The organism is Pseudomonas sp. LAMO17WK12:I10 (assembly GCF_900215185.1).
GTDB lineage: Bacteria > Pseudomonadota > Gammaproteobacteria > Pseudomonadales > Pseudomonadaceae > Aquipseudomonas > Aquipseudomonas chlororaphis.
Window position 1 is genome coordinate 1 of record NZ_OBDX01000028.1, and the last position, 54,777, is coordinate 54,777.

General features: G+C 65.6%; 58 protein-coding genes (1 of these 58 only partly in view). 32 read left to right on the plus strand and 26 right to left on the minus strand.

Annotation, left to right across the window (positions count from 1 at the left end; all coding sequences use genetic code 11):
• Positions 1-194 (minus strand): transposase (locus CRO75_RS25175; RefSeq protein ID WP_143504057.1); only part of this gene is annotated, 194 nt, incomplete at its 3' end.
• A 276-nt stretch (positions 195-470) separates the two neighbouring features.
• Here CRO75_RS25175 and sstT point away from each other — a divergent pair.
• Complete coding sequence (gene sstT, locus CRO75_RS25180; protein ID WP_053261898.1) at positions 471-1,703, plus strand: serine/threonine transporter SstT; 1,233 nt, start codon at positions 471-473, stop codon at positions 1,701-1,703.
• An 83-nt stretch (positions 1,704-1,786) separates the two neighbouring features.
• Here sstT and CRO75_RS25185 read toward each other — a convergent pair whose 3' ends face one another.
• Positions 1,787-2,296: a DUF1993 domain-containing protein gene (locus CRO75_RS25185; RefSeq protein ID WP_009044660.1), complete on the minus strand. Its 510-nt coding sequence runs from the start codon at positions 2,294-2,296 to the stop codon at positions 1,787-1,789.
• Positions 2,297-2,433: 137 nt separating this feature from the next.
• Here CRO75_RS25185 and CRO75_RS25190 point away from each other — a divergent pair, with 137 nt between their 5' ends.
• A complete protein-coding gene (locus CRO75_RS25190) occupies positions 2,434-3,084 on the plus strand; it encodes a DUF480 domain-containing protein (protein WP_097138935.1) in 651 nt (216 codons plus the stop codon).
• Between the two features lie 87 nt (positions 3,085-3,171).
• On the opposite strand, the gene CRO75_RS25195 is transcribed toward CRO75_RS25190, so the two are convergent.
• Positions 3,172-3,690: a cupin domain-containing protein gene (locus CRO75_RS25195; RefSeq protein WP_053261901.1), complete on the minus strand. Its 519-nt coding sequence runs from the start codon at positions 3,688-3,690 to the stop codon at positions 3,172-3,174.
• Between the two features lie 108 nt (positions 3,691-3,798).
• Positions 3,799-4,617, minus strand: coding sequence for a shikimate 5-dehydrogenase (locus tag CRO75_RS25200; RefSeq protein ID WP_097138937.1), 819 nt, complete (start codon positions 4,615-4,617; stop codon positions 3,799-3,801).
• A 252-nt stretch (positions 4,618-4,869) separates the two neighbouring features.
• Between CRO75_RS25200 and CRO75_RS25205 the strand changes: the two genes are divergently transcribed.
• The 3 genes from CRO75_RS25205 to CRO75_RS25215 all read left to right on the plus strand — a co-directional run bounded on the left by CRO75_RS25205 (position 4,870) and on the right by CRO75_RS25215 (position 5,958).
• A complete protein-coding gene (locus tag CRO75_RS25205; protein WP_007927233.1) occupies positions 4,870-5,226 on the plus strand; it encodes a hypothetical protein in 357 nt (118 codons plus the stop codon).
• Positions 5,227-5,472: 246 nt separating this feature from the next.
• Positions 5,473-5,667, plus strand: coding sequence for a hypothetical protein (locus CRO75_RS25210; protein ID WP_007927235.1), 195 nt, complete (start codon positions 5,473-5,475; stop codon positions 5,665-5,667).
• Between the two features lie 108 nt (positions 5,668-5,775).
• Positions 5,776-5,958 (plus strand): hypothetical protein, encoded by a 183-nt coding sequence (locus tag CRO75_RS25215; RefSeq protein WP_062825281.1) that lies wholly within the window; start codon positions 5,776-5,778, stop codon positions 5,956-5,958.
• Here CRO75_RS25215 and CRO75_RS25220 read toward each other — a convergent pair.
• On the minus strand, positions 5,955-7,022 hold the full coding sequence (locus CRO75_RS25220; RefSeq protein WP_097138939.1) for an AI-2E family transporter: 1,068 nt from the start codon (positions 7,020-7,022) through the stop codon (positions 5,955-5,957). The two genes, CRO75_RS25215 and CRO75_RS25220, sit on opposite strands and share 4 nt — an antisense overlap.
• A gap of 167 nt (positions 7,023-7,189) precedes the next feature.
• Here CRO75_RS25220 and yegQ point away from each other — a divergent pair, with 167 nt between their 5' ends.
• A complete protein-coding gene (yegQ, locus tag CRO75_RS25225; protein WP_097138941.1) occupies positions 7,190-8,515 on the plus strand; it encodes a tRNA 5-hydroxyuridine modification protein YegQ in 1,326 nt (441 codons plus the stop codon).
• A 129-nt stretch (positions 8,516-8,644) separates the two neighbouring features.
• On the opposite strand, the gene CRO75_RS25230 is transcribed toward yegQ, so the two are convergent.
• Both CRO75_RS25230 and CRO75_RS25235 read right to left on the minus strand, forming a co-directional pair.
• Complete coding sequence (locus tag CRO75_RS25230; protein ID WP_097138944.1) at positions 8,645-10,324, minus strand: methyl-accepting chemotaxis protein; 1,680 nt, start codon at positions 10,322-10,324, stop codon at positions 8,645-8,647.
• Between the two features lie 199 nt (positions 10,325-10,523).
• Positions 10,524-11,840 carry a Na+/H+ antiporter family protein gene (locus CRO75_RS25235; protein ID WP_162096424.1) on the minus strand — a complete coding sequence of 439 codons (1,317 nt, stop codon included), beginning with the start codon at positions 11,838-11,840 and terminating at the stop codon, positions 10,524-10,526.
• Positions 11,841-12,270: 430 nt separating this feature from the next.
• Between CRO75_RS25235 and CRO75_RS25240 the strand changes: the two genes are divergently transcribed.
• A complete protein-coding gene (locus tag CRO75_RS25240; RefSeq protein WP_097138945.1) occupies positions 12,271-14,418 on the plus strand; it encodes a methyl-accepting chemotaxis protein in 2,148 nt (715 codons plus the stop codon).
• Between the two features lie 87 nt (positions 14,419-14,505).
• On the opposite strand, the gene CRO75_RS25245 is transcribed toward CRO75_RS25240, so the two are convergent.
• The 4 genes from CRO75_RS25245 to CRO75_RS25260 are packed head-to-tail and all read right to left on the minus strand — an operon-like array spanning position 14,506 to position 17,106.
• Complete coding sequence (locus tag CRO75_RS25245) at positions 14,506-15,819, minus strand: ATP-binding protein (protein WP_097138947.1); 1,314 nt, start codon at positions 15,817-15,819, stop codon at positions 14,506-14,508.
• Positions 15,816-16,484, minus strand: coding sequence for a response regulator transcription factor (locus tag CRO75_RS25250; RefSeq protein ID WP_007930561.1), 669 nt, complete (start codon positions 16,482-16,484; stop codon positions 15,816-15,818). Before CRO75_RS25250 ends, CRO75_RS25245 begins: the two co-directional genes overlap by 4 nt.
• The gene (locus CRO75_RS25255) at positions 16,484-16,798 is read right to left on the minus strand and encodes a PepSY domain-containing protein (protein ID WP_097138949.1); all 315 of its coding nucleotides are present in this window, start codon (positions 16,796-16,798) and stop codon (positions 16,484-16,486) included. The genes CRO75_RS25250 and CRO75_RS25255 overlap by 1 nt, the downstream gene beginning before the upstream one ends.
• Positions 16,798-17,106, minus strand: coding sequence for a PepSY domain-containing protein (locus CRO75_RS25260; RefSeq protein WP_007930566.1), 309 nt, complete (start codon positions 17,104-17,106; stop codon positions 16,798-16,800). The genes CRO75_RS25255 and CRO75_RS25260 overlap by 1 nt, the downstream gene beginning before the upstream one ends.
• A gap of 160 nt (positions 17,107-17,266) precedes the next feature.
• On the opposite strand from CRO75_RS25260, the gene CRO75_RS25265 reads away from it, so the two are divergent.
• From CRO75_RS25265 to CRO75_RS25315, 11 genes are all read left to right on the plus strand, one after another.
• On the plus strand, positions 17,267-18,346 hold the full coding sequence (locus CRO75_RS25265) for a hypothetical protein (RefSeq protein ID WP_097139033.1): 1,080 nt from the start codon (positions 17,267-17,269) through the stop codon (positions 18,344-18,346).
• A gap of 97 nt (positions 18,347-18,443) precedes the next feature.
• Complete coding sequence (gene queD, locus CRO75_RS25270; RefSeq protein ID WP_007930577.1) at positions 18,444-18,800, plus strand: 6-carboxytetrahydropterin synthase QueD; 357 nt, start codon at positions 18,444-18,446, stop codon at positions 18,798-18,800.
• 114 nt (positions 18,801-18,914) lie between these two features.
• Positions 18,915-19,940, plus strand: a complete 1,026-nt coding sequence (locus CRO75_RS25275) for an IS110 family transposase (RefSeq protein ID WP_097138951.1) — start codon at positions 18,915-18,917, stop codon at positions 19,938-19,940.
• A 452-nt stretch (positions 19,941-20,392) separates the two neighbouring features.
• Positions 20,393-21,229 carry an alpha/beta hydrolase gene (locus CRO75_RS25280; protein ID WP_097138953.1) on the plus strand — a complete coding sequence of 279 codons (837 nt, stop codon included), beginning with the start codon at positions 20,393-20,395 and terminating at the stop codon, positions 21,227-21,229.
• Positions 21,226-21,738 carry a nucleoside 2-deoxyribosyltransferase gene (locus tag CRO75_RS25285; protein ID WP_097138955.1) on the plus strand — a complete coding sequence of 171 codons (513 nt, stop codon included), beginning with the start codon at positions 21,226-21,228 and terminating at the stop codon, positions 21,736-21,738. Before CRO75_RS25280 ends, CRO75_RS25285 begins: the two co-directional genes overlap by 4 nt.
• Positions 21,739-21,857: 119 nt before the next feature.
• Positions 21,858-22,481, plus strand: coding sequence for an NUDIX hydrolase (locus CRO75_RS25290; RefSeq protein WP_097138958.1), 624 nt, complete (start codon positions 21,858-21,860; stop codon positions 22,479-22,481).
• A gap of 74 nt (positions 22,482-22,555) precedes the next feature.
• On the plus strand, positions 22,556-22,930 hold the full coding sequence (locus tag CRO75_RS25295) for a hypothetical protein (RefSeq protein ID WP_009044677.1): 375 nt from the start codon (positions 22,556-22,558) through the stop codon (positions 22,928-22,930).
• Positions 22,927-23,124 (plus strand): helix-turn-helix transcriptional regulator, encoded by a 198-nt coding sequence (locus tag CRO75_RS25300; protein ID WP_097138960.1) that lies wholly within the window; start codon positions 22,927-22,929, stop codon positions 23,122-23,124. Before CRO75_RS25295 ends, CRO75_RS25300 begins: the two co-directional genes overlap by 4 nt.
• Before the next feature lie 223 nt (positions 23,125-23,347).
• Positions 23,348-24,619 (plus strand): cytosine permease, encoded by a 1,272-nt coding sequence (gene codB / locus CRO75_RS25305; RefSeq protein WP_062825271.1) that lies wholly within the window; start codon positions 23,348-23,350, stop codon positions 24,617-24,619.
• A gap of 78 nt (positions 24,620-24,697) precedes the next feature.
• On the plus strand, positions 24,698-25,951 hold the full coding sequence (codA, locus tag CRO75_RS25310) for a cytosine deaminase (protein ID WP_097138962.1): 1,254 nt from the start codon (positions 24,698-24,700) through the stop codon (positions 25,949-25,951).
• Positions 25,952-26,231: 280 nt separating this feature from the next.
• Entirely contained in the window at positions 26,232-27,287 is a 1,056-nt protein-coding gene (locus CRO75_RS25315) for a permease (RefSeq protein WP_007932609.1), read from the plus strand.
• A gap of 125 nt (positions 27,288-27,412) precedes the next feature.
• On the opposite strand, the gene mnmH is transcribed toward CRO75_RS25315, so the two are convergent.
• Both mnmH and selD read right to left on the minus strand, forming a co-directional pair.
• On the minus strand, positions 27,413-28,513 hold the full coding sequence (mnmH, locus tag CRO75_RS25320) for a tRNA 2-selenouridine(34) synthase MnmH (protein ID WP_085530403.1): 1,101 nt from the start codon (positions 28,511-28,513) through the stop codon (positions 27,413-27,415).
• A complete protein-coding gene (gene selD / locus CRO75_RS25325) occupies positions 28,513-29,547 on the minus strand; it encodes a selenide, water dikinase SelD (RefSeq protein WP_097138964.1) in 1,035 nt (344 codons plus the stop codon). Before selD ends, mnmH begins: the two co-directional genes overlap by 1 nt.
• 464 nt (positions 29,548-30,011) lie before the next feature.
• Here selD and CRO75_RS25330 point away from each other — a divergent pair, with 464 nt between their 5' ends.
• Both CRO75_RS25330 and CRO75_RS25335 read left to right on the plus strand, forming a co-directional pair.
• The gene (locus CRO75_RS25330) at positions 30,012-30,929 is read left to right on the plus strand and encodes a nucleoside-specific channel-forming protein Tsx (RefSeq protein WP_097138965.1); all 918 of its coding nucleotides are present in this window, start codon (positions 30,012-30,014) and stop codon (positions 30,927-30,929) included.
• Positions 30,930-30,952: 23 nt separating this feature from the next.
• Entirely contained in the window at positions 30,953-31,996 is a 1,044-nt protein-coding gene (locus tag CRO75_RS25335; protein WP_097138968.1) for a purine nucleoside permease, read from the plus strand.
• 171 nt (positions 31,997-32,167) lie between these two features.
• Here CRO75_RS25335 and CRO75_RS25340 read toward each other — a convergent pair whose 3' ends face one another.
• From CRO75_RS25340 to CRO75_RS25350, 3 genes are all read right to left on the minus strand, one after another.
• Positions 32,168-33,124 (minus strand): zinc-binding alcohol dehydrogenase family protein, encoded by a 957-nt coding sequence (locus CRO75_RS25340; protein WP_097138970.1) that lies wholly within the window; start codon positions 33,122-33,124, stop codon positions 32,168-32,170.
• A 43-nt stretch (positions 33,125-33,167) separates the two neighbouring features.
• Entirely contained in the window at positions 33,168-33,341 is a 174-nt protein-coding gene (locus CRO75_RS25345) for a DUF1427 family protein (protein ID WP_081232192.1), read from the minus strand.
• 395 nt (positions 33,342-33,736) lie between these two features.
• Positions 33,737-34,516, minus strand: a complete 780-nt coding sequence (locus CRO75_RS25350) for a helix-turn-helix transcriptional regulator (protein ID WP_097138971.1) — start codon at positions 34,514-34,516, stop codon at positions 33,737-33,739.
• Between the two features lie 224 nt (positions 34,517-34,740).
• Between CRO75_RS25350 and CRO75_RS25355 the strand changes: the two genes are divergently transcribed.
• Both CRO75_RS25355 and CRO75_RS25360 read left to right on the plus strand, forming a co-directional pair.
• The gene (locus CRO75_RS25355) at positions 34,741-34,968 is read left to right on the plus strand and encodes a DUF6555 family protein (protein WP_007930743.1); all 228 of its coding nucleotides are present in this window, start codon (positions 34,741-34,743) and stop codon (positions 34,966-34,968) included.
• A 371-nt stretch (positions 34,969-35,339) separates the two neighbouring features.
• A complete protein-coding gene (locus CRO75_RS25360; RefSeq protein WP_097139035.1) occupies positions 35,340-36,566 on the plus strand; it encodes an MFS transporter in 1,227 nt (408 codons plus the stop codon).
• A gap of 50 nt (positions 36,567-36,616) precedes the next feature.
• Here the strand turns inward: CRO75_RS25360 and CRO75_RS25365 are convergent, their stop codons facing one another.
• Together CRO75_RS25365 and glcC are read right to left on the minus strand one after the other, a co-directional pair.
• On the minus strand, positions 36,617-36,787 hold the full coding sequence (locus tag CRO75_RS25365; protein WP_007930741.1) for a metallothionein: 171 nt from the start codon (positions 36,785-36,787) through the stop codon (positions 36,617-36,619).
• A gap of 103 nt (positions 36,788-36,890) precedes the next feature.
• Entirely contained in the window at positions 36,891-37,655 is a 765-nt protein-coding gene (gene glcC / locus CRO75_RS25370; protein WP_097138973.1) for a transcriptional regulator GlcC, read from the minus strand.
• Positions 37,656-37,887: 232 nt separating this feature from the next.
• Here glcC and glcD point away from each other — a divergent pair, with 232 nt between their 5' ends.
• From glcD to CRO75_RS25390, 4 genes are read left to right on the plus strand one after another with little or no spacing between them, the layout of a single operon-like run.
• A complete protein-coding gene (glcD, locus tag CRO75_RS25375) occupies positions 37,888-39,387 on the plus strand; it encodes a glycolate oxidase subunit GlcD (protein WP_085530396.1) in 1,500 nt (499 codons plus the stop codon).
• Complete coding sequence (gene glcE / locus CRO75_RS25380; protein ID WP_097138975.1) at positions 39,387-40,457, plus strand: glycolate oxidase subunit GlcE; 1,071 nt, start codon at positions 39,387-39,389, stop codon at positions 40,455-40,457. The genes glcD and glcE overlap by 1 nt, the downstream gene beginning before the upstream one ends.
• Before the next feature lie 15 nt (positions 40,458-40,472).
• Positions 40,473-41,723 (plus strand): glycolate oxidase subunit GlcF, encoded by a 1,251-nt coding sequence (glcF, locus tag CRO75_RS25385; RefSeq protein WP_097138977.1) that lies wholly within the window; start codon positions 40,473-40,475, stop codon positions 41,721-41,723.
• Positions 41,724-41,735: 12 nt separating this feature from the next.
• Complete coding sequence (locus CRO75_RS25390; protein ID WP_009043124.1) at positions 41,736-42,137, plus strand: heme-binding protein; 402 nt, start codon at positions 41,736-41,738, stop codon at positions 42,135-42,137.
• A gap of 100 nt (positions 42,138-42,237) precedes the next feature.
• Here CRO75_RS25390 and CRO75_RS25395 read toward each other — a convergent pair whose 3' ends face one another.
• The gene (locus tag CRO75_RS25395; RefSeq protein WP_085530392.1) at positions 42,238-43,557 is read right to left on the minus strand and encodes an Nramp family divalent metal transporter; all 1,320 of its coding nucleotides are present in this window, start codon (positions 43,555-43,557) and stop codon (positions 42,238-42,240) included.
• A gap of 254 nt (positions 43,558-43,811) precedes the next feature.
• On the opposite strand from CRO75_RS25395, the gene CRO75_RS25400 reads away from it, so the two are divergent.
• The 3 genes from CRO75_RS25400 (at position 43,812) to CRO75_RS25410 (ending at position 46,279) form a co-directional block, all read left to right on the plus strand.
• Complete coding sequence (locus tag CRO75_RS25400; RefSeq protein ID WP_097138979.1) at positions 43,812-44,588, plus strand: AraC family transcriptional regulator; 777 nt, start codon at positions 43,812-43,814, stop codon at positions 44,586-44,588.
• 60 nt (positions 44,589-44,648) lie between these two features.
• Positions 44,649-45,578 (plus strand): DMT family transporter, encoded by a 930-nt coding sequence (locus tag CRO75_RS25405; protein WP_097138981.1) that lies wholly within the window; start codon positions 44,649-44,651, stop codon positions 45,576-45,578.
• 125 nt (positions 45,579-45,703) lie between these two features.
• The gene (locus tag CRO75_RS25410; RefSeq protein ID WP_097138983.1) at positions 45,704-46,279 is read left to right on the plus strand and encodes a hypothetical protein; all 576 of its coding nucleotides are present in this window, start codon (positions 45,704-45,706) and stop codon (positions 46,277-46,279) included.
• Positions 46,280-46,315: 36 nt separating this feature from the next.
• Here CRO75_RS25410 and CRO75_RS25415 read toward each other — a convergent pair whose 3' ends face one another.
• From CRO75_RS25415 to CRO75_RS25430, 4 genes are all read right to left on the minus strand, one after another.
• Positions 46,316-47,032 (minus strand): PHB depolymerase family esterase, encoded by a 717-nt coding sequence (locus CRO75_RS25415; protein ID WP_053260486.1) that lies wholly within the window; start codon positions 47,030-47,032, stop codon positions 46,316-46,318.
• A gap of 140 nt (positions 47,033-47,172) precedes the next feature.
• The gene (locus CRO75_RS25420) at positions 47,173-48,285 is read right to left on the minus strand and encodes a succinylglutamate desuccinylase/aspartoacylase family protein (RefSeq protein WP_097138985.1); all 1,113 of its coding nucleotides are present in this window, start codon (positions 48,283-48,285) and stop codon (positions 47,173-47,175) included.
• Positions 48,286-48,583: 298 nt separating this feature from the next.
• Complete coding sequence (locus CRO75_RS25425) at positions 48,584-49,363, minus strand: ABC transporter substrate-binding protein (protein ID WP_007932592.1); 780 nt, start codon at positions 49,361-49,363, stop codon at positions 48,584-48,586.
• A 463-nt stretch (positions 49,364-49,826) separates the two neighbouring features.
• Entirely contained in the window at positions 49,827-50,261 is a 435-nt protein-coding gene (locus CRO75_RS25430) for a rhodanese-like domain-containing protein (protein WP_097138987.1), read from the minus strand.
• A gap of 101 nt (positions 50,262-50,362) precedes the next feature.
• Between CRO75_RS25430 and ftrA the strand changes: the two genes are divergently transcribed.
• Positions 50,363-51,340 carry a transcriptional regulator FtrA gene (gene ftrA / locus CRO75_RS25435; protein WP_097138989.1) on the plus strand — a complete coding sequence of 326 codons (978 nt, stop codon included), beginning with the start codon at positions 50,363-50,365 and terminating at the stop codon, positions 51,338-51,340.
• Between the two features lie 80 nt (positions 51,341-51,420).
• On the opposite strand, the gene cobF is transcribed toward ftrA, so the two are convergent.
• The 3 genes from cobF to CRO75_RS25450 form a co-directional block, all read right to left on the minus strand.
• Positions 51,421-52,185 carry a precorrin-6A synthase (deacetylating) gene (cobF, locus tag CRO75_RS25440; protein WP_097138991.1) on the minus strand — a complete coding sequence of 255 codons (765 nt, stop codon included), beginning with the start codon at positions 52,183-52,185 and terminating at the stop codon, positions 51,421-51,423.
• Between the two features lie 179 nt (positions 52,186-52,364).
• On the minus strand, positions 52,365-52,928 hold the full coding sequence (locus CRO75_RS25445; RefSeq protein ID WP_097138993.1) for a histidine phosphatase family protein: 564 nt from the start codon (positions 52,926-52,928) through the stop codon (positions 52,365-52,367).
• A 94-nt stretch (positions 52,929-53,022) separates the two neighbouring features.
• Positions 53,023-53,586, minus strand: coding sequence for a DUF4865 family protein (locus tag CRO75_RS25450; protein ID WP_097138995.1), 564 nt, complete (start codon positions 53,584-53,586; stop codon positions 53,023-53,025).
• A 94-nt stretch (positions 53,587-53,680) separates the two neighbouring features.
• On the opposite strand from CRO75_RS25450, the gene CRO75_RS25455 reads away from it, so the two are divergent.
• Both CRO75_RS25455 and CRO75_RS25460 read left to right on the plus strand, forming a co-directional pair.
• Positions 53,681-54,547: a LysR family transcriptional regulator gene (locus CRO75_RS25455; RefSeq protein ID WP_009043111.1), complete on the plus strand. Its 867-nt coding sequence runs from the start codon at positions 53,681-53,683 to the stop codon at positions 54,545-54,547.
• A gap of 169 nt (positions 54,548-54,716) precedes the next feature.
• A protein-coding gene (locus tag CRO75_RS25460) for a MurR/RpiR family transcriptional regulator (RefSeq protein ID WP_097138996.1) crosses the window boundary here: on the plus strand, positions 54,717-54,777 show its start. Its footprint extends 794 nt past the window's final position; 61 of the gene's 855 nt are visible here — the first part of the coding sequence; the start codon lies at positions 54,717-54,719; its stop codon lies off the right edge, out of view.

A 54,777-nucleotide genomic window follows, 5' to 3' on the forward strand; every position in this document is an offset into this window, starting at 1 on the left:
CGTTGATAGACCGTCGACCAAGGGCCGAAACGCTCAGGCATATCGCGCCATGCGGCGCCTGAGCAGAGCACCCATAGGATGCCGTTGAGCATCAAGCGGTCGTCGTTTCTTGGGCGTCCCGTTTTCTGATCCTGGGTGATGAGATCTTCAATCATTTCCCAGGACGCATCGCTGAGTTCGTATCGCTTGGCCATCAGGGGCTCCTGCCGTTGATGGCGGCGATTTTACCCATTTCGATGTTTCAAGGGTTTTCGTACAGAACCTAACAGAATGTGTCCGCGCATGTCTGGGGTAGCGGCGAAAAAACCGCAGGCTACTCTGGAAGGCTCAGGTGGCAGATCGTCACATCCGTGGGCGAACCTCGTGTGATAAAGTCCGCCCCCTGCCGCAACACCCCGTACTTTCAGCAACTCATCAGCACGGCGTCCCACGTCGACGCACGGCATATTAAAAAAATCAGAGATACCGCTATGACTGCTTCGCCCCCGTCGCTCCTGGAAAAACTCAAACGCACCAGCCTGGTCACGCAGATCGTCATTGGCCTGATCGCCGGTATCGCCCTGGCGCTGCTGGCCCCCGAACTGGCGAAATCCACCGCCTTTATCGGCAAGGTCTTTGTCTCGGCACTGAAAGCCGTCGCGCCGATCCTGGTATTCGTGCTGGTCATGGCCTCCATCGCCAACCACAAGCACGGCCAGGAAACCCATATCCGCCCGATCCTCTGGCTCTACCTGCTGGGCACTTTCGCCGCGGCGGTGGTGGCGGTGATCGCCAGCAGCCTGTTCCCCTCCTCCCTGGTGCTGAGCACCCATGATGTCGCCATCTCCGCCCCTGGCGGCATCAGCGAAGTCCTGCAAAGCCTGCTGCTGAGCGTGGTGGACAACCCGGTCAGCGCGCTGATGAACGCCAACTTCATCGGCATCCTGGCCTGGGCCATCGGCATGGGCGTGGCCATCCGCCATGCCGGCAACACCACCCGCACCGTGCTGGACGACCTGTCCAACGGCGTGACCCTGATCGTGCGGGTAGTGATCCGCTTCGCCCCGCTGGGCATCTTCGGCCTGGTGGCCTCGACCCTGGCCACCTCCGGCTTCGGCGCCCTGCTCGGTTATATGCACCTGTTGGCGGTACTGATCGGCTGCATGCTGTTCGTCGCGTTGGTGATGAACCCGCTGATCGTGTTCTGGAAGATCCGCCGCAACCCGTTCCCGCTGGTGCTCATGTGCCTGCGCGAAAGCGGCATCACCGCCTTCTTCACCCGCAGTTCGGCGGCCAACATTCCGGTCAACCTGGAACTGAGCAAGCGCCTGGGCCTGCATGAAGACACCTATTCGGTGTCGATCCCGCTGGGCGCCACCATCAACATGGCCGGCGCCGCCATCACCATCACCGTGCTGACCCTGGCGGCCGTGCATACCCTGGGTATCGCCGTCGACCTGCCCACCGCCGTGCTGCTCAGCGTGGTCGCCGCCATCTGTGCCTGCGGCGCTTCCGGCGTGGCCGGCGGTTCGCTGCTGTTGATTCCGCTGGCCTGCAGTCTGTTCGGCATCCCCAGCGAAATCGCCATGCAGGTGGTCGCCGTCGGCTTCATCATCGGCGTGCTGCAGGACTCGGCGGAAACCGCGCTGAACTCCTCCACCGACGTGCTCTTCACCGCCGCCGCGTGCATGGCCCAGGAAGAGAAGGTCCGCCAGACCGCCTGATCCTGCACGAATAGCGCGCACTAAAAAGCCCGGCAAGGCTCGCACCTTGCCGGGCTTTTTTATGGGCCAGGCCCCCAACTACATCAGAAAGCGCCCATGTAGTCGCGCTTGCCGATTTCCACGCCGTTGTGGCGCAGGATCGCGTAGGTGGTGGTGACGTGGAAGAAGAACTGCGGCAGGCCGTAGCTCAGCAAGTACGACTGGCCACTGAAGCGCTTCTCTTTCGGGGTGCCCGGACGGGTGACGATCTCGATGCCTTCCTTGCCATCGATCTGCGCTGGCTGGATGCCGTCGATAAAGGCCAGGACCTTGGCCAGCAGCGCCTGCAGCTCGGCAAAGGTGGTTTCGCTGTCGTCGTACTTCGGCAGTTCGACTTCGGCCAGGCGAGCGGATACGCCCTTGGCGAAATCGACGGCGATCTGCACCTGGCGGATCAGCGGGAACATGTCCGGGTACAGGCGCGCCTGGAGGAAGGCATTCGGGTCGATGTTCTTGGCGGTGGCGTGGGCTTCGGCCTTGTTCAGGACATCGCTCAGGGCGTTGAGCATTTGCTTGAAGACAGGAACGGAGGCGGCGTACAGGGAAATAGTCATGGTGATCTCGACAGGCTGACGGAAAAAAGCACAAACAAAGCTGGCGCGATTATAGACCTGCTTGGGTGCTGCCGGCGGCTTGTCTTTTATCCAGCAAGGATTAGGCTAGTCGCCTTCGACAGCATAGGGAACGCGCGATGAGCATTGAGCAAGAAACCTTGAGCGAGCAATTGCAACTGAGCAGCACCGAACTGCGCATTCTCGGATCGCTGATCGAGAAGCAGGCGACCAGCCCGGAAACCTATCCGCTGACCCTCAATGCCCTGGTCATCGCCTGCAACCAGAAAACCAGCCGCGAACCGGTGATGAACCTCACCCAGGGCCAGGTCGGCCAGAGCCTGCGCGCCCTGGAAAACCGCGGCTTCGCCCGCCTGGTGATGGGCAGCCGCGCCGACCGCTGGGAGCATCGCCTGGACAAAGCGCTGGAACTGGTGCCGGCGCAGGTGGCCCTGGCCGGCCTGCTGTTTTTGCGCGGCCCGCAGACCGTCAACGAACTGCTGACCCGCAGCGGGCGCATGCACGATTTCGAAGACAGCGAACAGGTGGTGCACCAACTGGAACGCCTGATCGCTCGTGGCCTGGCGTTGCTGATCCCGCGCCAGGCCGGGCAGCGCGAAGATCGCTACATGCATGCCCTGGGCGACCCGGCGGATATCGAGGCGATCCTCGCCGCCCGGCAGAACCCGGTGGAACGCGGCTCGGCCAGCGGCGTATCGGCGGAGCGCATCGAAGAGCTGGAAGCACGCATCGCCGCCCTCGAAGAACGCCTGGCGAAACTCGAAGGCTGATCCCCGCCCCTGCGGCAGCGCCTTGTAGCCGCTGCCGCAGGCTGCGATCGCCGACGCAGTCGGGGTAAAGCCTCAGAACACTTCCCGCTACTCCCCGTCCCAGTAATCCACCCCGTCCGCATGCCGCGCCACCGCGACGAATCCCGAGGCGTTGCCCTCATCGTCGATCTTGAAGTCCTTCATCACCACATATTTGCCGGAGTCCGGGTATTCGCAGATATCCGGCGCTTCCTGGGTGCTGACCGCCAGGTAGCGCAACTCACCCTGGCTGGTGTTGATGATCTGGTGCGCGCTGTCCATGTCGCCCGGCGGGCAAGCGATCACATCGCCGGCGCGGATGGCAAAACGCTCGGCGCCGAGGCGGATCTCGCCCTCGCCGGCGACTATGTAGAACATCTCTTCATTGACGCGATGGTTATGGAAGGGGCTGGCACGCATCCCCGGGCCCAGGGCAATCAGCCGGTAGCCGAGCTTCTGGGCGCCCAGTTGCTGGCCGATGCGGGCGATGCGCTGGACATAACGGCCGGCGGTGTCGCCGGTGGGGCTCAGGGCTTCAGGCAGCGGCTGAAGGTCCGCCTGATCCAGATTGAGAATGGCAGGTGGCATAACGGTCCTCGATCACGGTGGCCTGGAACAGAGGCAAGTCTTGGCTTGCTGGCGACCAGTATAGGCAGGGCTTCGCGCGCCACCGACCCGCCCGGCTCCACCCACCGATCAAGCCCGGGCGAAGGCCACCGCCCGCTGGAATTGCTCGGTACTGGGGCGCACACCGGTGTACAGCACGAACTGCTCCAGGGCCTGGATGGCGATCACTTCCAGGCCGGTGATCACCTGTTTGCCCTCGGCCCGGGCGCGCAGGATCAGCGGAGTTTCCGCCGGCACCGCCACCACGTCGAACACCGTGCGCGCGGCCTGGATCGCCTCGACCGGGAACGCCAGCTGGTCGGCCTCGGGACCGCCGCTCATACCGATCGGGGTGACGTTGATCAGCATCTGCGGGCGCAATTCGCCCAGTTCCGCCTGCCAGGCATAGCCCAGGGATTCGGCGAGGGCCTGCCCGGCTTGGGCATTGCGGGCAACTATCACGCCATCGCGGTAGCCACCATCGCGCAAGGCACTGGCCACCGCCTTGGCCATGCCGCCGCTACCGCGCAGGGCAAAACGGGTGTCCTTGGGAATCCGGTGGCGTTCGAGCAACTGGGCAACGGCGATGTAGTCGGTGTTGTAGGCCTTGAGGTGGCCGTTGGTGTTGACGATGGTGTTGATCGACTGGATCGCGCTGGCCGAGGCGTCCAGTTCGTCCACCAGAGCAATGCAGGCTTCCTTGAACGGCATGGACACGCCACAGCCGCGAATGCCCAAGGCGCGGATCCCGCCGACGGCGCCTGGCAGGTCCTGGCTGCTGAAGGCCTTGTAGTAGAAGTTCAAGCCCAGCTGTTCATACAAGTGATTGTGAAAGCGCAAGCCGAAATTCCCCGGACGCCCTGACAGCGACATACACAACTGGGTGTCTTTGTTGGGGTTCATCTGCATGTTGATCTCCTTGGAACGCACTTTCGGATAGACGGGATTAGCCAGTCATCGGGTTCTGCCCGATCATATCGACGTGCCTGAAAAACGGGCCTGCCGCCCACGGACGAGGGTCAATAAACCGGTACAGACCTTACACAAAATTTACCCGCCGGCTGTGCAGTTTTTCAGAAAAAAGCGGTCTTAGAAGTATCCCCGCGACAGTCCTCGCGTCTATGGCAGACCGAGCGCCGGGGTCGGAACCGAGGAATAGCCATGATGCGTAAAATCCCCAAGATAGCCTTGCTCATTGGTGCACTTGCTGTCGCCGGTCAAGCGTCCGCCCACGGTGGCGGTGGTTGGGGTGGCCCGGCGGTAGTCGGTGCGGTGGTCGGCGCCGCGGTAGTGGGTTCGGTGATCGCCAGCCACAGCCGCCCGGTCTACGTGCAGCAGCCAGTCTACGTCCAGCCGCAGCCGGTCTATGCCGCGCCGCCACCGGTCTACTACCAGCCACAGCCGGTGTACGTGGAAGGCCCGCCGGTCTATTACCGCCCGGCCCCGGTGTACTACGGCCCACCTCGTGGCTACTACGGCCCGCCCCGCCATTACTACTATGGCCCCGGCCGCTGGTAAGCCAGGCGACCACACACCTACAGGCCCCGCCTTCGCCAGCGGGGCCTGTTGCGTTTTGCCAAACGTCTGAATAAATCTTGCAAAGGTCGCTGCTGGAACAGTTTTTGCGATTCAATCCAGCAATAGTGTTTGTTGCCCAGCGGCAGCCCGTATACGCGAGCCCACGACTGTCATATTTATGTCATGTCAGGTCCGCAAGATCGGATCTGTCCACAAAACAGCCCCATAACAACAAGGACGACTCCCATGCCAACACAGAACCCTCATCACTCCCCTACCCTGGGTACCGCGAGCAAGGTGTACAGCGCCCTGACCGAACTCAAGCACCTGGAAGGCCACCGCAGCGCCAAGTTCCTGGCCTTGCTGGCCGAACACCTGGTGCGCAAGGGCCTGCTGCACGACCCGGAAGTGGTCTACATGCTAGATCAGGTCGTCGACTGATCGGGCTGGCGCTTTTTTCGCCGGTATCGATGTCCACTATCGAGCGCGGTGATTTTTCGTAGCACTTGCCGGTCCGTAAGGTAACTCCACAGATTGATGGAGGTACTTATGCCCAAGGTTCAGATCATGTCCGTTATCGGTAGCGCCGTTCCCACCTCGCTCAGGGAAGTGGGGTTGCTGGCGTGTTGGTACCTGGTGCGCGACGGCGAGCCGGTCAGCGGTCCGCTCACTTCGCTGACCGCCGCCCAGGCCCTGTCGCAAAAGATCGAGCAGCGCGTCCTGCATGCCTAAGGCAACGGCAGCTGTGGCCGCGGCCGGGTATCGACGAACAGGCCCCAGCTGGAGATGAACAGCGCGGCGATCAATGGCCCGATGACAAAGCCGTTCAGGCCGAAGATCGCCAAGCCCCCCAGGGTCGAAATCAGAATCAGGTAATCCGGCATCCTGGTGTCCTTGCCCACCAGGATCGGGCGCAGTACGTTGTCCACCAGGCCGATCACGAACACCCCGTACAAGCCCAGCACCACCCCTTGCCAGATCGCCCCGCTGAACAGGAAGTACAGGGCCACCGGGCCCCAGACGATCGCCGCGCCCACCGCTGGCAACAACGACAGCAGGGCCATCAGCACCGCCCACAGCAGCGGGCTGGGAATCTCCAGAAACCAGAAGATCAACCCGCCCAGCAGCCCCTGGCTGATCGCCACCAGCACATTGCCCTTCACCGTGGCCCGCACCACCCGATTGAACTTGAGCTGTAGCCGGCGTTTCTGGTGCTCGGCCAACGGCAACGCAATGCGCACCTTGCGTACCAGTTCGGGGCCATCGCGTAGAAAGAAGAACAACAGGTACAGCATCACGAAAAAGCTCACCAAGAACTTGAAGGTGCCCTGGCCGACGCTGAATGCCTGGGTGGCGAAGAACTGACTGCCTTGCAGCGCACCCTTGACGATCTTCTCGCGCACGCTCTCCAGCTCACCCAGGCCGAAACGGTCCAGCAGTTGCTGGAAGTACGGCGGCAGGCTGTGCTTGAGCTGATCCAGATGACCGGTAATGTCCAGCTTGCCGCTTTCGATGTTCTGGTAGAGGTTGGCGCCCTCCTGCACCAGCAAGGTGCCGATGACGATCACCGGCAGAATGGCGATCACCAGGCAGATGCTCAGGGTGCACAGGGCGGTCAGGGTGCGTGGCCAACCGAACTTGAGTTGCAGGCGCCGTTGCAGCGGGTTAAACAGGATGCCGAGAATCACCGCCCAGAACACCGGGCCGTAAAAGGGCAGCAGAAGCCAGATGAAGGCGACGGTCACCAGGGTCAGCAGAAGCAACAGGCTTTTGTGTTGCATGAGGTGCTGGTTCATGTCCGCTCCCCGCCAATAAGGTCCAGGACGCCGCAAAGCGCTCCTAAAACGTTAGTCCGCCAGCGTTCGGCCAAGTGCCCTGTTTTATTCGTCGAGCATAGACCCAGATCAATGCAGCCGGCTGGCCCTGGCCTTACCCTCGCGACCTTTTGCCATCGACCATCGCCATGACGCCCCTGACCCGTCCCGAACTGCTCGCCCCCGCCGGCACCCTGAAAAACATGCGCTACGCCTTCGCTTATGGCGCCGACGCGGTGTACGCCGGCCAGCCGCGCTACAGCCTGCGGGTGCGCAACAACGAATTCGACCACGCCAACCTGGCCCTCGGCATTCGCGAGGCCCAGGCCCAGGGCAAGCGCTTCTACGTAGTGGTCAACATCGCCCCGCACAACGCCAAGCTCAAGACCTTCCTCAAGGATCTGGAGCCGGTGATCGCCATGGCCCCGGACGCGCTGATCATGTCCGACCCGGGGCTGATCATGCTGGTGCGCCGGCACTTCCCGCAGATGCCGATCCACCTGTCGGTGCAGGCCAATACGGTGAACTGGGCCAGCGTCGAGTTCTGGCAGCAACAGGGCCTGAGCCGGATCATCCTGTCCCGCGAGCTGTCCCTGGAAGAGATCGAGGAAATCCGCCAGCAAGTGCCGGCCATGGAGCTCGAGGTATTCGTCCATGGCGCGCTGTGCATGGCCTATTCCGGGCGCTGCCTGCTGTCGGGCTACATGAACAAGCGCGATGCCAACCAGGGCACCTGCACCAATGCCTGCCGCTGGAAATACCAGGCCCAGGAGGCTACGCAGAATATCGTCGGCGAGATCGTCCAGCCGTTCCAGCCCGAACCGACCCTGGGCCTGGGCGCGCCGACCGACCAGGTGTTCCTGCTGCGCGAGGCCAATCGCCCGGACGAAGCGATGCCAGCCTTCGAGGACGAGCACGGCACCTACATCATGAACGCCAAGGATCTGCGCGCGGTGCAACACGTCGAGCGCCTGACGCGCATGGGCGTGCACTCATTGAAGATCGAGGGCCGCACCAAGTCGCACTTCTATTGCGCCCGCACCACCCAGGTCTATCGCCGGGCCATCGACGATGCGGTGGCCGGCCGCGAGTTCGACCGCAGCCTGATGAACGACCTGGAGTCCCTGGCCCAGCGTGGCTACACCGAAGGCTTCCTGCGCCGCCACGTGCACGACGAGTACCAGAACTACCTGAACGGCAGCTCGGTTTCGGAACGCCAGCAGTTCGTCGGCGAACTCACCGGCGAACGCCGCGACCGCCTGGCGGAAGTGAAGGTGAAGAACCGCTTTGCCCTGGGCGATCATATGGAACTGATGACACCCAAGGGCAACTTTCACTTCGACCTGCACCAGTTGCAGAACGTGCGCGGCGAGCCGATCGAGGTCGCGCCGGGGGACGGGCATACGGTGTACCTGCCGATCCCCGATCCGGTGGACCTGCGCTTTGGCCTGCTAATGCGCGATATCAGCGCCTGATGCCGTGTAGGTAACACCCTGATGTAACTGGTGGGCCGCCAAGCAAGACCCTTCGGGCCTTTTCGCAGCCTCGCAAGCTCGGCAGCGGCTACACCAGCCATCAGACACCGGCCACCGGCACCGCACGCCTCAGATGCGGAATTGCCCCACCAACTGCCCCAGGCGCTGGCCGAGGTCGGCCAGGCTGCGTGAGGTCTGGGCGCCGAGCTGGGTTTCGTCGGCGACGCTGTCCACCGCCACCGCGATCTGGTGCACGCTGCGGTTGATCTCCTCGGCCACCGCGGTCTGTTCTTCCGCGGCGCTGGCGATCTGCGCGTTCATCGAGTTGATGGTGCCGATCAGTTGCGCCATGGCATCCAGCGAAGCCCCCGCTTCGTTGGCCTGGTGCGAAGTGCCGTCGCCGGCATCGCTGGAGCGGCGCATGGCCTCCACGGCGGTGCGCGTGCCCTGTTGCAGGCGGTCGATCATGCCCTGGATTTCCTGGGTGCTCTGCTGGGTGCGGCTGGCCAGGGCCCTGACCTCATCGGCCACCACCGCGAAGCCACGCCCGGCCTCACCGGCCCGCGCCGCTTCGATGGCGGCATTGAGGGCCAGCAGGTTGGTCTGTTCGGCGATGGAACGGATCACGTCGAGCACGCTGACAATCGACGCCACGTCCTTCTGCAGGCTGTCCAGGGAGGTGCCGCTGCTGCGGATATCGCTGACCAGCGCGTGAATCTGCTGGATGCTGCCATCCACCACGCGCTTGGCCGCCTGGCCTTCCTCGTCGGTCTGCTGCGCCGCCACGGCCGCGCCCTGGGCACTGCGCGCCACTTCCTGGGCCGCCGAGGACATTTGGTTGATCGCCGTGGCCACCTGATCGGTCTCGTGACGCTGGCGCTCCATGGCCTGCTCGGAACGCTGGGCCTGTTCGGACACCTGGGTCACCAGGCCGGTCAGTTGGCCGGTCATCTCGGTGATCTGCCGCACCAGGCCGTGGATCTTGTCGACGAAACGGTTGAAGGAACTGGCCAGGTCGCCCAGCTCGTCCTGGCTGGTGATGGCCAGGCGGCGGGTCAGGTCGCCCTCGCCGGCGGCGATATCGTCGAGGTTGAGCTTCATCAGGTTCAGCGGCCGCAGGATGGTGTTGGCCACCAGCATGCCGATGGCGGCGATCACCAGCAGCACCACCACGGCGATGCCGATGATGCTCAGGACCATGCCCCGCATGCGCTGGTTGACGCTGGCCTCGACCTCGGCCACCTGGGCGTCGATGCCGTCCAGGTTCACCGAGGAGCCGACAATCAGGTCCCACTTGGGCAGGTATTCGGTGTAGCCCAGCTTCGGTACCAGCACGTCGCTGCCCGGCTGGGTCGAGCTGTACTGCACATAATGCGTGCCATCCTTGCCGACCTTGACCAGCTCGCGGTTGACGTACACGCCGTTGGGGTCGCGGTTGTCCTTGAAGCTCTTGCCGACGCCGTCCGGGCTGTTGCCCTTGAACAGGCGCACCGTCTCGGAGTCGTAGCCGAAGAAGTAACCGTCCTTGCCGTAGGTGATGTTCGACAGCAGCTTCACCACCTCGGCGCGGGCCGCAGCATCGCCGGGCGCCGCCGCGTCGTAGAGCGGCCTGACGGTGCTCAGGGCCACCTCCACATAGCTTTGCAGCGTGGTCTTGGCCTCGCCGAGCAGGCGCTGCCGGGTCTCGTCCACCTCGTTCTGCGCCTGCTCCTTGAGCATGACGACCGTGGTCAGGCTGATCACCAGCGCAAACAACAGGACCGGGAGGACCGCGAGGGACAGGACTTTGCCCTTCAGACTTAAGCGCATAGGAGGTTCACTCTTGATGTTGTTGGCGTGATACAGCCTTAACGGCACGCCGCCACAAAAGTTGAGCCCGGGAGGATGAAGAGCGGAATCTGCGGATACGCAGCGTCCTGGAGATCTTTCGCGAGCAAGCTTCACGCTTCTGTAGGAGCGAAGCTTGCTCGCGATGGGAACACCGCAGTGCGGCTGAAACCCGGCGGGCTCAGAGCACCATGGCGGCCACCCAGCCGAACGCCAGCAACGGCAGGTTGTAGTGCAGGAAGGTCGGGACCACGGTGTCCCAGATGTGGTGATGCTGGCCGTCGATGTTCAGGCCGGAGGTCGGGCCCAGGGTCGAGTCCGAGGCTGGCGAGCCGGCGTCGCCCAATGCGCCGGCGGTGCCGACGATGCAGACGATGGCCAGCGGGCTGAAGCCCAGCTGCACGCACAGCGGCACGAAGATGGTCGCCAGGATCGGCACGGTGGAGAACGACGAGCCGATGCCCATGGTCACCAGCAACCCCACCAGCAGCATCAGCAAGGCGCCGACGCCCTTGCTGTGGCCGATCCAGCTGGCCGAGGACTCCACCAGGCTCTTCACCTCGCCGGTGGCCTTCATCACTTCGGCGAAACCGGCGGCGGCGATCATGATGAAGCCGATCATCGCCATCATCTTCATGCCTTCGGTGAACAGGTCGTCGGTCTCGCGCCAGCGCACGATGCCCGACACCGAGAAAATCAGGAAGCCGGACAACGCGCCGATAATCATCGAGTCCAGCAACAGCTGGATGACAAAGGCCGCGACAATCGCCAGGCCCGCCACCAGCAGCGTGCGCGGGTTGTATTGCACCGTCACCTGCTCGACTTTCTCGATCAGCTCCAGGTCATACACGCGCTTCTTGCGGTAGCTGACAAAGGCCAGCAGCAGGCCAAAGACCATGCCCAGCGCCGGAATGCCCATGGCGTGGGTGACATTGATGTTGCTGATGTCCACGCCGCTGCGGGCGACGTTGGCCAGCAGGATCTCGTTGAGGAAGATGTTGCCGAACCCCACCGGCAGGAACATGTACGGGGTGATCAGGCCGAAGGTGATGACGCAGGCGATCAGCCGTCGGTCCAGCTGCAGTTTGCTCAGCACATACAACAGCGGCGGCACCAGCAGCGGGATGAAGGCGATGTGGATCGGCAGGATGTTCTGCGAGGCGATCGCCACCACCCACAACAGGCCGATCAGCAGCCATTTGACGTTGCCGCCGCCATTGGCGTCCTGGCGGTCCACCAGCAGCAGGATCTTGTCCGCCAGGGCGTGGGCCAGGCCGGACTTGGCGATCGCCACCGCGAAGGCGCCGAGCAAGGCGTAGGACAGGGCCACCGTCGCCCCGCCGCCGAGGCCGTTGTTGAAGGCCTTGAGGGTCGCCTCGATGCCCAGGCCACCGGTCAGCCCTCCCACCAGCGCGCCTACGATCAGGGCGATCACCACATGCACGCGGGACAGGCTGAGGACCAGCATGACGCCAACCGCGGCAATTACTGCATTAATCATCGTTACCTCATGGCACTGCGGCGGGAAAACGCCGCAAAAGGAATGAGTCCGGCCAGAGGGCAAGCATTGCCGACGCCGGATTGAAAAAGGAGGGTCTTATTAGAGGGCGCGCACTTTGCAGCAGCGGGCAACGCTTGTCAAAACCGGCGGGCACTCGCTGCCCGACCGCCTACCGCCTGCACCGGCAGCTCCGCCGTCACTTGTAGCCGCTGGCGCAGCCTGCGATCGGCCGCGCAGCGGACGCCGGGTCTGAGGATCGAGTCTTCCAGGCCAGTCGCATTGCGTGCCTTTTTGCGAGTGCTGCGCACTCGATCGCAGCCTGCGGCAGCGGCTACAGGGAGCGGTATTCGAACGAGCGTTTAAAGAAGGCCGTTCTTCGGCCGATACGCTGCAAAGTCTCAAATAAATATCGAATAAGGACGTCTCCATGTCGCTCAGACAACTTTCCATCCAGTGGAAAATCACCCTGCTCGCCGGCCTCTGCCTGGCCGGTGTAGTGACCCTGCTGGTGGGGCTTTCGCTGTACCGCATGGAGCACAGCTCCGCCCTGGTGAAGGCCTCGAGCATGGAGATGCTCAACGAAGCCGCCCAGGCCCGCATCGAGGCCCAGGGCGAGGTCCAGGCGCTGGGCATCCGCCAGCAATTCATGGACGCCTATCAATACGGCCACGGCTTCTCGCGCCAGGTACTGTTCCTGCGCGAGCAGGCCGAGAAGCGCTTCCTCGATGCCTTCGACCTGCGCGAAGACCTGACCCGCCAGGTGAAGTCGGCGCTGCAGGCCAACCCCGACCTGCTCGGCCTGTCGCTGGTGTTCGAAGCCAACGCGCTGGACGGCAAGGACGAACTCTTCAGCGGCCAGAGCGAACTGGGCAGCAACGACAAGGGCCGCTTCGCCCTCTACTGGTCGCAGCCGACCCCGGGCAAGCTGACCGCCATGGCGCTGCCGGAAAGCGACATGAGCGACACCACCACCGGCCCCAGCGGCCAGCCGGCCAACGCCTGGTTCACCTGCCCGCGCAGCACCCTCAAGCCTTGTGTGATCGAGCCTTACTTCTATGTGATCGACGGCCAGAACGTGCTGATGACCAGCATCGTGTTCCCGCTGCTGGTGAACGGCAAAGTCATCGCCTCGCTGTCGGTGGACATCAACCTCAACAGCCTGCAATCGGTCAGCCTGCAAGCGAGCAAGGCGCTCTACGACGGCCAGACCACAGTCAGCATCATCAGCCCGGTCGGGCTGCTCGCCGGCTACAGCGCCGACGCCAGCAAGCTCAGCCAGCGCCTGGACCAACTGGACAAAACCAACGGTGGCGAACTGATCCGCCTGCTGTCGGCCAGCACCCAGACCCAGAGCCTGCACAACGACAACGCCCTGAAAGTGCTCGCGCCCTTCACCCCGATTCCCGACGGCAAGCCCTGGGGCGTGCTGCTACAAGTGCCGGAGCGGGTCCTGGTGGGTCCGGCCGAAGCCCTGAAAAACCAGCTGGACCAGAGCAATAAGGCAGGCACCCTGGTCGAACTGGGCCTGGGCCTGCTGGCCGCGGTGCTCGGCCTGCTGCTGGTGTGGCTGATGGCGCGCAGCGTGACCCGGCCGATCCTCGGCGTGGCGCACATGCTGGAAGACATCGCCAGCGGCGAAGGCGACCTGACCCGACGCCTGGCCTACGACAAGAAAGATGAACTGGGTCAGCTGGCCGGCTGGTTCAACCGCTTCCTCGACAAGCTGCAACCGATCATCGCCGAGGTGAAACGCTCGGTGCAGGACGCCCGCGGCACCGCCGACCAGTCCTCGGCCATCGCCACCCAGACCAGCGCCGGCATGGAGCAGCAGTATCGCCAGGTCGACCAGGTGGCCACCGCTTCCCATGAGATGAGCGCCACCGCCCAGGACGTCGCCCGCAGCGCCGCCCAGGCCGCGCAGGCCGCCCGCGATGCCGACCAGGCCACGCGCCAGGGCCTGAGCGTGATCGACCGCACCACCGCGAGCATCGATCACCTGGCGGCCGACATGAGCACCGCCATGACCCAGGTCGAAGGCCTGGCCGCCAACAGCGAAAAGATTGGTTCGGTGCTGGAAGTGATTCGCGCCATCGCCGAGCAGACCAACCTGCTGGCCCTCAACGCCGCCATCGAGGCCGCTCGCGCCGGCGAGGCGGGGCGCGGTTTCGCGGTGGTCGCCGACGAAGTGCGCAACCTCGCCCGGCGCACCCAGGAGTCGGTGGAGGAAACCCGCCAGGTCATCGAGGAGCTGCAAAGCGGCACCCAGGAAGTGGTCGGTTCGATGGGCAACAGCCATCGCCAGGCCCAGGGCAGCGTCGAGCAGGTCGGCCAGGCGGTCACCGCCCTGCGGCAGATCGGCGACGCGGTGACGGTGATCAGCGACATGAACCTGCAGATCGCCAGCGCCGCCGAAGAGCAAAGCGCGGTGGCCGAGGAGATCAACAACAACGTGGCGACCATTCGCGACGTCACCGAATCGCTGTCGGAGCAGGCCAACGAATCGGCGCGGGTCAGCCAGTCGCTGAACAGCCTGGCCAACCAGCAGCAGAGCCTGATGGATCAGTTCCGGGTCTGACCTCCCCTTTCAAAAAACGCCCGGTGTAGCCGCTGCCGAAGAATGAGGCTGCGGCTACAGGGATTCAGGGATTCAGCACCGGCAATATCAGCGCCCAGGCAACTCGATCAACACCCGCAGCCCACCCTGCGGGCTTTCCAGCAAGCGCAGCACCCCGCCCCAGCTCTCGACGATATCGCGCACGATGCCCAGGCCGAGGCCGTGGCCGTCGGTCTGTTCGTCCAGGCGCGCGCCACGGCTGAACACCTGGCTGCGTTGCTCCTCGGGAATCCCCGGCCCGTCGTCGTCCACCGCCAGGCCATAACCCTCGGCGGTCCGCCACACACTCAGCGCCACTTCGGCATCGGCCCACTTGCAGGCGTTATCCAGCAGGTTGCCCAGCAGTTCCAGCAGGTCTTCCCGGTCCCAGGGCAGTTGCAGGCCGGGGGCCGCCTGATAGCTCAGGTCCAGGTGCTCGCCATGGATCATGCTCAGGGTCGCCAGCAGACCCGGCAGCTCGGCGTCGCAATCGAACAGCGCGCCGGGCAACGCATCGCCGGCCAGGCGCGCGCGGTTCAACTCGCGGTTGAGCCGCTGCTGCACCTGCTCCAGCTGCTCCTCGAGCAACTGGCGCAGCTCCGGGTGCGCCTGCAGCTTGGGGTTGGACGCCAGGCTCAGCAGCACCGCCAGCGGGGTCTTCAGCGCGTGCCCGAGGTTGCCCAGGGCATTACGCGAACGCTTCAGGCTGTCTTCGGTATGGGCCAGCAAATGGTTGATCTGCGCCACCAGCGGTTCCAGCTCCAGCGGCACCTGTTCGTCCAGTTGCGAACGCTGGCCGCGTTGCAGCTGGGCGATCTGCTCGCGGGCCTGCTCCAGCGGGCGCAAGGCGCGGCGCACGGTGACCCGCTGCAGGATCAGGATCAGCAGCAGGCCGGCCAGACCCAGGCCCAGGCCCACCTGTTGCATGCGCAGGAAACTCTCGCGCACCGGGGTGTAGTCCTGGGCCACGCTGATGGAAATCGACTGCCCGAGGCGCCGGTAGTCGGTGCGCAGCACCAGCAGGCGCTGGCCTTCCGGCCCCAGTTGCAGGTTGCTGTGCAGACCGGTCTGTGCCAATGCAGGCAGGTCCTGGTCCCACAGCGAGCGGGAGCGCCAGTGCACGTCATCGAAGTCGATGCGAAAGTAATGCCCGGAAAACGGCCGCTGATAAGCCGGCGACAACCGCCGCTCGTCCAGCTGCAAACCCTGGGGGCCCCGGACCAGCGCCACCAGCAGGCTTTCGCTGTCGTTGCGCAAGCCGGCTTCCAGGTAGCGTTGCAAGCCCATCTCGAACAGCCACAGGCTGGTCTGCGCCAGCACCAGGCCGACAATCACCATCACGCTGATCAGGCCCAGGCTCAGGCGGCGCTGGATCGACCTCACTGGGCGTTCCCGCCGAACAGGTAGCCCTGGCCGCGGCGGGTTTCGATCACGCTGCGCCCGAGTTTGCGCCGCAGGTGATTGACGTGGACTTCCAGCACATTGGAATCGCGCTCGGTCTCACCGTCGTAGAGGTGTTCGGCCAAATGGCTTTTCGAAAGGATCTGCTCCGGGTGCAGCATGAAGTAGCGCAACAGGCGGAATTCGGCGGCGGTCAGCTGGATATCCACGCCGTCGCGCAGCACGCACTGGCGGCCTTCGTCGAGGTGCAGCCCGGCGGCCTGCAATGTCGGCTGGTTGGCCTGGCCGTGGGAACGGCGCAACAGCGCCTGGATGCGCAGGTGCAATTCTTCCGGGTGGAAGGGTTTGGTCAGGTAGTCGTCGGCACCGGCCTTCAGGCCTTCGATGCGCTCGGCCCAGGACCCGCGGGCGGTGAGGATCAGCACCGGGGTCGCCAGGCCGCCGGCGCGCCATTTGGCCAGCACTTCCAGGCCCGGCACCCCCGGCAGGCCGAGGTCGAGCACGATCAGGTCGTAAGGCTCGCTGGCGCCCTGGTACAGCGCGTCACGACCATCGGCCAGCCAGTCCACGGCGTAACCCTGGCGGTTGAGCCCGGCCAGCAGTTCGTCGGCCAGGGAGACGTGGTCTTCCACCAGGAGCAGGCGCATCAGTCATCTTCCTTGTCTTTCAGTAAGCGGCCGGTGGCGGCCTCCAGGTCCAGCTCGCGGACCACGCCCTCGGTGGTCAGCAGCTCGACTTCATAGATATAGACGTCGTGTTTTTCTTCCAGCTCGGCTTCCAGCAACTTGGCCCCGGGGTAACGGTCCAGGGCCTGCTGCAGCAATTGCTCCAGTGGCAGGATCACCCCTTGCTGGCGCAGGCGCAGGGCTTCGTCCTGGTCCAGGTCACGGGCCAGCGCCACCGAGCAAAAAGCCAGAAGCGCCAGGGCCACCCTGCTGCCGGCGCGTAGATTCACCTTCATTACGTATCCTGATGATCCTTGAGCACCTGGCCGCTCACTGCGTCCAATTCCAGGTCCCACTCAACCCCTTGAGGGTCGCGCATCTCGATCTGGTAGATGTACTTGCCGTACTCCTCTTCCAGCTCGGTTTCGGTGATGGTCGCGCCCGGGTGCTTGGCCAATGCCGTGGCATTGAGTTTTTCAAAGGACACAATGGTACCAGCGTCGCGCAGCCTCAGGGCCTCGTCGGGCCCCAGGTCGCGGGCATGGGCCAGGCTGGCGGTCATACCGATGAGGGTCGCGGTGAACAAGGCAGTCAGGGTTTTCATGGGGTGTCTCCGAATTTCTCGTTATGTGTTGCTACGGAGCTCACGATAGCGGGTCGAACTTAATTGAAACTGAATGGCCATCATCGGCGCCGCGCAGGTTTCATTCGGCGCCGCTGGCCCGAGCTTTTATACTCGGCTGTCGCTCGAGATTGAGGCCGGTATGACCGCTATCCACATCAAGTTCCCTGCCCTGACCCTCAAGGCTGGCCCACGCGCCCTGGCGCGCATCCGCGCCAACGGCCTGAGCGCGGCCGAGGTCGGCACCCTGCCCGGCGCCGCCGGCGGGCCGAAAGCCCTCGGCATCCAGGGGCTGGACCTGGCGCTGTTCGGCGAATGGCTGCCAGCAGCGCCACGGGAACGTTCGCTGATCGGTGCCTCGGTGGGTTCCTGGCGCTTCGCCAGCGCCTGCCTGCCGGACGCCGCCGAAGGCATCCGCCGCCTGGGCCAGCTGTACAACGCCCAGAGTTTTGCCAAGGGCGTGACCATGGCGCAGATCAGCCAGAGTTCGCAGCGCATGCTGCACGAGCTGCTCGACGGCCGCGACGCGAGCATTCTCGACAACCCGCACTACCGGCTGAACATCATGGTGGTGAAAAGCCACGGCCTGCTCGCCGACGACCATCGCGGGCGGCTGGGCCTGGGACTGTCCTCGGTGATCGCCGACAACCTGCGTGGCCGCGCGCGCCTGGCGCGGCACTTCGAACGCCTGGTGCTGCATGACCCGCGCCTGGCGCCGCCGCTGCATGCCCTCGACGACTTCCCCTCGCGCTTCGTGCCGCTGGACACCGGCAACCTGCGCCAGGCCCTGCTGGCCTCGGGTTCGATCCCGATGGTCATGCAAGGCGTGCGCGACCTGCCCGGCGCCGGGGCCGGCACCTTCCGCGACGGCGGCCTGCTGGACTACCACCTCGACCTGCCCTACAGCGGCGACGATATCGTGCTCTACCCGCACTTCACCGACCGGGTGATTCCCGGCTGGTTCGACAAGACCCTGCCCTGGCGCCGCGGCGACCCGGGCCGCCTGCAGGACGTCTTGCTGCTGGCACCGTCGAAGGAATACCTGGCGCGGCTGCCCTACGGCAAACTGCCGGACCGCAACGACTTCAAGCGCTTCATGGGCGACGACGCCAGCCGCCAGAAATACTGGCGCAGCGCGATGGACGAAAGCCGGCGCCTGGGCGACGAGTTCCTCGAGCTGGCCGGTAGCGGTCGTCTCGGCGAACAGCTATTGACCCTTTAGTCAGTGTTTTCCCGCAACCGTATAACCAAGCTGGTAAACTCGCCGCCTGCCTTACATCGCCCGCGGCGATAGCCACCTGACCGAGCTGACCGACACTGTGGAAATCTTCAAAGAATTTACCTTCGAATCCGCCCACCGCCTGCCCCACGTGCCCGCAGGCCACAAGTGCGGGCGCCTGCACGGCCACTCGTTCAAGGTGGCCATCCACCTGAGCGGCGACCTCGATCCGCACACCGGCTGGATTCGCGACTTCTCCGAGATCAAGGAGATCTTCAAGCCGCTCTACGAGCGCCTGGACCACAACTACCTGAACGACATCCCCGGCCTGGAAAACCCCACCAGCGAAGTGCTGGCCAAGTGGATCTGGAACGAGCTCAAACCCCTGCTGCCGGAGCTGAGTGCGATCCGCATTCACGAGACCTGCACCAGCGGCTGCATCTATCGCGGCGAATAAACCGTCGCCCGCCTGAAAAAAAACCACCGCCCGCGGTGGTTAATGAGATGGTCACCCCCACACCCTGCGAGGGCTACGCTTTCGCAGGGTGTTTTGTTTTCGGAGGCCATCGTCATGAGCGAATCAGCGCTGATCGGTATCGATCTCGGTAAACACAGTTTCCACCTGCACGGCCAAGACACATGGGGCCGGGAGGTGTTCCGCAAGAAGTGCTCGCGGCCACAGATGATGCAGTTTTTCGGCAATCTGCCGGCCTGTACTGTGGTGATGGAAGCCTGTGCCGGCGCGCATTTTATCGCGCGGCAACTGATGACCATGGGCCATACAGCTAAGCTGATTGCTCCGCAGTTCGTCCGGCCCTTCGTCAAGGGCAACAAGAACGACTTTGTGGATGCTGAAGCGATTTGCGAAGCGGCCTCGCGCCCATCGATGCGCTTCGTCACACCTAAAACCGAGGGGCAACAAACCCTGTCCGTCCTGCATCGCCTACGCGAGTCGCTGGTGCGTGACCGCACCAAAACCGCCAATCAGATGCACGGTTTCCTACTGGAATTCGGGATCAGTCTGCCCAAGGGCTTGGCGATCATGAAGCGTTTGGCGAGCGTCTTGGCCGAGCATGAGCTACCCGCTCGGCTCACGGTGCTGTTGCAGCGCTTGCATGAGCACTTCTGTTACCTGGATGAGCAGGTCAAGGCACTGGATCAGGAGCTGGCGAGCCAGCTGGCCGACGATGATCTGGGCAGTCGTTTGCTAAGTATGCCGTGTGTCGGGCCGATCACCGCCAGCCTGCTGGCTGTCGAGATGGGCGATGGCCGGCAGTACGGATGCAGTCGCGACTTTGCTGCTTCGGTCGGGCTGGTGCCCAGGCAGTACAGCACCGATGGTAAAGCGAATCTGCTCGGCATCAGCAAGCGCGGTGACAAGAACCTGCGGCAATTGCTGGTGCAGTGTGCCCGGGTTTACCTGCAGAGACTGGATTACCAGCACGGCCCTTTGGCCGCTTGGGTGCGCGCCTTGCTTGGGCGACGACACTCGAACGTGGTGGCCTGTGCCTTGGCCAACAAATTGGCGCGGATTGCCTGGGCGCTAGCCGCGCACCATACGCAATATGAAACAGGGCCAGACGCCTTGAACGCCTGACCCTGCGGTTGTTGCAGCCCTACGATTCACCCTTCAGGTTTTGCGATAGCTGAACAACGGATGACGTGAACGGCCCACCGGCCTGACGAAGAACCTGACATAAAAATCGGCTTCAGAAGCCGCGTGGTTTTTCAGGATCGTCAGGCGCGACTCTCATCGTGGCGCGGGGCATGCCCCCCAACAGACGCCGGATAGATTTAAGCAAGCCAACCACTTCATCCATTAATCAGTATTGCAAAAATGGGGGTGACCATAGATTTTTTATGCCTATGCTGGCCCGCTCGGCCCTTGGGTCATAGCCACATCCGGCTTTACACCAACCCAGCCATGAGCGAAAACATCGCCTGTGCTCGCGCCGTGCTTACCCCCAGACTCATCGCGCCGAGGAGCATGGGCTGCGCCGGGCCTGCATGAGCAAGGCGCCGGACCGATCACCCGCAGAGGACCACAACATGAGTGACTGGCCGCTGGATCGAACCTACAGCTTCAACGGACAAAAGGTGCGCTACGCCATTCAGGGTGACGGGCCGCCTCTGGTGTTCGTGCATGGCACGCCGTTTTCTTCCTACGTCTGGCACCGCATCGCCCCGCACTTCAGTGCCAGCCACCGGGTGCACTATTTCGACCTGCTGGGCTACGGCCAGTCGGAACAGGCCGCCGGCCAGGATGTGTCCCTCGGCGTGCAGAACCGGCTGCTGGCCGAACTGCTGGAGCACTGGGGCCTGGAGCGCCCGGACGTGGTGGCCCACGACTTCGGCGGCGCCACCGCCCTGCGTGCCCACCTGCTCAACGGCAAGGACTATCGCAGCCTGACCCTGCTCGACCCGGTGGCGCTGTCGCCCTGGGGCTCGCCGTTCGTGCAGCACGTGCGCCAGCATGAACAGGCCTTCAGCGGCGTGCCGGACTACATCCAGCGCGCCATAGTGCCGGCCTACATTCGGGGGGCGATCCAGCGCGAGATCCCCGACCGGGAACTGGCGCCCTACGTCCAGCCCTGGCTCGGCGCCAGCGGCCAGGCCGCGTTCTACCGGCAGATCGCGCAGATGGACGAGCGCTATACCACGGAGGTGGCCGGGCTCTATCCGAGCATTCGCTGCCCGACCCAGATCCTCTGGGGCGAGGACGATCAGTGGATCCCCATCGAACGCGGGCGCCAGTTGCACCGGCTGATCCCCGGCTCACGGTTCCAGGCGGTGCCCAACGCCGGCCACCTGCTGCAGGAAGACGCCCCGGAAGCCATCATCGCCGCGCTGCTGCGCTTTCTGCCCGAGGCCGGGAGCCAGGCATGAACCCACGCATCTACCTCGCCGGCTTCGACCTGTTTCGCCGCGATGCCATCGCCCGCGGCGAATACCTCAAGCGCCTGTGCCAGGCCCAAGGCCTGCAAGGCCTCTACCCCTTCGACCAGCAGGTGCCGGCCCAGCCGACACCGGAGCAGACCGCGCAACTGATCTGCCAGCAGAACATGCAGATGATCCGCGACTGCGACGCGGTGCTGGCCAACCTCAACGACTTTCGCGGCCTGGAGCCGGACTCCGGCACGGCCTTCGAAGTGGGCATGGCCATCGCCCTGGGCAAACCGGTGTGGGCCTGGTTCGAGGCGCCCGCGACCCTGCGCGAACAAGTGCCCCATGACGCCGACGGCCGCGACGCCGAAGGTTTCCTGGTGGAGGACTTCCACCTGCCGCGCAACCTGATGCTGGCCTGCACCTGGGCCGGCCACAGCCGCAGCGCCGAAGAAGCCCTGCCGCGCCTGGCCGCCTACCTCGCCCAGCAACCACCGCCCCGTCCCCTGTAGGAGCGAGCTTGCTCGCGATAAGTCTTCAAGGCCGATGCAATGCTCAAGGGCCTCATCGCGAGCAAGCTCGCTCCGACAGTGACAGATTTGGCCCCAGCGATTACGGGAGGACACGCACCATGGAAAACACCTGGCTCACCCACGCCAAACGCTTGCAGGCCCTGGCCTCCACCGGGCTGCATTTCTGCAAGGACCCGTTCGATCGCGAGCGTTACCAGGAAGTCGCCGACATCGCCCACAGCATGCTCGCGCAACTGGCCAACGTGCCCCTGGAACGCATCGCCGGCCTGGTGTCGGACTTCGCCAAACGCTACTCGACACCCCTGGTGGATGTGCGCGGCGCCTTGATCGAAGACGAGCGCATCCTCCTGGTCCGCGAACAGACCGACGGGCGCTGGGCCATGCCCGGCGGGTATGCCGACATCGGCCTGTCGGCCGCCGAGAACATCGTCAAGGAGATCCACGAAGAGGCCGGACTCAGCGTCTCGGCCCGCGCCCTCTACAGCGTCCGGCACAAGGCCAAGGGCCCCTTCACTCCCGACACCCGGGACTTCTACAAGCTGTATTTTCTCTGCGAGCGCGACGACCGCAGCGCCCCCGTGGCCGGCTCGGAAGTCAGCGACGCCGGGTTCTTCGCCCTCGACGCCCTGCCCGAACTGTCCCGCGGCCGCACCGTGGAAAGCGATATCGAAGCCGCTTTTGCCTTCCACCGCGGCGAAACCCGCCTGACCCTGTTCGATTGAGCCAATGTAAAGCGTCCTTGACACCGCGGGATCGCCTGCCTAATGTAAAGCACCCTTTACTTCAGGAGCCGGCCATGTGCGGCAAACGTTACCTCGTGGAATTCACCCTCGTCCTGCTGGCGTACCTTGTCGCCGTGGTGCTCAGCACTTACCTGCTGCCGGGCATGGACAGCAGCGCCGGGCGCATCGCGGTGTCGCTGATTCCCGTGATCCCGATGATCGCCATGGCGCTGGTGGTCATCCGCCAACTGCGGCGCTTGGATGAACTCAGCCAGCGCATCCAGCTCAACGCCCTGGGCATCGCCTTTGTCTGCACCGCGCTGATCACCTTCAGCTACGGTTTCCTGGAAATAGCGGGCCTGCCGCGACTGTCGATGTTCGCCGTCTGGCCGATCATGGGCTCGGTGTGGCTGGTGGCCACGCTCCTCGGCAACAGGCGCTACCAGTGAACAACCGCCTGCGTGAACTGCGCGCCGCGCAAGGCTGGTCCCAGGCGGAACTGGCCGCGCGCCTGGAGGTTTCAAGGCAGACCGTGAACGCCATCGAGACCGGTCGCTACGACCCCAGCCTGCCCCTGGCCTTCAAGATCGCGAAGGCCTTCGGCCTGCCCATCGAGGGCATTTTCGAGCCCCCCGAGGACTGAGCGGCCAGTGATCCAATTTGTCTCACCGGCGCACCGCTTTCGCGCCAAAGCCGGCCAATCGGCCGCGGCGGAAAGCAAAAATCCCCTGCTTGTCTATAAATCTCCTGCAGGTTGCACAGCGTCGGCCGGGCGCCCCTGACCCTGGGGGCGTTGGCACGGCGACTGCAATGGGCCTGCGTCGCTTACGCACCAGGCCACGCCTGGGCCAATCAGGGGAAGGCAGATGACGCAGAACGATCCAGGCAACGACTACCCGCTCAGCGAAGTGCCGATGCATGCGCGCAAGGGCCTGGCCTCCACGGCCATGGTGCTGCTGGGCTTCACCTTTTTCACCGCCACCATGTTCGCCGGCGGCAAGCTCGGCGTGGCCTTCAGCTTTGGCCAGATGCTCGGGGTGATCGTCCTCGGCAACCTGCTGCTGGGCCTGTACGCGGCGGGCCTGGGCTATATCGCCTTCAAGAGCGGGCTGAACTCGGTGCTGATGGGGCGCTTCTGTTTCGGCGAGGTGGGCAGCAAGCTCAGCGACCTGATCCTCGGCTTCACCCAGATCGGCTGGTACGCCTGGGGCACCGCCACCGCCGCGGTGGTGCTGGGCAAGTATTTCGAGCTGGGCCAGGGCACCGTGCTGGGGCTGATGGTGCTGTTCGGCCTGGTGTTCTGCGCCACCGCCTACGTCGGTTATCGCGGGCTGGAAATCCTCTCCTGGATCGCGGTGCCGGCCATGGCCCTGCTGCTGTTGCTGTCGATGTGGGTGGCCACGGTCAAGGTCGGCGGCCTCGATGGGTTGCTGGCCGTGGTGCCGAGCGCCAGCCTCGACCTGTCCACGGCCATCACCCTGGTGTTCGGCACCTTCGTCAGCGGCGCCACCCAGGCCACCAACTGGACGCGGTTTTCGCGCTCGGCCAGGGTCGCGGTGCTGGCCAGCCTGATCGGCTTCTTCGTCGGCAACGGCCTGATGGTGCTGATCGGGGCCTATGGCGCCATCGTCTACCAGCAGCCGGACGTGGTCGAAGTGCTGCTGTTGCAGGGCTTCGCCATGGCCGCCATGGCCATGCTCCTGCTGAATATCTGGAGCACCCAGGACAACACCATCTACAACTTCGCCGTCGCCGGCTGCAACCTGCTGCGCACCGGCCGGCGCAAGACCGTGACCCTGGCCGGCGCGGTGATCGGCACCCTGCTGGCGCTGCTGGGCATGTACGACATGCTGGTGCCCTACCTGATTCTGCTGGGCACGGTGATCCCGCCGATTGGCGGGGTGATCATGGCCGACTTCTTCTATCGCTATCGCGGCCAGTACCCGCGTCTGGCCGACAGCAAGCTGCCGGCGTTCAACTGGGCCGGCCTGGGCGCCTATGCCATCGGCACCGTGGCGGCCTTCGGCTCGCCCTGGGTCGCACCGCTGGTAGGCATCGCGGCCGCCGCCCTGAGCTACATGCTGCTGAGCAGCCTGCTCGGCGCACGCGCCACCACCGCCGCGGACATCCAGGCATGAGCCCGGGCCACGCGACGTTGCGGCCGCCGGCCCGAGCGCCGTACCCTGACCGCCTGGATTGAACAAGGAATCGCTCCGATGCTCATCATCAACGCCCGTCTGCGCAACCGCGAAGGCCTGCACGAACTGCACCTGGAGAACGGTCGCATCGCCAGCATCGCCCGGCAGACCGAAGCCCCGACCCTGGGCCCCGACGACCTCGACGCCGGCGGCAATCTGGTGGTGCCGCCCTTCGTCGAGCCGCACATTCACCTGGACGCCACCCTCACCGCCGGCGAGCCGCGCTGGAACATGAGCGGCACCCTGTTCGAAGGCATCGAATGCTGGGGCGAGCGCAAGGTCACCATCACCCAGGAAGACACCAAGGCCCGCGCCCGGAAAACCCTGCGCGCCCTCGCTGCCCACGGCATCCAGCACGTGCGCACCCATGTCGATGTCACCGACCCGGAGCTGACCGCGCTCAAGGCCATGCTCGAAGTGCGCGAGCAAAGCGCGCACCTGGTCGACATGCAGATCGTCGCCTTCCCCCAGGAAGGCATCGAAAGCTACCGCAACGGTCGCGAACTGATGGAAGAGGCCATCCTCCTGGGCGCCGACGTGGTGGGCGGTATTCCGCACTTCGAGTACACCCGCGACCAGGGCGTCAGCTCGGTAAAGTTCCTCATGGACCTGGCCGAACGTACCGGCTGCCTGGTGGACGTGCATTGCGACGAGACCGACGACCCGCACTCGCGTTTTCTCGAAGTGCTGGCCGAGGAAGCCCGCAGCCGCGACATGGGTTCGCGGGTGACCGCCAGCCACACCACCGCCATGGGTTCCTACGACAACGCCTACTGCGCCAAGCTGTTCCGCCTGCTCGGCCACTCGGGCATCAGCTTCGTCTCCTGCCCCACCGAAAGCATCCACCTGCAGGGGCGCTTCGACAGCTTCCCGAAACGCCGCGGCGTGACCCGGGTCAACGAGCTGCTGGAAGCCGGAATGAACGTGTGTTTCGGCCAGGACTCGATCGTCGACCCCTGGTACCCGCTGGGTAACGGCAACATCCTGCGGGTGCTGGAAGCCGGCCTGCACATCTGCCACATGCTCGGTTATCGCAACCTGCAGAGCGCCCTCGACCTGGTCACCGACAACAGCGCCAAGGCCCTGGCCCTGGGCGAGCGCTACGGCCTGGAAGAAGGCCGGCCGGCCAACCTGCTGATCCTGTCGGCCGACAGCGACTACGAAATGATCCGCAGCCAGGGCCTGCCGCTGTACTCGATCCGCGACGGCAAGGTGCTGATGAAACGGCAGATGGCCCAGGTCGAGCTGCCAGGTGATGCGGGTTTTGTGTAACGGCCGCTGACGTCATCGCCTTCCCTAATGAAATGGTCTCACCCCCTACCCCCTGTGAAAGCTTAGTGGCCTTCACAGGGGGTAGGGGGGTGACCATAGATGTAGCTGCTGCCGAGCCCGCGAGGCTGCGATAGACCCGCAGGGTCTCCAGCGCCCGCAAGCCCCCCCGCGAGCGTACCGCTCGATCGCAGCCTGCGGCAGCGGCTACAGCAAATTCAGCGCCGACCGGGCCGCTGCGCTAATATTCGCGACCTAACGTCATTGCCCGGAATCACTGTTCATGTCCAGCCTTGCCCCTGCCAGCCCCGTCCGGGGCTGGTCGTTCTGGTGGAAACCCGCCCTGTTCGTCCTGGTGGCGTGTGTCGGCCTCTACTTCGTCAAGTGGTCGCCCTACTACGCCAAGGCCTTTATCGCCGCCGACAGCCACAGCATCGGCGCCTCGATCATCAACGATCAGCCCTCCTCGCCTTTGAATGCCGCCCTCGCCTACGCCCAGGTGTATTTCCTGGCGATCTGGAAGGCCGCGGTGCTGGCGGTGATCCTCGGTTCGCTGCTGCAAGTGCTGATCCCGCGGGACTGGCTGCTGCGCCTGTTCGGCCGCGCCGGTTTCGGCTCGACTTTGCGCGGCGGGCTGTTCGCCCTGCCGGGCATGATGTGCTCCTGCTGCGCCGCGCCCGTGGCGGCGAGCATGCGTCGGCAGAATGTCTCTGTGGGTGCAGCGCTGGCCTTCTGGATCGCCAACCCGGTGCTCAACCCGGCGACCCTGGTGTTCATGGGCTTTGTCCTGGGCTGGGGCTTTACCGCGCTGCGGCTGGTGGCGGGCATCGTGCTGGTGCTGGGGGTGTCGCTGGTGGCCCAGCGCATCGCCCGTCCCGAGCAACTGCCGGAAGCGGCGGTGGAGGCCGTGGTCGAGGCCAGCACGGGCAATGAAGGTGCGTTCTTCAGCCGCTGGGCGCGCAGCCTGTGGCAACTGTTCTGGAGCACCATTCCGATCTATGTGCTGGCGGTGCTGGTGCTGGGCGCGGCGCGGGTCTGGCTGTTCCCCCATGTCGAGGGCGCGATTGGCGACAGCCTTTTGTGGCTGGTGCCGCTGGCGATTGTCGGCACGTTGTTCGTGATTCCCACCGCCGCGGAAATCCCCATCGTGCAGACCATGATGACCCTGGGCATGGGCACCGGCCCGGCGGTGGCCTTGCTGATGACCCTGCCGAGCATCAGCCTGCCGTCGCTTTTGATGCTGCGCAAGGATTTCGATGCGCGGGTGCTGATGACCGTGGCCGGCCTGACCATGCTGATTGGCGTGGTGTGCGGGTTGATTGGCGCGGCGTTGTTGTAACCCAAGGTTCGATGGCGTCCGCCCGGACGCCATCGCGAGCAAGCCTCGCGCCTACATGGACAGCGCAACTCCCCGTAGGAGCGAGCTTGCTCGCAATGGGGCCAAAGACCCCGCCCGCTACCGCCTCAACCGCGCTTGGCGCGCTCGCGCAAATACTCCAGCACCGCCGCCTGCTCGCCGACGAACTCGATGCGCGCGCCCTTGCTTTCGCGCTGGAAGGCATACATCGGGTCGTAATATTCCTTGAGCAAACCTTCGATCCAGGCCCGGTGCAGGTCCACGCTGCCGCTGCGGGCCTGCTCGGCCAGGGCGGCCTCCAGCAACTGGTACAGGCGCTGGTGACGCTCGCCCCCCAGGCGCTTGCGGATGTTGTTCAGGCTTTCCAGCAGGCGCTCGGAAAACCGCGCGAAGCCGTCCTCGCCATGCACCGCGACGAACTCCGCGCACAGGTCGATCACGTAGTCGCGCAGAATCCGCTCGATCCGCCCCTCCAGGCCATCCTCCAGCCAGACCATCGGGAAGCGCTGCATGCCCTGGTACAGCGGCAACGGCAAGGCGCAGCTGCCGATCATGCGGTTCTCGTCTTCCAGCACGAACCCGCCGATGCCGCGCTCGCGCTTTTTCAGGATGTCCACCGCCAGGCGGTTCTCGAAGTCGATGTTCGACGGCTGGCCGCTGGCGCGCTTGCCGAAACTGGAGCCGCGATGGTTGGCGTGGCCTTCCAGGTCCAGGCCGTTGGCCAGTTGGTTGAGCACCTCGGTCTTGCCGATTCCGGTCATGCCGCCGAGCAGGACAAAATCACACTCGGCCACCGCTCCTTCGAGGGTGTCGAGCAGGAAGGTACGCATGGCCTTGTAGCCGCCGCCGACCCGCGGGTAGTCGATGCCGGCCTCGTCCTTGAGCCACTGCTGGACGATCTGCGAACGCAGGCCGCCGCGGAAGCAGTACAGGTAGCCATCGGGGTGGGCCCGGGCGAAATCGGCCCAGGCCTGGATGCGCTCGGCCTTGATCGCCCCGGACACCAGCTGGTGCCCGAGGACGATCGCCGCCTGCTGGCCCTGCTGCTTGTAGCAGGTGCCGACCCGCTGCCGTTCGTGGTCGGTCATCAGCGGCAGGTTGACCACCCCGGGAAAGGCGCCTTTGCTGAATTCGACCGGCGCGCGGGTATCCATCATCGGCCGGTCGTTGAGGAAGATTTCGCGGTAGTCGGTGATATCGATGGGCATCAGATCACCTCGACCGCGTTGCTCTGTCGTTCCACCAGCTCACCGATCGGCGCCAGTTCCAGGCCCAGTTCGGCGGCCAGCGCGAGGAAGGCCGCATTGCCTTCCGGGGTGACGGCGATCAACAGCCCGCCGCTGGTCTGCGGGTCGCACAGCACCAGCTTGTGCAGGGCCTGGATACGCCCGAGCTTGTCGGCGTAGCTGTCGAAATTGCGCTGGGTGCCGCCCGGTATGCAGCCCTGGTCGAGGTAGTACTCGACCCCTGGCAGGCGCGGCACGCGATCGTAGTGAATGCGCGCGGTCAGGCCGCTGCCGTCGGCCATTTCCACCAGGTGCCCGAGCAGGCCGAAACCGGTGACGTCGGTCATCGCGGTCACGCCGTCGAGCTTGCCGAAACGGCTGCCGGGCTTGTTCAGGGTGCACATCCAGTCCCGGGCCAGGCCGACGTCGGCGCTGCGCAGCTTGCCCTTCTTCTCGGCCGTGGTCAGCACGCCGATGCCCAGGGGCTTGGTCAGGTACAGCAGGCAACCAGCGGTGGCGGTGTCGTTGCGCTTCATGTGGCGCTTTTCCACCAGGCCGGTCACGGCCAGGCCGAAGATCGGTTCCGGGGCGTCGATCGAGTGGCCGCCGGCCAGGGGGATGCCGGCCGCGTCGCACACCGCGCGGCCGCCGCGAATCACCTCGCGGGCGATTTCCGGCGCCAGCACGTTCACTGGCCAACCAAGGATGGCGATGGCCATCAACGGGTCGCCGCCCATGGCGTAGATGTCGCTGATGGCGTTGGTCGCGGCGATGCGCCCGAAGTCGAACGGGTCGTCGACGATCGGCATGAAAAAGTCGGTGGTCGAGACCACGCCGCGCTCTTCGTCGATGGCGTACACCGCCGCGTCGTCGCGCGAGGCGTTGCCGACCCAGAGTTTCGGGTCGAGGTTCTGCGCGCCGCTGCCGGCCAGAATCACCTCCAGGATCTGGGGAGAAATCTTGCAACCGCAACCCGCGCCGTGGCTGTACTGGGTCAGGCGAATCGGCTCGCTCATGGGGCACCTCTGTAAGTCGTGGACCGGCGATTCTAGCAGAGCGACCCGAGCAGAACGTCAAGCATCCTTTCCCTGCACTGCAGAACCAGCATCGAACGAACGCAGCCAGATAGTCAGCGAATACTCGACCCGAGGCATCGAAGGTCGTTGGTTTCCATCACCTCGATGATTGAACGAGGGCTCATCAGCCCTGTGCCAGGTGCCAGCGCCTTCGCCCTTTCTTCGCGCACAACGCCTAGGAGGTGCTGTGCAACGTCCTGACCGAAAAGACAGCTTATGGGTAGGTTTTGCCTTTATTTCAATCAGCTACTTCAAGTTGGTACAACATATGTAAACGTTTGCGCGGTCAACCTTCGAGAGCTTTCGCCGCCAGTTCGGCCAGGCCGGGCCACTCGGGCTTCAGAACTGCACGAACAGGGACTTTCAATGCACATACCTTCCTCCCCTCCGCGTCCCGCCACACCTTGGTTGTTTCCTTACTACTAAGCGCCGTTACAGGACTACTCAGCGCTTCCGCCCAGGCCGAGGAAAAACCCCTCGACGACTCGGCCCAGGGCGAGAGCCTGAGCCTTGCCGCCGCGCCGGCGAAACCAGGCCCCTACCTGTCGGACTGGTACAACCAGGACCTGACCCTGATCGGCAGCAAGGACATCAGTTTCGGCCCGCAGCCGGCCGACGATATCTACCTGGAATACGAGTACTTCGGCCGCAAGGGGCCGTTCGAGCTGTACGGCTACATCGACATCCCGAAGATCTTCAACATCGGCAACAGCCACGATAAAGGCGTGTGGGACCACGGCTCGCCGGTGTTCATGGAGCACGAGCCGCGGATCTCCATCGACTACCTGGCCGGACGCAGCCTGGCCATCGGCCCGTTCAAGGAGTGGTACGTGGCCTTCGACTGGATCTACGACCACGGCAGCAACAGCGCCAACCGCGCCAATACCCTGTACAGCGGCCTGGGCACCGACATCGACACCCATTCGCGGGTCAACCTGTCGGCCAATTTCTACGGGCGCTACCAGTGGGAAAACTACGGCGCCAGCAATGAATATTCCTGGGACGGCTACCGCGCCCAGCTCAAGTACATCGTACCCATCAGCAAGTTCGGCAACGGCGCCTCGCTGACCTATATCGGCTTCACCAACTTCGATTTCGGCTCGGACCTGCACAAGGACAACCCGGCCCGCACCGCCAACGCCACGGTGGCCACCAACGTGCTGCTGTATTCCTTTACCCACCTGCGGTTCACCCTGGTCGGCCGTTACTTCCACAACGGCGGCAACTGGCAGGACGGCAGCGAGCTGAATTTCGGCGACGGCGATTTCCGCGCCCGCTCCAATGGCTGGGGTTACTACGCCGGCATCGGTTACCAGTTCTGATCACTCAAGCAATGGAGGCTTTCATGCACGCGATAACCCGTCTTTCCCTTTCCGTGGGCCTGGCCTGCGGCGCCCTGCTCGCTTCGACGGCCTGGGCCGTCGAGGCCCCGGCGACCCCGATCAAACCCAAGGTGATGCTGATCACCATGTTCGCCCCCGAGGCCCAGCACTGGATCGAGCGCCTGGAACTGAAACAGGAAGTGCGCGTACCGGGGCTGTCGGCGGAGTACCCGGCGATCCGTTGCAATACCAGGGACGTCTGCCTGCTGGTCACCGGCATGGGCCAGACCAACGCCGCGGCCTCGACCCTGGCACTGGCGCTGTCGCCGAAATTCGACCTGCGCAAAAGCTACTTCCTGGTCGCCGGGATCGCCGGCATCAGCCCTAAACACGGGACCATCGGCACCACCGCCTGGGCCCATTACCTGGTGGAATTCGGTACCCAGTGGGAACTGGATTCGCGGGACGCGCCCAAGGACTGGCCGACCGGCTACCTGGGCATCAATACCAAAGGCCCGAACGAGAAACCGCCGCTGGACTACAAGACCGAAGTCTTCGAACTCAACCCGAAACTCCAGGCCAAGGCCTTCGCCCTGTCGCGTCGGGTAAGCCTGAGCGAAAGCAAGGAGTCGGCGGCCTGGCGCCTCAAGTACCCAACGGCCCCGGCCAACCAGCCGCCGGTGGTGACCCAGTGCGACACCCTGGCGGGCAACACCTGGTTCTCCGGTACGCGCCTGAGCGAGCGGGCCGAGGTCTGGACCCGCCTGCTGACCGACAACAAGGGCGAGTACTGCACCACCCAGCAGGAAGACAACTCGACCTACGAAGCCCTGCTGCGCGCCAGCCGCGAAGGCCGGGTGGACGTGCAGCGGCTGGCGGTGGTCCGCGCCGGCTCCGACTTCGACCGCCCCGAGCCGGGCGGCAGCGAGGTCGACAACCTGCTCAAGTACGCCGACCAGGGCGGTTTTGTCCCGGCCCAGGAAAACCTCTATCGCACCGGCAACCCGCTGGTGCAGGACATCCTGAAGAACTGGTCGGCGTGGGAGAAAGGCGTGCCGGGGGCGTAAACCAACCTGTAGCCGCTGCCGCAGGCTGCGATCGACCCGAAGGGGCGTGGCGATCTTGCGATTGTTGAGGTCCTTCGGAGTTTATGTTGAGGTCCTGCGGACCTATCGCAGCCTTCGGCAGCGGCTACACAAAGCCGTGCCAGCCTGCTGATTCAGGCAGATTGGCCACCCTTACGGCAGCAAAATCACCTTCTCGCCACTGCCCTTGTTCACCTCCTGATAACGCTCGGCGCCCTGCTCCAGCGGCGATTCGAACAGCCCCTGCGGCAATGGCAATAGCCCCTCATCGAAGAACCGGCCGAACTGCTCGAGCATGGCCGCGCAGGCCTGCACGCCGTACAGCAACGAGTTGATCCCGACCACCGAACCGCCCTTGCGATACAGGCCCAGGGCCGGCAGTTGCACATGGCCGTCCACCGGCGCGGCGATGATGCCGATGCGGCCGAACGGCGCCAGGGCCGCGACCGAGGCCGGCAGCCAGAAACCGGTGGTGTCGAAGATCACCTCGGCGCCGCCGGCGAACACCTCGTTGACCTGCGCCCCGAGGTCTTCCGGCTGGTCCAGTTGCAAGGCCTGGAACCCTTGCGCCTGCAAGGCCTTGACCTGCTCCGGGCGCCGCGCGGCGGCCAGCACCCTGGCCCCGCGAACCTTCGCCAGGGCCAGGGCGGCGCTGCCCACCGCCCCGCCGCCAATCACCAGCAACGTGGTGCCGGCGCTTACCCCGCTGCGTTCCAGGGCATCCCAGGCAGTGGTGTAAGGCACGCCCAGGCTGGCGGCCTGGGCGAAGCTCAGCTGCGCCGGCTTGTGCGCCACGCCCTTGGCCGACAGCGCCACGTACTGGGCATGGGAGCCGTCCGCATAGAACCCCAGCTCCTTGCCGGTGCCCCAGACCTCCTGCCCCACCCACTCCTGCGGCCCCTCCACCACCACCCCGGCAAAGTCCCGCCCGGGAATGCGCGGCAAGGTGGTGTAGGGAAAACGCCCGAGCACATTTTTCACATCGCTGGGGTTGAGGCCGGCGGCCTTGATCCGCACCAGCACCTGATCGGCGGCCGGCACCGGGGTCGGCACCTCGACGTAGTGCAGCGACGAGAGATCGCCGGTCTTGGAAAATTGCAGGGCGTGCATAAGCGCCTCCATGAACAGGAATATATAAAAGAATCGAAAGGCCTCAGGACAACCAGCTGCTCACCAGCTGCCGGCCCATGGGCCACAGCTGTTCGCCGGCGAGCATGCCGAGCAGCCCGACCAGGGCGATGGCCGGCGGCGCCGGCGAGCGAAAATTCAGCGCGCCATAAAGCAGGCCGACGCCGAGACCGATGGCCAGGGAGATGAGGTAATGCATGACGAACTCCAGGCAGTGCGCCGCGCCAGAGCGGCGACGATTGGGCATGCCGGGAGTCTAGGGAACGCTGAACCGGGCAACCGGCCAAGCACTTCAGGATTTCGGCCAATCTGTGGGTATGAACGAGTAAGAGCGAAGCCTGGCTGCGATGGCCCCGACGTGGAATGTCTGGCATACCGCGTTATCGTTCATCGCGAGCAAGCTTCGCTCCTACGGGATTGCAGCGCCCACACACAATGGATGCCTGTACGCAAAGCAAAGCCCCGTAGCCGCTGCCGAGCCGCGCGAGGCTGCGCAGCAGGCGCAAAGCCTGAGAATGCAGTGGGTCTGGATAAACGCGGTGACCCGGTCGCAGCCTCGCAGCGCTCGGCAGCGGCTACAGGGATGACAGGCACTCAGGCGCGGGCTTCCCCGGCCGCGTATTGCGACGGGGCCAGCCCCAGCTCGCGGCGGAACATGTCGCTGAAACTGCCGGGGGAATACCCCAGCTCACGGGCGATGGTGCCAACCGGCACGCCCTGGATCAGCTCGGCGGCGGCCGTGGCCAGCTGCACCTGGCGGCGCCACTCGGCGAAGCCCATGCCCAGGCCATCCTTGAACAGCCGCGCCAAGGTGCGCACGCTGGCGCCCGCCGCCTCGGCGTGGCGTTCGAAAGGAATGTCCAGGGAAGGCGCGGCCATCACCGCCTGGCAGAGGCTGATCAGGCGCCGGTCGGAACTGTCCGGCAGCACGATCTTCAACCGCGAGCGCCGGGCGCGCTTGAGCTCCAGCAGGGCCAGGCCCACCAGCGCGTCGTAATACTCCGGCTGCGGCGCGCCGTCATGCTCCACCAGGCGCACGATCAGCTCGCGCAGCAGGTTGTCCACCTGCAACACCTGCACCTGGCTGTCGAGGGTCGCCGCCAGGCACGGGCGCAGATAGATATTGCGCATCTGCAGGTCGGTGACCACGCGGATCCCGTGGGGCACGCCCGGCGGCAGCCACACCGCCCGTTGCGGCGGCACCACCAGCGCCTCGTTCGGCGTCTCGACCCACATCACCCCGCTCATGGCATACAGCAGCTGCCCCCAGGCGTGTTCGTGGGGCTCGATGAACAGGCCGCGCGGATAGGTGCGCGCCAGGGGTTGCAGCGGTACGTCGGTGTCGCTGAGGTCGGGAGGTGCGGCAAGGGCCATGGCCGGGCTTCGTCGTCAAGCAAGGGGGGGCCATGGTAACCCCGCCGATCCGCCTGGAAAACCGCGAGAAAACATCCGAACGGGCGCCGCAGCGACAGGCAATAACCCGTTCGAATGCCTGCCCGACCACTGCCCGACCGCTGATACCCTTGCTCGACAATCCGAGTGAATTTTTCCCTGCCCGCGCGGGTCACTAAACCATCACAGGGAGGATTGATAGCTCTATGAACAACGCAAAACTTTTCGTCATCGAATACACCCTGCACGGCACCCCCAAGTCCTTCATCATCCGCTCGGAGAAGATGGACAACGCCGAGGCGTGGCACTGGGCAAGCTGCGACGCCGGTGTCGGCCGCATCGGCCGCTTCGGCCTGGAACGGGTGAAAAAGACCAGCAAGCCCCTGGCGGAAAAATTCGGTATCGAGAACGTCACCTGGCGACCGTCGACCTGACCTCGCCTTCCTCTTGCGGCAGGCTCCCGGACACCTTGCCGGGCACCACGCCCGGCAAGGTGCCCGGATTAAAGGTGCCCAGATTAAAGCTGCCCGGGTTCAAGCCATGGCCCGGCCGCAGGTGGCCCTGCTCCCTTCAAATCGCCAATTGACCTTTCGCCAGACCTCGATTACCGCGATCGTCCTGGGCGCTCCAGCTCATCGCCTCGCTCATCGATCCGCTGCGGGACCACACCTGTAACGGCGCTCGTCGACGCCCTGGCGCCTCGTTCCCCCACGCCCCGAGTGAATCGCCGTTGTACTATCGCCAGCCCCTGCTGGCGTGTTATTTCATCGCTGGCCGCCCCTCCCCCCACCGACAGGACGTCATCATGCGCAAGGATTACCTGGCTTTTTTCATCTCGCTGTTCCTGTCGCGGCTGGCGGATCAAATCCTGCTGTTCATCGTGCCGCTGGTGGTGTTCCAGGCCACCAGCAGCGCGTCCTGGGCCGGGCTGGCGTTTTTCGTCGAATCGCTGCCGCGCTTTCTCGCGTTTCCGCTGTGCGGGGCCCTGTGCGACAAGTTCTCGCCCATCCGCATCCTGCACATCAGCCAGGTCTACCGGGCGCTGCTCTGCGTGCTGGCGGTGCTGCTCCACGGGGTCTTCGGCGGCATCGCCTGGGTAGTGGTGCTGTCGGCGCTGTGCGGGGTGCTGACCACCCAGGGCATCATGGCCCGCGAGGTGCTGATGCCGCATGTCTTCCAGCACTACAGCTACACCAAGACCCTGTCCTACTCGCAGATCGCCGACCAGACCGGGCTGGTGCTCGGGCCACTGGTGGCGGCGCTGCTGCTGGAGGTCTGGGCCTGGCACTGGGTGGTGCTGTGGATCGCCGGGCTGTTCCTGCTGGCCGACCTGAGCATGCTGGCGTGGCAACGCTTGAGCCGCGTCACCCTGGAGGTGTTCGAACAGCATCAGGACATCTGGCTGCAGCCTTTGCGCATCGCCTTCGGGCATATCCGCGAGCTGGCGGAGCTGAAGAAGATCATCACCCTGGCCGTGGGGGTCAATCTGATCGTCGGGGTCACCCTGGCCACCTCGGCGGCCATGGTGATCGGCCAGTACAGCGCCGGCAAGGACGACTACGCCGGGCTGCAGGCGGCCGGCGCGCTGGCCACCATCCTGATCCTGTTCTTTCTCGCCCGGGTGGCGCTGCCCCTGCGGGTGCTGGGTAGCGTGGCCTATTCGACAATCGCCGCGGGCGCCTTCATCAGCGCCCTGAGCCCGAACCTGGCCGGCTATGTACTGGGCTTCCTGCTGATCGTCGGCTTCGACAAGATGTTCAACATCTATATCCGCAGCACCCGGCAGCGGGTGATTCCACCCCGGGATTTCGGCAAGACCGTGGGCGTGATCACCCTGCTCAACAACCTGTCGCAACCCCTGGCCGGCTTGCTGGTGGCGTTGCTGGCCGCACCGTTGGGCACACAACGGGTGATCCTGGTACTGGCCGTGCTGACCACCATGCTGGGCGTGGCGGCCTTGTGGTGGTTCGCCAAGGCACGCAGCCCCCTCGCCGCCTCGATCCTCGAGGCCGACCAGGAGGCTGGCAGTTGAACGTGGAGCCGCCTGGCTCCACTGCGTTCGCACCGTGCTAGCGCAAACGCTCAGTGATGCGCGCCCTTGGCGCAATCGCAGCCTTCGGTAGAGGCGCAGGGTTCGCCGTTGGCGTGGTGGCTGGCGCAGGCCTGGCAGCAGTAGTGCTTGCCGTGACGCACAATGGCATGGGCGCCGACCTTGCAGGTGCAGCCCGGACAGGCACAAGTCTCGTTGGACATGGGGTGACTCCTCTGTGGTGGTCGTCGACGACGCGGATGTTGCCGCGTCTCTAGCAGTGTAGTGGCTGCCCGTCGCCGCCATTGGCCCCTGGTCGCGGCGGCTTCAGTTCCAGCCTTCCAGGCGCAAGGTCGCCCGCACCAGGCGCTGCTCTTCGTTTTCGATCTCCCGCAGGTTGTCGCAGAGGCCCTGGATATGCGCGATGGCGGCCTTGCGCGCCTGTTCCGGCAGGCGGCCGGTGACGGCGTTGTAGAGCCGCGCGTGCTGGCGGTCGATCTGGCGCTTCTGCGCCTGGCGGTGGTAGAGGTTGTTGACCGAGGCGAACACCGAATTGAGCAGCAGGTCGGTCAGCGAGCGCAGGGTCTGCACCAGCACCGGGTTGTGCGAGGCCTCGCAGATCGCCAGGTGGAAAGCGTGATCCAGGCGCGCGTGGGCCGAGGCATCAAGGGCCTGGTCGTGGGCGTCCAGCAGCGCCTGATAGGCGCGGCCGATCAGCACGAAATCGGCCTCGGTGCCGCGCAACGCCGCCAGCCGCGCCGACTCGCCTTCCAGCAGGCTGCGCACTTCGAACAGGTCGTAGAGGGTGCGCGGCTGGGAGCTGAACAGATGCATCAGCGCCGAGGTCGCGCCCTGCGCCGACAGTTGAGCGACAAACGAGCCCTTGCCCTGTTCGGTTTCGATGATGCCCCGCGCCCGCAGCAGCTTCAGGCCCTCGCGCAAGGCCGTGCGCGACACGCCGAGTTTTTCCGTGAGGCGCCGCTCCGAGGGCAGCAGCTGGCCGGTCTTGAGCACGCCGTCGACGATCAGGCGCTCGATGCGTTCACACACCACATCCGCCACCTGGTGCCGGCCCGAATCGCTCCTGTGCATGCGCCCTCCACTGGTATGACCAGCTGTGAAAAAAAAACCCGATCAAACGGACCGCCAGGCCATCCTGCTGATATGCCTGGCTTTTTATAAAAAAACCGGCATCGACGACAAAACAAACTGGTTCGACCAGCGTTCGGCCCCGTGGACAGTAAGGCCAGCCGGGCCAATGATGCAACTGAGCGGCCCAGCCAGCCGAGCGCCCATAAAAACAACTCAGGGTCGTTAGCCACCCATGAATATCCTCTACGACGAACGCGTCGACGGCGCGCTGCCCAGCGTCGATAAAGCGGCATTGCTCCAAGCGCTGCGCCAGCGCCTGCCCGACCTCGACCTGCTGCACCAGACGGAAGACCTCAAGCCCTACGAATGCGACGGCCTCTCGGCCTATCGCACCACGCCGATGCTGGTGGCCCTGCCGCGGCATATCGAGCAGGTGCAGGAGCTGCTGCGGATCTGCCATGAACGGCGCGTGCCGGTGGTCGCCCGGGGGGCCGGCACCGGCCTCTCCGGTGGCGCCCTGCCCCTGGAACAGGGCGTGCTGCTGGTGATGGCGCGCTTCAACCAGATCCTGCATATCGACCCCGCCGCCCGCACCGCGCGGGTCCAGCCCGGGGTGCGCAACCTGGCGATCTCCCAGGCCGCCGCGCCGTTCGGCCTGTACTACGCCCCCGATCCGTCCTCGCAGATCGCCTGCTCGATCGGTGGCAACGTCGCGGAAAACGCCGGCGGCGTGCATTGCCTGAAATACGGCCTGACCGTGCACAACCTGCTCAAGGTGGAGATCCTCAGCGTCGAAGGCGAACGCCTGACCCTGGGTAGCGACGCCCTGGACGCCCCCGGTTTCGACCTGCTGGCGCTGTTCACCGGCTCCGAAGGCCTGCTCGGGATCATCACCGAAGTCACGGTCAAGCTGCTGCCCAAGCCGCAACTGGCCAAGGTGCTGCTGGCGGCCTTCGACTCGGTGGAAAAAGCCGGCCGTGCGGTGGCCGATATCATCGCCGCCGGCATCATCCCCGGCGGCCTGGAAATGATGGACAACCTGGCGCTCCGCGCCGCCGAGGACTTCATTCACGCCGGTTACCCGGTGGACGCCGAGGCCATCCTGTTGTGCGAGCTGGACGGTGTCGAAGCCGATGTCCACGACGATTGCGACCGGGTCCGCGCGGTGCTCGAACGGGCCGGCGCCACCGAGGTCCGCCAGGCCCGCGACGAAGCCGAACGGGTGCGTTTCTGGGCCGGGCGCAAGAATGCTTTCCCGGCGGTGGGCCGGCTGTCGCCGGACTATTACTGCATGGACGGCACCATTCCGCGCCGCGCACTGCCGGGGGTGCTCAAGGCCATCGCCGCGCTGGCCGCCGAATACCAGCTGCGGGTGGCCAATGTGTTCCATGCCGGCGACGGCAACATGCACCCGTTGATCCTGTTCGACGCCAACCAGCCCGGCGAACTGGACCGCGCCGAAGCCCTGGGCGGCAAGATCCTCGAACTGTGCGTGGCGGTCGGCGGCAGCATCACCGGCGAACACGGGGTCGGCCGGGAGAAAATCAACCAGATGTGCGCCCAGTTCAACAGCGACGAGCTGACCCTGTTCCACGCGGTCAAGGCGGCCTTCGACCCCGGCGGCCTGCTCAACCCCGGCAAGAACATCCCGACCCTGCACCGCTGCGCCGAATTCGGCGCCATGCATGTGCACGCCGGACAATTGCCCTTCCCCGAGCTGGAGCGTTTCTGATGACGGCACTCGCGGATAACGACGCCAGCGGCGAACTGCTGGAACAGGTCGGGCAGGCGCTGGCCGGCAATACCCCGCTGCTGATCCAGGGCGGCAACAGCAAGGCCTTTCTCGGGCGGATGAGTGCTGGAGAAGTGCTCGACACCCGCGGCCATCGCGGCATCGTCAGCTACGACCCGACCGAGCTGGTGGTGACGGTCCGCGCCGGCACGCCGCTTGCGGAACTGCTGGCCACGCTGGACGCCGCCGGGCAAATGCTGGCCTGCGAACCGCCGGCCTTCGGCGACGGCGCCACGGTCGGCGGCATGGTCGCCACCGGCCTGTCCGGCCCGCGGCGGCCCTGGGCCGGCTCGGTGCGCGACTTCGTCCTCGGCAGCCGGGTAATCACCGGCACCGGCAAGCTGTTGCGCTTTGGCGGCGAGGTGATGAAAAACGTCGCCGGCTACGACCTCTCGCGTTTGCTGGTGGGCAGCTACGGTTGCCTGGGGGTGCTCACCGAGGTGTCGCTCAAGGTCCTGCCCAAACCGCGCCAGTGCCTCAGCCTGAGCCTGGAAATGGACAGCGTCAAGGCCCTGGCCCGGCTCGCCGACTGGGGCCAGCAACCGCTGCCCATCAGCGCCGCCAGCCATGACGGCCAGCGCCTGCGCCTGCACCTGCGCCTGGAAGGCGGCGAAGGTTCAGTGGCCGCGGCCCGCGACCGCCTGGGTGGCGAGCCGTTGGCGGCCGATTACTGGGCCAACCTCAACGAACAACGCCTGGCATTCTTCGACGAAGGCCTGCCGTTGTGGCGCCTGTCGCTGCCCAATAACACGGGACTTCTGGAGCTGCCCGGCCAGCAGTTAATAGATTGGGCCGGGGCCCAGCGCTGGCTGAAATCCGCGGCGCCCGCGGAGCGCATCCGCGACCTCGCCAGCCGCGTCGGCGGCCATGCCACCTGCTACAGCCACGGCCTGGTGGACAGCCCGTTCCAGCCGCTGCCGGCGGTGCTGCTGCGCTACCACCGCCAGCTCAAGGCGCAACTGGACCCGCAAGGGATCTTCAACCCCGGCCGGCTCTACGCCGAGCTCTGAACGCAGACCCCGAGCATGCAAACCACCTTGAGCGAACAGGCGCGCCAGCTGCCCCGCGCCGCGGAGGCCGAGAGCATCCTGCGCACCTGTGTGCACTGCGGTTTCTGCAACGCCACCTGCCCCACCTATCAGTTGCTGGGCGATGAGCTGGACGGACCGCGGGGGCGCATCTACCTGATCAAGCAGGTCCTGGAAGGCCACGAGGCCACGGCCAAGACCCAGCTGCACCTGGACCGTTGCCTGTCGTGCCGCAACTGCGAAACCACCTGCCCGTCCGGGGTGGATTACCACAACCTGCTGGACATCGGCCGCGCCGTGGTCGATGCCGCCGTGCCCCGGCCCCTCGGCCAGCGCCTGCTGCGCCAGGGCCTGCGCGCCCTGGCGCCGAACCCGGCGCTGTTCAAGGCGCTGCTCGGCACCGGCGCCACCTTGCGTCCGTGGCTGCCCGAGGCCGTGCAAGGCAAGCTGCCGCGCCAGGTCCAGCCGGCCAAGGCGCGTCCGACCACGGCCCACGCGCGGCGTGTCTTGCTGCTGGAAGGCTGCGTGCAAGCGAGCCTGTCGCCCAACACCAATGCGGCGACGGCGCGGGTCCTCGACCGTCTGGGCATCGCCGTGCAAACCGTGAGCGAGGCCGGCTGCTGTGGCGCCGTGGATTACCACCTGGACGCCCAGGAGGCCGGCCTGGAGCGGGCGCGGCGCAATATCGACGCCTGGTGGCCGCACCTGGAAAACGGCGCCGAAGCCCTGGTGCAGACCGCCAGCGGCTGCGGCGCCTTTATCAAGGATTACGGCCACCTGCTGGCCCACGACCCGCGTTATGCCGCCCGCGCCGAGCGGGTCAGCGCCCTGGCCAGGGACCTGGTGGAAGTGCTGCGCGACGAACCGCTGGAACAGTTGCACGCCCACAGCGACCAGCGCCTGGCCTTCCACTGCCCGTGCAGCCTGCAACACGCGCAGAAACTCGGCGGCGCGGTGGAGGCCGTGCTTAAGCGCCTGGGCTTCGAGCTCACCGAGGTGCCCGACAGCCACCTGTGCTGCGGTTCGGCAGGCACCTATTCGCTGACCCAGCCCGAGCTGGCGCGGCAACTGCGCGACAACAAGCTCAATGCCCTGGAAAGCGGCCGGCCCGAAGTCATAGCCACCGCCAATATCGGCTGCCAGACCCACCTCGACGGCGCCGGGCGTACCCCGGTGCGGCACTGGATCGAACTGGTCGAGGCCGCCCTGCCACCCCTGAATGCTTCCCATCAATCAGCTACGCCCTGAAAGGAGCACGCCATGCACAGCAAAGCCGTACTGGGCCAGCGCGAAGTCCAGCGCATCCTGATCGCCGCGCGGGACGAGGCCGAGCGCAACCAATGGGCGGTGAGCATCGCCATTGTCGACGACGGCGGCCATCCGCTGGCCCTCGAACGCCTGGACGGCTGCGCGCCGGTCAGCGCCTACATCGCCGTGGAAAAGGCCCGCACCGCGGCCCTCGGCCGACGCGAGTCCAAGGGTTATGAAGAGATGGTCAATGGCGGGCGCACGGCGTTTCTCTCGGCGCCCCTGCTGACCTCGCTGGAAGGCGGCGTGCCGGTGGTGTTCGACGGCCAGGTGATCGGTGCGGTCGGGGTGTCCGGGGTCAAGTCCGGGGAGGATGCCCAGGTGGCGCGGTTCGCTGCCCAGGCGCTGGATTGAAGCTTGGGCCGGCCGGCCTGGGTTTGAGGACCGCTGCGCGGTCCATCGCGAGCAAGCTTCGCTCCTACAGAAGCAGGAGCGGGCTGGCCAATCCTTCGGCTCACATCACCAACTGCGCAATCAGCCAGGCGTTGGCGCCGCTGATAACGGCGAACAGGCTCCAGGCGAGGATGCGGGTCGGCCAGCGGTTGACGAACACGCCCATCAACCGCGGGTCGCTGGTCATGCGGATCAGCGGGTAGAGGGCGAATGGCAGTTGCAGGCTGAGCACCACCTGGCTCAGCACCAGCAGCTGGCCGACCGCGCCGTCGCCCATCAGCCACACGCCGACGAACGCCGGCACCAGCGCCAGGCCGCGGGTGATCAGGCGCCGCTGCCAGCACGGCAGGCGAAGGTTCAGGTAGCCCTCCATGATTACCTGGCCGGCGATGGTGCCGGTGAAGGTCGAGCTCTGCCCCGAGGCCAGCAAGGCCACGCCGAACAGCACGCTGGCCAGCGCCCCGCCCACCAGCGGGTCGAGCAGGTGATAGGCGTCCTGCAACTCCACCACCTCGGTGTGCCCGGTGCCGTGGAAGGCCGCGGCGGCGAGGATCAGGATCGCCGCGTTGACCAGCAGCGCCAGGGCCAGGGAGCCGATGGTGTCGATGCGCGCCAGCTTGATCGCATCCCGCCGGCTGGCCTCGTCCCGGCCCACCAGACGGGTCTGCACGATGGAGGTGTGCAGGTACAGGTTATGCGGCATTACGGTGGCGCCGAGGATGCCGATCGCCAGGTACAGCGGCGCGGCTTCGCTGATCGCCGCCAGCGACGGCGTGAAGCCTCGCGCCACATCCGGCCAGTACGGCTTGATCAACAGCAGCTCGACGAAAAAGCACAGGCCGATGGTGCCCACCAGCACCAGCATGATCGCCTCCAGGCGGCGGAAGCCGCGGTTCTGCAGGGCGAGAATCAACAGGGTGTCGAAGGCGGTGATGACAATCCCGGTGGTCAGCGAAACCCCGAGCAACAGGTGGAACGCCAGGGCGCACCCCAGGACCTCGGCAAGGTCGGTGGCGATGATCGACACCTCCGCCAGCAGCCACTGGGTGCGCGCCGTGCGGGTGCTGTAGCGCTGCCGGCAAAGCTGCGCCAGGTCGCGCCCGGTGGCGATGCCCAGGCGCGAACACAGGCATTGCACCGCCATACCCGCGAGGCTCGCCAGCAGCACCACGAACAGCAGGTTGTAGCCATAGCGCGAGCCGGCCTCGATGGCGGTGGCCCAGTTGCCCGGGTCCATATAGCCGATGGAAATCAGCAGGCCGGGGCCGGCGAAGCGCAGGAGGCGCTTGAACAGCGGCGCGCTGGGATCGACAACGATAGTGCCGGCGACTTCCGGCGGGCAGAACGGTGCAGTACCGATTTTGGGGAGGGTGAATTTCACGCGGGCATCCGGAAGGCTGGAACGGTGGCCCAGCTTAGACGTTTCAGCGAACCGGCCCAAGCCTTGATAGCGCCCTGCCCCGGCCTTTTGCAGCCTGCCTCTGTAGGTGCGAAGCTTGCTCGCGATAGCGGCATATCAGTCACCACAACAGATGAGCCGGCCCCTTTTCCCAAACCTTCACGCACCGACCGACCGCTCCTACAGCCTCCGTATTTTCAGGCATGATGCGAGGCAGCCATCCGCGGAGCAGCGCCATGAACACTCCAGCCCACCCCACTGTCGCCCTGGCGATGCGTTCGTATTCCGGGCAGGTCGAGCTGCACCATCACGATTTTCCGCAGATCGTGCTGCCGCAGTCAGGGGCGATGCAGATCGAGGTGGATGGCCGTGGTGGCAAGGTCGACGCCAGCCAGGGCGTGGTGATTGCGCCGGGCGCCCGGCATAGCTTCCTGGCCGAGCGCCGTAATACCTTTCTGGTGCTCGACCTGGATAGCCCCGACACCGAGCAATCTCTGGCCGATACCCGCTTCTTCACCATCGACCCGCAGATCCGCCACCTGCTCGGCTATGCCAGCCACAGCGGTGCCTTGCTCACCTCTTCCAGCCCGGTCGCCAGCGCCTGGAGCGCCCTGCTGCTGGCCTGCCTGGCCCGCCCGACGCCGAGCGCGCCGCAGCGCCAGACGCTGGTGCGGGCCCTGACCTACATCGAGCAACACCTGGGCAGCCCGCTGAGCGCCCGCGCCATTGCCCAGGCCGCGGGGGTCAGCGAGCGCAGCCTGTACCTGCTGTTCGAGCGGGACATGCACAGCACGCCTTTCGCCTACATTTCGACCCTGCGCCTGGACCGCGCCATCGACCTGCTCGGCCGTACCCTGCTGCCCATCAGCGAGATCGCCCAGCGGGTCGGCTACGCCGATCAGAGCGCCCTGACCCATGCGTTGAAGAAGGCGCGCAACCTGACCCCGGCGGCCCTGCGCAAGGCCACTCGCGACGCCCAGGCGCAGGCTGCGACAAGAGTTCGGCAGGCCTGATCAATACCGCCCTCGCGGCAGCTTCTATGCTGGCCACACCGCCCTTGCCTCGGTGTGCCTATGACCGCCATCCACTCAACCCGCCTCGCCCCCTCCCGCAGCGGAGCCGCCACCGCCATCGGCATGATCGCGGTGTTCCTCTGGTCATGCCTGGCGCTGCTGACCACCCTCACCACCGGCATTCCACCCTTCCAGTTGCTGGCCCTGAGCTTCGCCGTGGCCTGCGGCGCCAGCCTGGTATTGCTCGGCTTGCGGGGACGCGCCGGCTTTCGTGGCTGGCGCCAGCCCTGGCCGGTGTGGGTCCTGGGGTTCGGCGGGATCTTTGCCTACCACGCGCTGTATTTCTTCGCCCTGAAAGCCGCGCCGGCCGCCGAGGCCAGCCTGATTGCCTATCTCTGGCCGTTGCTGATCGTGTTACTGGCGGCCCGGGCCGACGGCGAACCGCTGCGCGGCCGGCAACTGACAGGTGCCTTGCTGGGGCTGGCCGGCACCGCGTTCATTATGCAGCAGCGCGCTGCCAGCCAGGTCGGCGCGACGCCGATCGCGGGTTATCTGGCGGCGTTCGGCTGCGCCCTGGCGTGGTCCGGCTACTCGGTGCTCAACCGCCGTTTCAGCGCCGTGCCCAGCAGCCTGATCGGTGGCATCTGCGGGCTAGTGGCGCTGGCCGGGCTGCTCTGCCACCTGATGTTCGAAAGCCCGGTGCAACCGGACCTCAAGCAATGGCTGGCGATCCTCGGCCTGGGGCTGGGCCCGGTCGGCCTGGCCTTCTTCGCCTGGGACCACGCCACCAAACACGGCAACCTGGCCACGCTCGGCGCACTGTCGTACCTGGCGCCGTTGATCTCCACCCTGCTGCTGATCGTCATCGGGCAAAGCGCGGCCAGTGTATGGCTGCTGGTGCCGGCGCTGCTGATCATCACCGGGGCGGTGCTGGCGACTTCGGGGGCCCGTTCTGCCCATGGCGACGAGCGAAAACTGTCACGCCGATAAGCGCCACGAAGGCCGCTCCCGCGCCCTTTTATCCGAAATTTCGCGCCACCGCACATCCCGCTGGAGTACCCCGCGACAGCCGTGGGAAGATGCGCGCCCCAACGCGCTCATTCTGGAGAATCTGCATGTCCCTGTTCGGTAAACACGCCGCGGTCCTGGTCCTGGCGGCGCTGGCCGGCTTCAGTGCCCTGGAGGTGTCCGCGGCCCAGCCGACGAACAACAAGGCCAAGGTCGAGACCGTCTCGATGCTCGGCGGCAAGTTCAAGTTCAGCCTGCCCAAGGGCTTTATCGCCAACCCGCTGCCGGCCGGCGACGAAGCCAGCGGCACCGCCGGCGCCACCGGCACTATGTACACCAACGCCAGCACCAAGACCGTGGTCATCGCCGCGCAGAACCTGATCCCCGATGCGGTGCAGGCCAAGGACAACGACGCACAGTTCCTCGACAGCGCGGTGTCGGGTTTCCTCTCGCAACAGGCGGCGGCCCTGCCGGACTTCAGCAAGCAGAGCGAAAAAAGCATGACCCGCGGCGGCCTCGGCCTGCGCCAGATCGACAGCACCGCGACCCAGGGCGGCGGCATGACCCAGAGCTCCACCCTGCTGGCCGGCTCGGGTAACCGCATGGCGGTGGTGCAGGTGATTTCGCGGATCGGCGACAAGACCAATCACGACAAGCTGGTCAGCCAGATCGTCGGCAAGTAAGCGCAGCGGCACAGCGGCCGCGGCGGGTTCACGGCTTCAAGGGTTGAGGCTGAGCAACCAGCGGTTCAGGTCCTGGAGCTCGGTGTCGCTGATGGTGTGACCGATGCCCGGGTAGGCATGGAATTGCGGAGCCAGGCCCAGGCCGCGCAACAGGCTGTCGGCCTCGGAGCCGTCGCTGTAAGGCAGGCGCATGTCCGCGGTGCCATGGGCGATGAAGATCGCCAGCCGCTCCAGGCCCGCGCCGCTCTTGAGCTGCGAGCGCAGCACCGGCAGGATCTTCCCGCTCAGGGCGGCGATCCCACGGACCGCCTGGGGATGGCGCAGGCCCAGCTCGTAGGCCATGATCGCGCCCTGGCTGAAGCCCACCAGGAACACCCGGTCGGCGCGGGTGTGGTACTTGGCGAGCGCCTGCCGGACGAACTCGTCGATCAGCTTCGCACTGTCGGCCAGCTCGGCGGTCACGCCGTCGTAAGCGCCTTCGCCCTGCTTATGAAACCACTGGTAACTGCCCTCTTCCACCGTCTGCGGCGCCCGTACCGAGAGGTAGGTGTAATCCGCCGGCAACCCATCCTTGAGGCCGAACAGGTCTTCTTCGTTGCTGCCGTAGCCATGGAGAAAAATCACCAAAGGCCGGTCGCGGGAATCGGCCGCGGCCTGTTCCAGGTAGAGCAGCGGCAGGTCGTCGTGCAGCACCGTCTGCGCCTGGGCAGTGGCGCAAACACTTAGCAGTAACAGGGCCAGGAACTTGAACATGGGACGTCCTTCCGGGTGAGAGGGGCTCGCGGTCACCAAGGGCAAAGGCGTTGCCTGGTGGTCTGGCCGCGGAGCGGCCATCGCGAGCCAGCTCGCTCCTATTAGTGAGGAGCAGTGAGGAGCAGTGAGGAGCGGTTCGCTCAATCGTTGGTCAGCTTGCCGCTGCGGATCGGCTCGCGGCCGGCGACCTTGGCCTGCCAGATGCCCGGCTCGGTATAGCGGCTGCGGTCCAGGGCGAACAGCACGCCGCTGGTGGCAGCGCGCACCACGCTGACGATGTCGTTCAGCGGGTCGACCACCTCGAAGATCGCATCGCCCCGCTCCACCCATTCGCCAGCCTCACGCAGGAAACTGACCACCCCATGGTGCGGGGCGAACAGGTATTGGGTGCCTTCGAACGGCATGCCCTCGCAGCAGGCGTCCGGAGTCGCCGGCCATTGGCCGTCGATAAACCCCTGCTCGGCGAGAAAAGCGAGGATCGCTTCGCAGTTGGCCTGGGCCTGTTCGACCCGGGTGTCGCCCATGCTGCCCAGCTCCAGGGTGGTGGCGAGGTTGGCTGGGGGAATCGCCGCCCGCGGGAAGTCGCGGGCCAGGCGCAGCCAGGGCGTGGAGCAGGATTCGTCGAACGAGCTGCCCCCGGAATCCTCGCAGAGCAGCGCCACGCCGGCCTTCAGCCGGGCGGCCAGGGATTGCCAGCGTGGCCAGTGCTGAGGCAATGCGTAGAGGTGGATCGCCGCTTCGAAATCGCAGTGCAGGTCGAGGGTGATGTCGGCGTCGCAGGCATGGCGCAGCAGCAGGCGTTGCAGGGCCTGGAGTTGCGAGGTCGGGGCTGGCAGAGCGTCGAGGACATCGCCCATGGTCTGGCGGATCAAGGCGACGTTGGCCGCCGCATCGCTGCCCAGGCGGTCACCGATCAGGTCGCCCACCGGGCCGCTGAGTTCGACGAAGGCACGGTTGAAGTTCTTCCCGCTACCGCTTTCAAACCGCCCCAGGTGGCTGCTTTGCAAGTGCTGGTCGAGGCCGATGGGGTTGGCCACCGGCACCAGCTCGATCACGCCTTTGAGTTGCCCCTGGGCTTCCAGTTCGCTCAGGCGTTTTTTCAGTTCCCAGGCGGTGCGCATGCCCGGCAGCTCGTCGGCGTGCAGGCTGGCCTGGATATAGACCTTGCGGCTGCCACTGCCAAAACGGAACACGCTGAGCTGGCGCTGGGTGCCCAGGTGGCTCCAGGGCAAGGAATGGTCGATGCGTTGCATGAAGGGCTCCGGAAGAAAAATGGAGTTCGGCGGGGGCCGTAGCCTGAGGCATTTGCGCGGCCGTGAAAAGGTCGTCGTCCGCTGCCGGGTAGCGCGGGCTTCTGTAGCCGCTGCCGCAGGCTGCGATAAGGCCGAAGGCCTTCAGCGATCTCAAGATCCCTGCGCCCCCTGCGGGGTCGATCGCAGCCTCGCGGGCTCGGCAGCGGCTACAGGAGCGCCCCATCGCACAGGGTAAATAGCACTCATGAAAAAGGCGGCCCCGGTAAACGGTAGCCGCCTTCTTCAGCGCAGCAGCGAATTACTCGCCGTAGACGTCGAACTTGAAGTACTTGTCCTGCACGGCCTTGTACTTGCCGTTGGCGCGGATCTCAGTAATGGCGGTGTTGAATTTCTCGGCCAGGGCGGTATCGCCCTTGCGCACGGCGATGCCGGCGCCGCCACCGAAGTACTTCGGATCGTTGTACTCGGGACCGACGAAGGCGAAGCCCTTGCCGGCGTCGGTTTTCAGGAAGCCGTCGTCGAGGTTGACCGAGTCGGCCAGCAGCGCGTCGATGCGCCCGGAAACCATGTCCAGGTTGGCTTCCTGCTGGGAGCCGTAGCGCACCAGGTTGATCCCGGCCGGCACCAGCACTTCGGTGGCGAAACGGTCATGGGTACTGGCGCGCAGCACCCCGACTTTCTTGCCCTTGAGCTCGGTCAGCGGGTCCTTGACCTCGGTGCCTTCCTTCATCACGAAGCGCGCCGGGGTGTGGTAGTACTTGATGGTGAAGTCGACGTTTTTCTTGCGATCGTCAGTGATGGTCATGGACGACAGGATGGCGTCGATCTTGCGCACTTTCAGCGCCGGGATCAGGCCGTCGAATTCCTGCTCGACCCAGGTGCATTTGACGTTCATCTGCTCGCACAGCGCGTCGCCGATATCCACGTCGAAACCGGTGAGCTTGCCGTCGGGGGTTTTCATCGAGAATGGCGGGTAGCCGGCTTCGATACCGATGCGGATCGGCTTGGCATCGTCAGCCACGGCGGTCAGGGACAGCATGGACAGTGCCAGGGCACCGAACAGTACAAGCTTCTTCATTTATAACTCCCGTAGACGGAGGCTCTTATTGGCAGAAAGGTTCGATTGGGGGAAATCGAAGTGGCCAGCAGTCTAGAGCGGCGTCCGGGAGGCAAATTGTGTTTATGCGACAAATATTTATATAAAAACCCGAGAAATCCAGGCATCGACCGAGCGGTCCCACACAAGTGCGGGGCCCCTGGAAAGTGCCCTCGATCCCGGCATTTTTCCGCGCTCCAGCGCCTGAGTCGCGACTCGCCAGTCGCCGCCGGAACGCCTTGCAAGGCCTTAATCATCCTAGATACGAGCGGGACGCGGTATTTCAGCCAGGCCCGGTACAGCGATTTTGCGCGGACGACGTCCTCGATCGCAGCCTCGCGGGCTCGGCAGCGGCTACACGCACAACGCCAACTGTAGCCGCTGTCGAGTGCCAGCGAGGCTGCGAACGGGCGCGAAGCGGCCGCCAATCAGGCACCACGGTGATTCAGCAGGCGCACTCCGCCACCACGCTCGCCGGCCGCTCCAGCTCGATGCTGAGGGCAAAGCCCTCATCCAGCCAGCCGGTCACGCCGCCAATCATCTCCTTGACCGGGTAGCCCAGGGCCGCCAGCCGGACCGCGGCCTTGTTCGCGCCGTTGCAGTGCGGGCCGGCGCAATAGACCACGAACAGGGTGTCGCGGGAGTAGCCCGCCAGGCGCTCGGCGTTGATCAGCCGCCCGGGCAGATTGACCGCCCCCGGCACATGGCCGCGCTCGAACGCCAGCGGGCCGCGCACGTCCAGCAGGACGAAGTCGACCTCCCCGGCTTCCTGGCTGCCGAAGACGTCCGAGCAATCGGTCTCGAAGGTCAGGCGGTTGGAAAAATGCATCAGGGCGATGGCCGAGGGGGAGGCGGGAACTTCACGAACCAGGCTGGTCATTGCGGCGTCTCCAGAACAACAGTGGGTGTGGCGAGACTTTATCGACACGAGCGACGCCGCTACAGTGGCGCACAAGACACTGACTGGTAACTTCCCGCCAAATGCATAACGCCCCCGGTTTAGTCGCGATCCTGGCCTACAACGGCCTCTGCACCTTCGAGTTCGGCATCGCCGTGGAGATCTTCGGCCTGGCCCGCCCGGAGTTCGATTTCCCCTGGTACGAACACCGCATCGTCGCCGTCGAGCCCGGGCCGCTACGGGCCATGGGCGGTATCCAGGTGCTGGCCGACGGCGGCATGGAGCTGCTGGAACAGGCGCGGACCATCGTCATCCCCGGCTGGCGCAACCGCAACGAGCCGCTGCCGCCGGGGCTGAGCGAGGCTTTGGTGCGCGCCCATGAGCGCGGCGCGCGGCTGCTGTCGATCTGCTCTGGGGTATTCGCCCTGGCGGCCACCGGGCTGCTGGACGGCCGGGGCGCCACCACCCACTGGCAATACACCGATGAACTGGCCGAGCGTTTCCCCGCCATTTTGGTGGACCCGGACGTACTCTATGTGGATTCGGGGCAGATCATCACCTCGGCCGGCAGCGCCGCCGGGATCGACGCCTGCCTGCACCTGGTGAGCCGCGACTTCGGCACCCACGTCACCAATTCGGTGGCGCGGCGCCTGGTGATGTCGCCGCAACGCACCGGCGGCCAGGCGCAGTTCATTCCGGCGCCGGTCAGCCGCACGCCGCGCAACGACCTGTCGCGGGTCATGCATTGGGCCCGCGAACACCTGCATGAGCCACTGGAAGTGCGCGACCTGGCCAGCCAGGCGTTGATGAGCGAGCGCACCTTCCTGCGCCGCTTCAACCAGGCCACCGGCGTCTCGCCCAAGGCCTGGCTGCAGCACGAACGCCTGGCCCGGGCGCGGGAGTTGCTGGAGAGCGGCAGCGAGCACACCGAAACCATCGCCCTGCGCTGCGGCTACCGCTCGGTGGAGAGTTTTCGCGTGGCCTTTCGCAGCATGGTGGGCCTGCCGCCGTCGGCGTACCGCGAACGGTTCGGGCGTGGGGAGAAGGTGGTCGCCGAGTGATGGGCCAAGCGGGAGAACGTCATCGCGGGCAAGTCGGATCGCCGCCCGCTCGCTCCTGCAGAAGCAGCTTCCCGCTTTCCTCAATCCTCCGGCTTGCGCAGCAGGTAGGTGTCCATGATCCAGCCATTGGCCTGCCGCGCCGCCTTGCGCACTTGCTGGATCTGCCCCGCGACCTCCTTGAGCCGGCCGGCAATCAGGATTTCCTCCGGCGTACCGAGGTAGGCGCCCCAGTAGATCTCCAGGTCCTGGTCCGCCACCTGGCGATAGGAGTCCTCGGCGTCGAGCATCACCACCAGGCTGTCGGCATCGCTCACCTGCCCCGCCGCCAGTCGCCGGCCGGTGGTGATCTCCACTGAGCGGCCGATGCGGTTCAACGGCACCTTGTGCTGCGCCGCCAGGGCCTGGACGCTGGTGATGCCGGGGATCACCTCGAACTCGAACGCACAGCGGCCGCTGGCCAGGATCGCCTGCAGGATGCGAATGGTGCTGTCGTACAGCGCCGGATCGCCCCAGGCCAGGAAAGCCCCGGTTTCACCGTCCGCCAGTTCCTCATCGATCAGCCGCTCGAAGGTGCGCTGCTTGTCGCGGTTCAGCTCGGCGACGCTGGCCTGGTAATCCACCTCGGCGCCGCGCAGTCGCTCCGGGCTTTGCGCTTCGACAAAACGGTAGCCGGGCAGCTCGATGTAGCGCTCGCAGATTTCCCGGCGCAGGTCGATCAGCGCGTCCTTGCTCTGGCCCTTGTCCATCAGGAAGAACACGTCGCTGCGATTGAGCGCCTTGACCGCCTGCATCGTGATGTAGTCGGGGTTGCCGGCGCCGATGCCGATGATCAGGAGGGTTTTCACGAGGGGCAGGTCTCGATGGCGAATCGGAAATGGAGTATGGCCGGGTTGTCGCGGCGCGTCACAAAGCGGCCGCCGGGCGGCCTATCGCGAGCAAGCTCGCTCCTACAAGGGGTTGCACTGTCTTTGTAGGAGCGAGCTTGCTCGCGAAAAAATCCCCAGGCCACGCCGAGCCAAGCCCGCTAATCGCGCTGATCCAGGCGCAAGCGCCAGCGCCCGTTGAAGCGCAGTTCGACCTGGGCCAGCGGCTCGACATCGATGGCATTGAAGCTCGCCAGCGGGCACTGCATGACGTGCACCAGCGCCGCGCGGATGACCAGCGGATGGGTCACCGCCAGCACATGCCCGGGCTGCTCACTCAGCGCTGCCAGCCAGGCCGCGACCCGCTCGCACAGCTGCGCCACCGACTCGCCGCCATGGGGCGCCGAGTGGCTGTCGGCCAGCCAGGCTTGCACGGCCTCGGGCTGCTCGCGCTGCAGATCGTCAATGGACAGGCCCTGCCAGCGGCCCATGTCACAGTCGCGCAACGCCGGCACCGTCTCCACGCTGGCGCCATACAAGGCAGCGGTCTGCCGCGCCCGTTGCTCCGGCCCGCTGAGCAGGCGCGGCGCACGCTTGAACGCGCCGGCCCGCGAGCCCGCCAGCGCCTGCCAATCCATCTCCAGCGGTTCGTCCAGCGGGAAACACGCGCGCTTCTGGGCGACGGTCCGGGCATGGCAGATCAGGGTCAAGCGGGTGGCCGGCACGGGGAATCTCTCGACGTTGAATGGACGCAGCGGGCAATGTGGCTGCGTTTGTATCATGGGCCGCCGAGGGATTCCCAACTTGTCGCAGCCGAACCTAGGCGCTGGCGATCCTCGACCGGGCCAGGTACAGCACCTCGTAGCGTTCGGCGCCGCGCGTGCTGTCGGGCGCGCTGGTCGAAAGGGTGAAGCGCACCAGCTCCCAGGCCTGCAGGTCGAGGGCGACGAACACGGCGAAGGTGTCCGGGTCATCGGCCAGCCGCTGGTTGTGTTCGACCTGCTCGGCCAGCAACCTGGCGCGATCCGCCAGTGGGTCTATCGCCAGCGGTTCGCGGTACAGCGTCCGTGCCTGGTTGGCGCGCCCGCGACGCCAGTCCAGGGGCAACCAGGACTCGATGTGCGGACGGCCGAACGAGTCGATCACGCTGTCGAAACCGCTGCCCATAAGGAACCGGGCGGCGCCCGCCGGATCGGCCCAAAGGTAGATCGAGGCGTACAGGTTATGCCGCGCGCCGTGCACACCCTGCTCCTGCCCGGCGAAGACCTTGAACAGCAACCCGTCGACCTCGTCCCACAAGGGCCCGCGATCCGCGGCGCGGTGGCGGATCACGCCCATGTCGTAATCGGCGGGCAGGCGGTGTGAATACTGTTTGGCCAACATGGCGATGCTCCTGTGCTTGAAGGTGTTGTCAGCTTGCGCGGGGCCAGCCATTACAACAACATATCGGTACATATATCTGCGATAAGCACTCGATATGAACGAACCCGTCAAGCCGTTGGACATCGACACCGTGCACGCCTTCGTGCTGATCGCCGACTTCGGCAGTTTCACCCGCGCCGCCCAGGCGCTGGACACCTCCCAGGCCGCCATCAGCCTCAAGCTCAAGCGCCTGGAGGAACGCCTCGGCTATCGCCTGTTGGAGCGCACGCCCCGGCATGTGCGCCTGACGCCGGTCGGCGAGCAGTTCATGCAGGCCGCCCGCGACCTGCTGCGCGCCCATGAGCGGGCCCTGGGCGACATGCAGGCAGCGCCGGCGCGGCGGCTGATCATCGGCATCAGCGACCACGTGGCCGGCGCGGAACTGCCGCACCTGCTGAGCCGCATCGCCGCCTACGATCCGTTGCTGATCATCGAGGTGCGCATCGCCTCCTCCCGGGACCTGACGGCGGCCTTCGACCGCGAGGAACTGGACGCGGTCATCGTGCGCAACGAAGGCGCGCGCCAGGATGGCGAAGTGCTGGTGGCCGAGCGCTTCGGCTGGTTCGCCGCGCCGGCCTGGCAGCAGGCGCCGGGCACCCCGCTGCGGCTGGCGACCATGGCCGCGCCCTGTGGCGTGCGGCATGTCGCCGTGCGGGTGCTGGACGACGCCGGCATTGCCTGGACCGAGGTCTTCATCGGCGGTGGCGTGATGGCCGTGTGCGCCGCGGTCAGCGCCGGGCTCGGGGTCGCGGCGCTGGCCCATCGGGTGGCGCCGGCCGGCGCGGTGGAAGTCGGCGAACGCCTCGGGCTGCCGGTGCTGCCGGTCAGTGAAATCATCTTGCTCGCGCGGCCCACCGACGCCCGCTCGGAGGAAACCCTGCGCGCCCTTAGTGCCGCCTTTCGCGGCACCCTGCCGCGCTGACGCTGTGCCCAAAAAAACCTTGAACACTCAATAAACCGGGGCTTTCGCGCCCCCTTTTGGCGCATTGCAGGGCGCTTTTATTTTTCACTGGACATGTAGCGTAAATTACATAAATACTGTTTTCACTTTCAGTGAAACAAAAACGACATCCACTTGCGAAGGCGTTTTTATGCCGTCTCTCAGAGACCAGATCACCGACCCGGCCCTCGACCTCACGCCTTCGGAGCGCA

Coding starts and splice junctions, on each gene's coding strand:
- sstT (WP_053261898.1), top strand. CDS start 471: ATGACTGCTTCGCCCCCGTCGCTCCTGGAAAAACTCAAACGCACCAGC.
- CRO75_RS25185 (WP_009044660.1), bottom strand. CDS start 2,296: ATGACTATTTCCCTGTACGCCGCCTCCGTTCCTGTCTTCAAGCAAATG.
- CRO75_RS25190 (WP_097138935.1), top strand. CDS start 2,434: ATGAGCATTGAGCAAGAAACCTTGAGCGAGCAATTGCAACTGAGCAGC.
- CRO75_RS25195 (WP_053261901.1), bottom strand. CDS start 3,690: ATGCCACCTGCCATTCTCAATCTGGATCAGGCGGACCTTCAGCCGCTG.
- CRO75_RS25200 (WP_097138937.1), bottom strand. CDS start 4,617: ATGCAGATGAACCCCAACAAAGACACCCAGTTGTGTATGTCGCTGTCA.
- CRO75_RS25205 (WP_007927233.1), top strand. CDS start 4,870: ATGATGCGTAAAATCCCCAAGATAGCCTTGCTCATTGGTGCACTTGCT.
- CRO75_RS25210 (WP_007927235.1), top strand. CDS start 5,473: ATGCCAACACAGAACCCTCATCACTCCCCTACCCTGGGTACCGCGAGC.
- CRO75_RS25215 (WP_062825281.1), top strand. CDS start 5,776: ATGCCCAAGGTTCAGATCATGTCCGTTATCGGTAGCGCCGTTCCCACC.
- CRO75_RS25220 (WP_097138939.1), bottom strand. CDS start 7,022: ATGAACCAGCACCTCATGCAACACAAAAGCCTGTTGCTTCTGCTGACC.
- yegQ (WP_097138941.1), top strand. CDS start 7,190: ATGACGCCCCTGACCCGTCCCGAACTGCTCGCCCCCGCCGGCACCCTG.
- CRO75_RS25230 (WP_097138944.1), bottom strand. CDS start 10,324: ATGCGCTTAAGTCTGAAGGGCAAAGTCCTGTCCCTCGCGGTCCTCCCG.
- CRO75_RS25240 (WP_097138945.1), top strand. CDS start 12,271: ATGTCGCTCAGACAACTTTCCATCCAGTGGAAAATCACCCTGCTCGCC.
- CRO75_RS25250 (WP_007930561.1), bottom strand. CDS start 16,484: ATGCGCCTGCTCCTGGTGGAAGACCACGTCTCCCTGGCCGACGAACTG.
- CRO75_RS25255 (WP_097138949.1), bottom strand. CDS start 16,798: ATGAAGGTGAATCTACGCGCCGGCAGCAGGGTGGCCCTGGCGCTTCTG.
- CRO75_RS25260 (WP_007930566.1), bottom strand. CDS start 17,106: ATGAAAACCCTGACTGCCTTGTTCACCGCGACCCTCATCGGTATGACC.
- CRO75_RS25265 (WP_097139033.1), top strand. CDS start 17,267: ATGACCGCTATCCACATCAAGTTCCCTGCCCTGACCCTCAAGGCTGGC.
- CRO75_RS25275 (WP_097138951.1), top strand. CDS start 18,915: ATGAGCGAATCAGCGCTGATCGGTATCGATCTCGGTAAACACAGTTTC.
- CRO75_RS25280 (WP_097138953.1), top strand. CDS start 20,393: ATGAGTGACTGGCCGCTGGATCGAACCTACAGCTTCAACGGACAAAAG.
- CRO75_RS25285 (WP_097138955.1), top strand. CDS start 21,226: ATGAACCCACGCATCTACCTCGCCGGCTTCGACCTGTTTCGCCGCGAT.
- CRO75_RS25290 (WP_097138958.1), top strand. CDS start 21,858: ATGGAAAACACCTGGCTCACCCACGCCAAACGCTTGCAGGCCCTGGCC.
- CRO75_RS25295 (WP_009044677.1), top strand. CDS start 22,556: ATGTGCGGCAAACGTTACCTCGTGGAATTCACCCTCGTCCTGCTGGCG.
- codB (WP_062825271.1), top strand. CDS start 23,348: ATGACGCAGAACGATCCAGGCAACGACTACCCGCTCAGCGAAGTGCCG.
- codA (WP_097138962.1), top strand. CDS start 24,698: ATGCTCATCATCAACGCCCGTCTGCGCAACCGCGAAGGCCTGCACGAA.
- CRO75_RS25315 (WP_007932609.1), top strand. CDS start 26,232: ATGTCCAGCCTTGCCCCTGCCAGCCCCGTCCGGGGCTGGTCGTTCTGG.
- mnmH (WP_085530403.1), bottom strand. CDS start 28,513: ATGCCCATCGATATCACCGACTACCGCGAAATCTTCCTCAACGACCGG.
- selD (WP_097138964.1), bottom strand. CDS start 29,547: ATGAGCGAGCCGATTCGCCTGACCCAGTACAGCCACGGCGCGGGTTGC.
- CRO75_RS25335 (WP_097138968.1), top strand. CDS start 30,953: ATGCACGCGATAACCCGTCTTTCCCTTTCCGTGGGCCTGGCCTGCGGC.
- CRO75_RS25340 (WP_097138970.1), bottom strand. CDS start 33,124: ATGCACGCCCTGCAATTTTCCAAGACCGGCGATCTCTCGTCGCTGCAC.
- CRO75_RS25345 (WP_081232192.1), bottom strand. CDS start 33,341: ATGCATTACCTCATCTCCCTGGCCATCGGTCTCGGCGTCGGCCTGCTT.
- CRO75_RS25350 (WP_097138971.1), bottom strand. CDS start 34,516: ATGGCCCTTGCCGCACCTCCCGACCTCAGCGACACCGACGTACCGCTG.
- CRO75_RS25355 (WP_007930743.1), top strand. CDS start 34,741: ATGAACAACGCAAAACTTTTCGTCATCGAATACACCCTGCACGGCACC.
- CRO75_RS25360 (WP_097139035.1), top strand. CDS start 35,340: ATGCGCAAGGATTACCTGGCTTTTTTCATCTCGCTGTTCCTGTCGCGG.
- CRO75_RS25365 (WP_007930741.1), bottom strand. CDS start 36,787: ATGTCCAACGAGACTTGTGCCTGTCCGGGCTGCACCTGCAAGGTCGGC.
- glcC (WP_097138973.1), bottom strand. CDS start 37,655: ATGCACAGGAGCGATTCGGGCCGGCACCAGGTGGCGGATGTGGTGTGT.
- glcD (WP_085530396.1), top strand. CDS start 37,888: ATGAATATCCTCTACGACGAACGCGTCGACGGCGCGCTGCCCAGCGTC.
- glcE (WP_097138975.1), top strand. CDS start 39,387: ATGACGGCACTCGCGGATAACGACGCCAGCGGCGAACTGCTGGAACAG.
- glcF (WP_097138977.1), top strand. CDS start 40,473: ATGCAAACCACCTTGAGCGAACAGGCGCGCCAGCTGCCCCGCGCCGCG.
- CRO75_RS25390 (WP_009043124.1), top strand. CDS start 41,736: ATGCACAGCAAAGCCGTACTGGGCCAGCGCGAAGTCCAGCGCATCCTG.
- CRO75_RS25400 (WP_097138979.1), top strand. CDS start 43,812: ATGAACACTCCAGCCCACCCCACTGTCGCCCTGGCGATGCGTTCGTAT.
- CRO75_RS25405 (WP_097138981.1), top strand. CDS start 44,649: ATGACCGCCATCCACTCAACCCGCCTCGCCCCCTCCCGCAGCGGAGCC.
- CRO75_RS25410 (WP_097138983.1), top strand. CDS start 45,704: ATGTCCCTGTTCGGTAAACACGCCGCGGTCCTGGTCCTGGCGGCGCTG.
- CRO75_RS25415 (WP_053260486.1), bottom strand. CDS start 47,032: ATGTTCAAGTTCCTGGCCCTGTTACTGCTAAGTGTTTGCGCCACTGCC.
- CRO75_RS25420 (WP_097138985.1), bottom strand. CDS start 48,285: ATGCAACGCATCGACCATTCCTTGCCCTGGAGCCACCTGGGCACCCAG.
- CRO75_RS25425 (WP_007932592.1), bottom strand. CDS start 49,363: ATGAAGAAGCTTGTACTGTTCGGTGCCCTGGCACTGTCCATGCTGTCC.
- CRO75_RS25430 (WP_097138987.1), bottom strand. CDS start 50,261: ATGACCAGCCTGGTTCGTGAAGTTCCCGCCTCCCCCTCGGCCATCGCC.
- ftrA (WP_097138989.1), top strand. CDS start 50,363: ATGCATAACGCCCCCGGTTTAGTCGCGATCCTGGCCTACAACGGCCTC.
- CRO75_RS25450 (WP_097138995.1), bottom strand. CDS start 53,586: ATGTTGGCCAAACAGTATTCACACCGCCTGCCCGCCGATTACGACATG.
- CRO75_RS25455 (WP_009043111.1), top strand. CDS start 53,681: ATGAACGAACCCGTCAAGCCGTTGGACATCGACACCGTGCACGCCTTC.